General features: G+C 64.2%; 56 protein-coding genes (2 of these 56 cut by a window edge). 19 read left to right on the forward strand and 37 right to left on the reverse strand.

The window, feature by feature from the left end:
• A protein-coding gene (locus AArcSl_RS10710) for a glycosyltransferase (RefSeq protein WP_119818854.1) crosses the window boundary here: on the forward strand, window positions 1–713 show its 3' portion. The gene continues 19 nt to the left of window position 1, outside the view; the window shows 713 of its 732 coding nt (coding positions 20–732); the start codon falls outside the window, past its left edge; its stop codon occupies window positions 711–713.
• Window positions 713–1,159 carry a GtrA family protein gene (locus AArcSl_RS10715; RefSeq protein ID WP_119821919.1) on the forward strand — a complete coding sequence of 149 codons (447 nt, stop codon included), beginning with the start codon at window positions 713–715 and terminating at the stop codon, window positions 1,157–1,159. The genes AArcSl_RS10710 and AArcSl_RS10715 overlap by 1 nt, the downstream gene beginning before the upstream one ends.
• Window positions 1,160–1,226: 67 nt before the next feature.
• On the opposite strand, the gene AArcSl_RS10720 is transcribed toward AArcSl_RS10715, so the two are convergent.
• From AArcSl_RS10720 to AArcSl_RS10735, 4 genes are all read right to left on the reverse strand, one after another.
• Window positions 1,227–1,577 carry a hypothetical protein gene (locus tag AArcSl_RS10720; RefSeq protein WP_217563441.1) on the reverse strand — a complete coding sequence of 117 codons (351 nt, stop codon included), beginning with the start codon at window positions 1,575–1,577 and terminating at the stop codon, window positions 1,227–1,229.
• Window positions 1,577–3,028, reverse strand: coding sequence for a sodium-dependent transporter (locus AArcSl_RS10725; protein WP_119818857.1), 1,452 nt, complete (start codon window positions 3,026–3,028; stop codon window positions 1,577–1,579). Before AArcSl_RS10725 ends, AArcSl_RS10720 begins: the two co-directional genes overlap by 1 nt.
• Window positions 3,029–3,210: 182 nt before the next feature.
• On the reverse strand, window positions 3,211–4,320 hold the full coding sequence (locus AArcSl_RS10730; protein ID WP_119818860.1) for an NAD(P)/FAD-dependent oxidoreductase: 1,110 nt from the start codon (window positions 4,318–4,320) through the stop codon (window positions 3,211–3,213).
• A 5-nt stretch (window positions 4,321–4,325) separates the two neighbouring features.
• Entirely contained in the window at window positions 4,326–5,522 is a 1,197-nt protein-coding gene (locus AArcSl_RS10735; RefSeq protein ID WP_119818863.1) for an NAD(P)/FAD-dependent oxidoreductase, read from the reverse strand.
• A 94-nt stretch (window positions 5,523–5,616) separates the two neighbouring features.
• On the opposite strand from AArcSl_RS10735, the gene AArcSl_RS10740 reads away from it, so the two are divergent.
• Window positions 5,617–5,901, forward strand: coding sequence for a DNA-directed RNA polymerase subunit L (locus AArcSl_RS10740; RefSeq protein WP_119818866.1), 285 nt, complete (start codon window positions 5,617–5,619; stop codon window positions 5,899–5,901).
• Window positions 5,902–5,931: 30 nt separating this feature from the next.
• Here AArcSl_RS10740 and AArcSl_RS10745 read toward each other — a convergent pair whose 3' ends face one another.
• The gene (locus AArcSl_RS10745) at window positions 5,932–8,175 is read right to left on the reverse strand and encodes an NADP-dependent malic enzyme (protein WP_119818868.1); all 2,244 of its coding nucleotides are present in this window, start codon (window positions 8,173–8,175) and stop codon (window positions 5,932–5,934) included.
• A gap of 326 nt (window positions 8,176–8,501) precedes the next feature.
• On the opposite strand from AArcSl_RS10745, the gene AArcSl_RS10750 reads away from it, so the two are divergent.
• From AArcSl_RS10750 to AArcSl_RS10770, 5 genes are all read left to right on the forward strand, one after another.
• Complete coding sequence (locus AArcSl_RS10750) at window positions 8,502–8,783, forward strand: VOC family protein (protein ID WP_119818871.1); 282 nt, start codon at window positions 8,502–8,504, stop codon at window positions 8,781–8,783.
• A gap of 407 nt (window positions 8,784–9,190) precedes the next feature.
• Window positions 9,191–9,532 carry a DUF7116 family protein gene (locus AArcSl_RS10755; protein ID WP_119818874.1) on the forward strand — a complete coding sequence of 114 codons (342 nt, stop codon included), beginning with the start codon at window positions 9,191–9,193 and terminating at the stop codon, window positions 9,530–9,532.
• 96 nt (window positions 9,533–9,628) lie between these two features.
• On the forward strand, window positions 9,629–9,829 hold the full coding sequence (locus tag AArcSl_RS10760; protein WP_119818877.1) for a dodecin: 201 nt from the start codon (window positions 9,629–9,631) through the stop codon (window positions 9,827–9,829).
• A 58-nt stretch (window positions 9,830–9,887) separates the two neighbouring features.
• Complete coding sequence (gene tmcA / locus AArcSl_RS10765) at window positions 9,888–12,149, forward strand: tRNA(Met) cytidine acetyltransferase TmcA (RefSeq protein ID WP_119818880.1); 2,262 nt, start codon at window positions 9,888–9,890, stop codon at window positions 12,147–12,149.
• Window positions 12,146–12,628: a DUF456 domain-containing protein gene (locus AArcSl_RS10770; protein ID WP_217563442.1), complete on the forward strand. Its 483-nt coding sequence runs from the start codon at window positions 12,146–12,148 to the stop codon at window positions 12,626–12,628. The genes tmcA and AArcSl_RS10770 overlap by 4 nt, the downstream gene beginning before the upstream one ends.
• A 61-nt stretch (window positions 12,629–12,689) precedes the next feature.
• Here the strand turns inward: AArcSl_RS10770 and AArcSl_RS10775 are convergent, their stop codons facing one another.
• A complete protein-coding gene (locus tag AArcSl_RS10775) occupies window positions 12,690–14,060 on the reverse strand; it encodes a geranylgeranyl reductase family protein (RefSeq protein ID WP_119818884.1) in 1,371 nt (456 codons plus the stop codon).
• A gap of 98 nt (window positions 14,061–14,158) precedes the next feature.
• Window positions 14,159–15,604 carry a phosphohexomutase domain-containing protein gene (locus AArcSl_RS10780; protein WP_119818888.1) on the reverse strand — a complete coding sequence of 482 codons (1,446 nt, stop codon included), beginning with the start codon at window positions 15,602–15,604 and terminating at the stop codon, window positions 14,159–14,161.
• 77 nt (window positions 15,605–15,681) lie between these two features.
• Between AArcSl_RS10780 and AArcSl_RS10785 the strand changes: the two genes are divergently transcribed.
• Together AArcSl_RS10785 and AArcSl_RS10790 are read left to right on the forward strand one after the other, a co-directional pair.
• Complete coding sequence (locus AArcSl_RS10785; RefSeq protein WP_119818891.1) at window positions 15,682–15,960, forward strand: acylphosphatase; 279 nt, start codon at window positions 15,682–15,684, stop codon at window positions 15,958–15,960.
• A gap of 4 nt (window positions 15,961–15,964) precedes the next feature.
• Window positions 15,965–16,198: a hypothetical protein gene (locus AArcSl_RS10790; RefSeq protein WP_119818894.1), complete on the forward strand. Its 234-nt coding sequence runs from the start codon at window positions 15,965–15,967 to the stop codon at window positions 16,196–16,198.
• 51 nt (window positions 16,199–16,249) lie between these two features.
• On the opposite strand, the gene AArcSl_RS10795 is transcribed toward AArcSl_RS10790, so the two are convergent.
• The 12 genes from AArcSl_RS10795 to purN all read right to left on the reverse strand — a co-directional run bounded on the left by AArcSl_RS10795 (window position 16,250) and on the right by purN (window position 28,416).
• A complete protein-coding gene (locus AArcSl_RS10795; RefSeq protein ID WP_119818897.1) occupies window positions 16,250–17,770 on the reverse strand; it encodes an NADH-quinone oxidoreductase subunit N in 1,521 nt (506 codons plus the stop codon).
• Window positions 17,770–19,293, reverse strand: coding sequence for a complex I subunit 4 family protein (locus AArcSl_RS10800; RefSeq protein WP_119818900.1), 1,524 nt, complete (start codon window positions 19,291–19,293; stop codon window positions 17,770–17,772). Before AArcSl_RS10800 ends, AArcSl_RS10795 begins: the two co-directional genes overlap by 1 nt.
• Window positions 19,293–21,305: an NADH-quinone oxidoreductase subunit L gene (gene nuoL / locus AArcSl_RS10805; protein WP_119818903.1), complete on the reverse strand. Its 2,013-nt coding sequence runs from the start codon at window positions 21,303–21,305 to the stop codon at window positions 19,293–19,295. The genes AArcSl_RS10800 and nuoL overlap by 1 nt, the downstream gene beginning before the upstream one ends.
• Before the next feature lie 4 nt (window positions 21,306–21,309).
• On the reverse strand, window positions 21,310–21,612 hold the full coding sequence (gene nuoK / locus AArcSl_RS10810; protein ID WP_119818906.1) for an NADH-quinone oxidoreductase subunit NuoK: 303 nt from the start codon (window positions 21,610–21,612) through the stop codon (window positions 21,310–21,312).
• Window positions 21,612–21,989: a proton-conducting membrane transporter gene (locus AArcSl_RS10815; protein ID WP_119818909.1), complete on the reverse strand. Its 378-nt coding sequence runs from the start codon at window positions 21,987–21,989 to the stop codon at window positions 21,612–21,614. The genes nuoK and AArcSl_RS10815 overlap by 1 nt, the downstream gene beginning before the upstream one ends.
• Entirely contained in the window at window positions 21,986–22,246 is a 261-nt protein-coding gene (locus AArcSl_RS10820; protein WP_119818911.1) for an NADH-quinone oxidoreductase subunit J, read from the reverse strand. The genes AArcSl_RS10815 and AArcSl_RS10820 overlap by 4 nt, the downstream gene beginning before the upstream one ends.
• A gap of 124 nt (window positions 22,247–22,370) precedes the next feature.
• Window positions 22,371–22,832, reverse strand: a complete 462-nt coding sequence (locus AArcSl_RS10825) for a NuoI/complex I 23 kDa subunit family protein (protein ID WP_119818914.1) — start codon at window positions 22,830–22,832, stop codon at window positions 22,371–22,373.
• A gap of 1 nt (window position 22,833) precedes the next feature.
• The gene (locus AArcSl_RS10830; protein WP_119818917.1) at window positions 22,834–23,895 is read right to left on the reverse strand and encodes a complex I subunit 1/NuoH family protein; all 1,062 of its coding nucleotides are present in this window, start codon (window positions 23,893–23,895) and stop codon (window positions 22,834–22,836) included.
• Window positions 23,892–25,562, reverse strand: a complete 1,671-nt coding sequence (locus tag AArcSl_RS10835; RefSeq protein WP_119818920.1) for an NADH-quinone oxidoreductase subunit D — start codon at window positions 25,560–25,562, stop codon at window positions 23,892–23,894. The genes AArcSl_RS10830 and AArcSl_RS10835 overlap by 4 nt, the downstream gene beginning before the upstream one ends.
• Window positions 25,559–26,260: an NADH-quinone oxidoreductase subunit B gene (locus AArcSl_RS10840; RefSeq protein ID WP_119818923.1), complete on the reverse strand. Its 702-nt coding sequence runs from the start codon at window positions 26,258–26,260 to the stop codon at window positions 25,559–25,561. Before AArcSl_RS10840 ends, AArcSl_RS10835 begins: the two co-directional genes overlap by 4 nt.
• Window positions 26,257–26,670, reverse strand: a complete 414-nt coding sequence (locus tag AArcSl_RS10845) for an NADH-quinone oxidoreductase subunit A (protein ID WP_119818926.1) — start codon at window positions 26,668–26,670, stop codon at window positions 26,257–26,259. Before AArcSl_RS10845 ends, AArcSl_RS10840 begins: the two co-directional genes overlap by 4 nt.
• Window positions 26,671–26,787: 117 nt before the next feature.
• Complete coding sequence (gene purN, locus AArcSl_RS10850; protein ID WP_119818929.1) at window positions 26,788–28,416, reverse strand: phosphoribosylglycinamide formyltransferase; 1,629 nt, start codon at window positions 28,414–28,416, stop codon at window positions 26,788–26,790.
• A 187-nt stretch (window positions 28,417–28,603) separates the two neighbouring features.
• Here purN and purB point away from each other — a divergent pair, with 187 nt between their 5' ends.
• Complete coding sequence (gene purB / locus AArcSl_RS10855) at window positions 28,604–30,058, forward strand: adenylosuccinate lyase (RefSeq protein ID WP_119818932.1); 1,455 nt, start codon at window positions 28,604–28,606, stop codon at window positions 30,056–30,058.
• Window positions 30,059–30,095: 37 nt separating this feature from the next.
• Here purB and AArcSl_RS10860 read toward each other — a convergent pair whose 3' ends face one another.
• The 6 genes from AArcSl_RS10860 to dapA are packed head-to-tail and all read right to left on the reverse strand — an operon-like array spanning window position 30,096 to window position 36,303.
• A complete protein-coding gene (locus tag AArcSl_RS10860) occupies window positions 30,096–31,271 on the reverse strand; it encodes a M20 family metallopeptidase (RefSeq protein WP_119818935.1) in 1,176 nt (391 codons plus the stop codon).
• A 27-nt stretch (window positions 31,272–31,298) separates the two neighbouring features.
• Complete coding sequence (gene dapF, locus AArcSl_RS10865; protein ID WP_119818938.1) at window positions 31,299–32,312, reverse strand: diaminopimelate epimerase; 1,014 nt, start codon at window positions 32,310–32,312, stop codon at window positions 31,299–31,301.
• The gene (lysA, locus tag AArcSl_RS10870) at window positions 32,309–33,619 is read right to left on the reverse strand and encodes a diaminopimelate decarboxylase (RefSeq protein ID WP_119818941.1); all 1,311 of its coding nucleotides are present in this window, start codon (window positions 33,617–33,619) and stop codon (window positions 32,309–32,311) included. The genes dapF and lysA overlap by 4 nt, the downstream gene beginning before the upstream one ends.
• A gap of 1 nt (window position 33,620) precedes the next feature.
• Window positions 33,621–34,460: a 2,3,4,5-tetrahydropyridine-2,6-dicarboxylate N-succinyltransferase gene (locus AArcSl_RS10875; protein WP_119818944.1), complete on the reverse strand. Its 840-nt coding sequence runs from the start codon at window positions 34,458–34,460 to the stop codon at window positions 33,621–33,623.
• Complete coding sequence (dapB, locus tag AArcSl_RS10880) at window positions 34,457–35,395, reverse strand: 4-hydroxy-tetrahydrodipicolinate reductase (protein ID WP_394337300.1); 939 nt, start codon at window positions 35,393–35,395, stop codon at window positions 34,457–34,459. Before dapB ends, AArcSl_RS10875 begins: the two co-directional genes overlap by 4 nt.
• Window positions 35,392–36,303: a 4-hydroxy-tetrahydrodipicolinate synthase gene (gene dapA, locus AArcSl_RS10885; RefSeq protein ID WP_119818950.1), complete on the reverse strand. Its 912-nt coding sequence runs from the start codon at window positions 36,301–36,303 to the stop codon at window positions 35,392–35,394. Before dapA ends, dapB begins: the two co-directional genes overlap by 4 nt.
• Window positions 36,304–36,716: 413 nt before the next feature.
• On the opposite strand from dapA, the gene AArcSl_RS10895 reads away from it, so the two are divergent.
• Both AArcSl_RS10895 and AArcSl_RS10900 read left to right on the forward strand, forming a co-directional pair.
• Window positions 36,717–37,214 (forward strand): LabA-like NYN domain-containing protein, encoded by a 498-nt coding sequence (locus AArcSl_RS10895; RefSeq protein WP_119818956.1) that lies wholly within the window; start codon window positions 36,717–36,719, stop codon window positions 37,212–37,214.
• Entirely contained in the window at window positions 37,211–37,723 is a 513-nt protein-coding gene (locus AArcSl_RS10900; RefSeq protein ID WP_119818960.1) for a PUA domain-containing protein, read from the forward strand. The genes AArcSl_RS10895 and AArcSl_RS10900 overlap by 4 nt, the downstream gene beginning before the upstream one ends.
• Here the strand turns inward: AArcSl_RS10900 and AArcSl_RS10905 are convergent, their stop codons facing one another.
• The 8 genes from AArcSl_RS10905 to AArcSl_RS17400 all read right to left on the reverse strand — a co-directional run bounded on the left by AArcSl_RS10905 (window position 37,724) and on the right by AArcSl_RS17400 (window position 45,570).
• Window positions 37,724–39,292, reverse strand: a complete 1,569-nt coding sequence (locus AArcSl_RS10905) for a methylenetetrahydrofolate reductase C-terminal domain-containing protein (RefSeq protein ID WP_119818963.1) — start codon at window positions 39,290–39,292, stop codon at window positions 37,724–37,726.
• An 89-nt stretch (window positions 39,293–39,381) separates the two neighbouring features.
• A complete protein-coding gene (locus tag AArcSl_RS10910) occupies window positions 39,382–40,122 on the reverse strand; it encodes a fosmidomycin resistance protein (RefSeq protein WP_119818966.1) in 741 nt (246 codons plus the stop codon).
• A 6-nt stretch (window positions 40,123–40,128) separates the two neighbouring features.
• The gene (locus tag AArcSl_RS10915) at window positions 40,129–40,344 is read right to left on the reverse strand and encodes a YgaP family membrane protein (protein WP_119818969.1); all 216 of its coding nucleotides are present in this window, start codon (window positions 40,342–40,344) and stop codon (window positions 40,129–40,131) included.
• A 63-nt stretch (window positions 40,345–40,407) separates the two neighbouring features.
• Window positions 40,408–41,460 carry an ABC transporter permease gene (locus AArcSl_RS10920; protein WP_119818972.1) on the reverse strand — a complete coding sequence of 351 codons (1,053 nt, stop codon included), beginning with the start codon at window positions 41,458–41,460 and terminating at the stop codon, window positions 40,408–40,410.
• Window positions 41,453–42,646 carry an ABC transporter permease gene (locus AArcSl_RS10925; RefSeq protein ID WP_119818975.1) on the reverse strand — a complete coding sequence of 398 codons (1,194 nt, stop codon included), beginning with the start codon at window positions 42,644–42,646 and terminating at the stop codon, window positions 41,453–41,455. The genes AArcSl_RS10920 and AArcSl_RS10925 overlap by 8 nt, the downstream gene beginning before the upstream one ends.
• Complete coding sequence (locus AArcSl_RS10930) at window positions 42,639–44,213, reverse strand: ABC transporter ATP-binding protein (RefSeq protein ID WP_119818978.1); 1,575 nt, start codon at window positions 44,211–44,213, stop codon at window positions 42,639–42,641. Before AArcSl_RS10930 ends, AArcSl_RS10925 begins: the two co-directional genes overlap by 8 nt.
• 9 nt (window positions 44,214–44,222) lie before the next feature.
• Window positions 44,223–45,287, reverse strand: a complete 1,065-nt coding sequence (locus AArcSl_RS10935; RefSeq protein WP_119818981.1) for a BMP family lipoprotein — start codon at window positions 45,285–45,287, stop codon at window positions 44,223–44,225.
• An 82-nt stretch (window positions 45,288–45,369) separates the two neighbouring features.
• The gene (locus AArcSl_RS17400; protein WP_119818984.1) at window positions 45,370–45,570 is read right to left on the reverse strand and encodes a VNG_1110C family protein; all 201 of its coding nucleotides are present in this window, start codon (window positions 45,568–45,570) and stop codon (window positions 45,370–45,372) included.
• 164 nt (window positions 45,571–45,734) lie between these two features.
• Here AArcSl_RS17400 and AArcSl_RS10945 point away from each other — a divergent pair, with 164 nt between their 5' ends.
• The 5 genes from AArcSl_RS10945 to AArcSl_RS10965 all read left to right on the forward strand — a co-directional run bounded on the left by AArcSl_RS10945 (window position 45,735) and on the right by AArcSl_RS10965 (window position 49,879).
• Window positions 45,735–47,087 carry a heptaprenylglyceryl phosphate synthase gene (locus AArcSl_RS10945; RefSeq protein WP_119818986.1) on the forward strand — a complete coding sequence of 451 codons (1,353 nt, stop codon included), beginning with the start codon at window positions 45,735–45,737 and terminating at the stop codon, window positions 47,085–47,087.
• Between the two features lie 65 nt (window positions 47,088–47,152).
• Complete coding sequence (locus AArcSl_RS10950) at window positions 47,153–47,449, forward strand: DUF5518 domain-containing protein (RefSeq protein WP_394337301.1); 297 nt, start codon at window positions 47,153–47,155, stop codon at window positions 47,447–47,449.
• A 101-nt stretch (window positions 47,450–47,550) separates the two neighbouring features.
• Window positions 47,551–48,597, forward strand: a complete 1,047-nt coding sequence (locus tag AArcSl_RS10955; RefSeq protein WP_119818989.1) for a thiamine pyrophosphate-dependent dehydrogenase E1 component subunit alpha — start codon at window positions 47,551–47,553, stop codon at window positions 48,595–48,597.
• Window positions 48,597–49,625, forward strand: coding sequence for an alpha-ketoacid dehydrogenase subunit beta (locus AArcSl_RS10960; RefSeq protein WP_119818992.1), 1,029 nt, complete (start codon window positions 48,597–48,599; stop codon window positions 49,623–49,625). Before AArcSl_RS10955 ends, AArcSl_RS10960 begins: the two co-directional genes overlap by 1 nt.
• Window positions 49,622–49,879 (forward strand): lipoyl domain-containing protein, encoded by a 258-nt coding sequence (locus AArcSl_RS10965; RefSeq protein WP_119818995.1) that lies wholly within the window; start codon window positions 49,622–49,624, stop codon window positions 49,877–49,879. The genes AArcSl_RS10960 and AArcSl_RS10965 overlap by 4 nt, the downstream gene beginning before the upstream one ends.
• 23 nt (window positions 49,880–49,902) lie before the next feature.
• Here the strand turns inward: AArcSl_RS10965 and AArcSl_RS10970 are convergent, their stop codons facing one another.
• On the reverse strand, window positions 49,903–51,027 hold the full coding sequence (locus AArcSl_RS10970; protein ID WP_119818998.1) for a M24 family metallopeptidase: 1,125 nt from the start codon (window positions 51,025–51,027) through the stop codon (window positions 49,903–49,905).
• Window positions 51,028–51,147: 120 nt separating this feature from the next.
• On the opposite strand from AArcSl_RS10970, the gene AArcSl_RS10975 reads away from it, so the two are divergent.
• A complete protein-coding gene (locus AArcSl_RS10975; protein ID WP_119819000.1) occupies window positions 51,148–52,098 on the forward strand; it encodes an AAA family ATPase in 951 nt (316 codons plus the stop codon).
• 41 nt (window positions 52,099–52,139) lie between these two features.
• Here the strand turns inward: AArcSl_RS10975 and AArcSl_RS10980 are convergent, their stop codons facing one another.
• The 3 genes in view from AArcSl_RS10980 to AArcSl_RS10990 are tightly spaced (each overlapping or abutting the next) and all read right to left on the reverse strand, a layout consistent with a single transcriptional unit that may run on beyond the window.
• Window positions 52,140–52,658 (reverse strand): DUF7519 family protein, encoded by a 519-nt coding sequence (locus AArcSl_RS10980; RefSeq protein ID WP_119819003.1) that lies wholly within the window; start codon window positions 52,656–52,658, stop codon window positions 52,140–52,142.
• Complete coding sequence (locus AArcSl_RS10985; protein WP_119819006.1) at window positions 52,655–54,616, reverse strand: DUF58 domain-containing protein; 1,962 nt, start codon at window positions 54,614–54,616, stop codon at window positions 52,655–52,657. The genes AArcSl_RS10980 and AArcSl_RS10985 overlap by 4 nt, the downstream gene beginning before the upstream one ends.
• A protein-coding gene (locus tag AArcSl_RS10990; RefSeq protein WP_119819009.1) for a DUF4129 domain-containing protein crosses the window boundary here: on the reverse strand, window positions 54,613–55,035 show its end. 474 nt of this gene lie beyond the right edge of the window; only the last 423 of its 897 coding nucleotides appear in the window; its start codon lies beyond the right edge, outside the window — the gene reads right to left on this strand; the stop codon is at window positions 54,613–54,615. Before AArcSl_RS10990 ends, AArcSl_RS10985 begins: the two co-directional genes overlap by 4 nt.

The raw sequence follows: 55,035 nt of genomic DNA on the forward strand, positions 1-55,035 counted from the left end.
TCATCCCCGCGTTTCGCCCGGAGGTCGAGCGGACGCTGTCGTATCTTCGGGAACTGGAGTCGGTTCTCTCGCCGGACGTCATCCGACTGGAACTCGACGACCCGGATCCCGACGTCGTCGCGGCCTTCGAGGGATCGCCCGCAACGGTAAACGCGGTCGACCGTCGCCGGGGGAAAGGGGCGGCGATCGCGGAGGGATTCGACACACTCGAGACCGACGTCCTCGCGTTCTTCGACGCCGACGGCGCGACGCCGGCGGCGTCGGCCGAGGCGGTCGTCGCCCCGGTCCGACGGGGGGAAGTTCCGTTGGCGGTCGGATCGCGGCGGCATCCGGACTCGCGTGTGGCCGGCCATCAGGGTGTCACCCGGCGAGTCCTCGGCGACGCGTTCGCGTGGTCGGCCCGCAGGTTGCTCCCGGCCACGCTGTACGACTACCAGTGCGGTGCGAAAGCGATCTCCGCCGGCACCTGGCGAAACGTTCGAAAGCACCTGTCGGAAACCGGGTTCGGCTGGGACATCGAACTGATCGCAACCGCGGCCGCGCTGGGCTATAAGATCCGGGAGGTGCCGATCGAGTGGGAAGACCAGCCCGGTTCGACGGTGTCGCCTGCGGGCGACGGGCTCCGGATGGCCAGAACGCTTCTGTCGGCCAGCCTGTGTGCCCGGAACGTGCGGCGCCAGACCGATCGGGACGGGGAGGGGATGGAAACGTGATCGGCGCGGCGGTCCGGGAACTGGCCACCGCCGACCGCTTCGGGAAGTTCCTCTCGGTGGGGGCTGCGGGCGCGGTCCTCGACCTGTCGGTGAGTTCCGCGCTGACGATCGGGGGGATCCCGCCGGAGTACGCCAAGGTCGTCGGCGCCGAGTGTGCGATCATCGTGATGTTTTTCATCAACGACCGATGGACGTTTCCCGAACACGGCGAATCGGGGATTCGCTCGACAGGCCGCAGACTACTCAAGTCGAACGTCGTCCGGAGCGGCGGGCTGGTGGTCCAGTTCCTCGTCGTGCGGACGCTCACCCGTCTCGACGTGAGTGTCGTCGTCGCCGGGACGGACGTGTGGGCGTTTTTGACGTTCCCGATCGCGATCGCGTGTGCGTTCGTCTTCAACTACACCGCAGAGAGCCTGGTCACCTGGCGGGTGCTCAGGGACCGGTAGCTGTGATGTTGTGATGGCACCGAAAAAAGGACAACAGGCGATCGGTTCGTCCGACGTTCCGGACGCGCTAGAGCTTCTCGAGGTTGTCGATCTTCTCCTGTGACCAGTCGTAGAACGGTTCGTCGACCTCGTTGAGCGACTCGACGCACTTGTTGTACTCGGCTCTCGCCTCCTCGACGAGCGGATCGTCCGGATTGGCCTCGATCCAGTCGCGGAGATCCTGCAGTGCCTGCGGCGAGTACGTCTCGATCTTGCCTTGCCGGTCGACCAACTCCAGTTTCCGTTCGTCCTGGCGGAGCGTCTTGAACAGGGCCCAGGTAGCGAGCACCCAGAACGCGATGATCGCGATAATCATCCCGATCCAGGCCTCGATGGAGAGGCCCAGGATCTGTCCGACGACGGGTGTGATTCCGGTCATCAGTCGTCACCTCCCGGTGCTGCAGTATCGGTTGTCGCTTCGGGCTTGTCGAAGTAGTTCATGATCAGGTAGCCGGCGATCGGGAACGTGATCAGCACGGCAACGCCTGCGATCATCTCGTTGGTCCCGAAGTTCTCGTAAGCGAAGAACGCCATGATCCCAACCATGACCACAGGGATCAGATACTTGACGATCGGGTTAAACCACGTGCCGACGTAGAGTCCGCTGGTCTTGTTGACCGAGAGCACGCGGAGCCGTTCGGGGGTGAAGTACCAGCCGATGCCGATCATCACGGCCAGCGTCGCCAGCGGTAGTCCCCAGTTGGCGAACGTGAAGTCCGCGAAGTCGAGGAACGACACGGAGTAGGCGCTCGGGAGGCCGAGCAACCAGATGACGCCCGTCACCGCGAGCACAGTCTGGTTGCGCGACAGGGGACTCTCCTCGAAGACCGTCGTCACCGTCACCTCGGTGATGACCACCGCGGAGGTGAACGCCGCGAGGAAGAACCCGACGAAGAAGATTATCGCCCACAGGTCGCCGATCGGCATCGGCTCGAACACCTGCACCAGCGTGATGAACGTCAGGCCGGCGCCGGCGTCAGGATCGAGGCCGTAGGCGAACACCAGCGGGAAGATCGCGAACGCCGCGAGCACCCCGATCGACGCTTCGCCGATCGCGGTGAAGAAGCCGCCACCCAGCGGCGCGTCGTCGTACTCGCGGAGGTAGCTCCCGACGGTGATCGCGATACCCCAACCGAGACCGGTCGAGAACAGCGCCTGTCCGAGCGCGGCGATCCAGGTGTCGCTGATCAGCAGGTACTCCCACTGGACGGTGAAGGTGAACGCCAGCCCCTCAGCGGCGCCCGGCAGCGTCAGCGCGCGGATCGCGATTGCGGCGAGCGCGATCACCAGGCCGGGGACGGCGTACACGACGAGCCGCTCGACGCCGTCACGGATGCCCAGCACGAGCACACCGGCGACCAGGGCCATCACGATGGTGTGCATGAGGACCATGATCCCCGGACTGTTGGTGAACGCAGTCCAGAACGCCTCCGCCTCGAAGCCGGCGGCGGTGAACTCGAGGGTGAACGACTGGAGCATGTAATACAGGATCCAGCCGACCACCGGCGAGTAGTACGTCATCAACGCGATGTTCACGAGGATGACGATCACCCCGAGTCCGGCCATTCCTCCCGGGCCCGTGCAGTCGCGCAACGCGCCGATCACACCTTTCTCGCTGTACCGCCCCAGCGCCGTTTCGGCCATCAACCCGGGAACGGCGATCAGGAACAGCAGTATGAGGAACGCCAGCAGAAACGCCCCCCCACCGTTTTCCCCCAGTACGAACGGGAATCGCCAGATGTTCCCGGAGCCGACCATGGCGCCGATCATTGCCATCAGGAACCCGAATCGGGTTCCCCATTCTGCGCGTGAAACTTTCGCGTCACTCATGACATACCATGCCTCACTACAGGCAACTACCCACAAAGTACTTAATTCTTGATGGTTCTGTATGCTGTTTGATGTATTTTGACATGCAAGAACGTGTCACGTCAACGGCCGAGGACACTGCGATCGAACGACCGTTCGGCTGGGTCTGGAAAACTCGTATTCGGAATTCTGAACAGTAATGATTATTGAGCATCAAACCGGTCCATTGCGAGAGACTGGAGCAGATCCGGTTTGGCCCCGTCTCGCAACCACTCTCCGATCAGTTCGCCGATCGCCGGCGCCGTGGTGACGCCGTAGCCGCTCATCCCGACGGCGAGCAGGTAGCCGTCGACCGCGGTGTCGTCGACGATCGGCAGTCCATCGGGAGTCACCGTCCGAAGCCCGTTCCATTCGTTGAGGATTCGGACATCCGAAAGCGACGGGAAGTATCGATCGACGACGTCCGCAACAGTGAGGTAAAACGACTCCTCGATGGGCCGGGCGTGATCCGGATCCAACCGCGTAGTGTCCTCGTATGCTCTGGCGAACCGTCCGGCAAGCAGGTCCCCGCTTCCCTCCTGTCTCACGTACACTTCGTCCTCGAAGAACGTGAGCGGAACCGGGTGGGTCCGGTTCGCCTGCAGAACGACGATCGGCCCCTCCGTGTGACGGAGCGGCGTGGAGACACCGACCATTTCATCTATCTCGTGTGCCCAGGGCCCGGCGGCGTTTATCACCCGCGATGCATCCGTTTTCCCCTCCGTGGTTTCGACGCCCGCGACGGCACCGCCCTCGACGATCACGTCGGTCACGGCGACGCCGGTCTCGATCTCCGCACCGTGGTCGCGGGCCACCGAAGACATGTACTGGAGAATCTCGTTCGGATCGAGCACGCCGTCCTCGGGGACGAGAAGCCCCCCGGCGAACCGCTCGGGGTCGAGGCCGTACGTCGTCAGGTCCGACGGAGAGACGATCTCGGATACGAAGCCGAACTCGTCGTAGGTCGCGTGTAGCTCCCGGAGGTGGGCCACGTCGGCCTCCGAGGAGGCCGTATGAAGCGTCCCGATCGGATCGAACTCGAACTCGCCGCTCTCGATCAGGGGTTCGTACCACTCCCAGGACATCTCCCGGCGCTTGTGTTCTGCCCGATCGGGCCTCCCCTGATACCGGATGAACTGTGCAATCGACGCGGCCGTCGTTCCCGATCCGAGCGAGTTCTTCTCGAACAGTTTGACTGGCCGGCCCTCCCCGGAGAGATGGTACGCGAGACTTACACCGACGATGCCGCCGCCGACGATTACTGTTGGTTTCATGAAGGTTAGATGCTGTCTGCCGGTTTCCCGTGGCCCGCGGGATCGGCCTCGAACCGATCGAGGCCGAAGAACTCGATGTCGAAGACGTCCGTCGAGCCTGTCGCGACAAGGTCACTCAGCGCTTTGCCGACGACGGGTCCGTGTTTGAATCCGTGTCCCGAAAACCCGCAGCCGGCGTAACAGCCAGCCGGCCCGATCTGGTCGATCACGAAGTCGTGATCCGGTGTGTTCGAGTAGATTCCGGCGTAACTGCCACGCAGCCTGGCGTCCTCGAGCCCGGGAACGAACTCGACGAGCGCCTCGGTCAGTTCCAGCACTGTCGACTCCTCGACCGTGCCGGTGGGGGCGTCCGGTCCGACCGTCTCCCCTGTGTGATGTGTCGCGATCAGGACGCCGTCGCCGAAGTCGGACCGCACGTACCAGTCGCCCCCCGGCGGCGCTGTCGTCGGGATCGTACTGACGTCTCCCGGTTCGTACTCTTCTCCCGGTTCGAGGAGGAGCACCTCCTCCTTCGTGAGTTTCAGGGGAATCTCGACGCCGAGCGGCTCCAGTAGCTCGGGAGTCCACGGTCCCGCAGCCACGACGACGTTCTCGGTTTTGACCGTCCCCGCGTCGGTTTTCACGCCCGCGATGGCGTCCTCGTCGACCAGCAACTCCTCGACGGGTATCCCCGTGAGCACTGTCGCCCCGTTTTTCCCGGCCGCCCGGGCGAAACCGCCGGCCGCGTCGGCGCCGTCGGAGTAGGCGGCGGTCTCGTCGACGATCCCGAACTCGACGTCACCCAGTGCCAGCATCGGGAACGCCGCCGCGAGCGTTTCCCGGTCGACTTCGCTCACCGGGATCCCGAGCGACGTCAGTACGTCGAACCCCTCCCGGGCGTAGCGACCGGTGGGAGTGTCCTCCCGGCCGAGTCTGACGAGGGGGTTCGGTTCGTACGCGATTGGTTCGCCGGTGTGTCCCTCGAACTCCCGGTAGAAGTCGTGGCTCCAGGCGGCCATTCTGGCGTAGATCTCCTGCGGTCCGTAGTGGTGGCGGAGGATCGCCGAGGAGTCACCGGTCGAACCGCTCGCGATGTTGTCTCGCTCCAGGAGCGTCACGTCCAGTTCCGTTTCCGTTGCAAGGAAGAAGGCGGTACTCGTTCCCATGATCCCGCCACCGACAACCACCACGTCGGTCCGGGACGGGAGCGACTGGGTTCCCATGTACGTCGGCAGTCGCGGGGCAGGCAAATAGCTTTCTCGGCCGAGGCGGTCGTCGATACGAAACGTTGAAACCTCGAACAGGCAAAAGAGCGGTATGGAACTGCGGGTCATCCAGAAAACCGACGCGGAACTCCGCATCGAGATCGCCGGGGAGGACCACACGTTCATGAACGTGCTGAAGGGTTCGCTGCTCGCCGAGGACGGAGTCGAGGCCGCGACCTACGACATGAATCCCGAACAGTCGGGGGGTCAGACGGAGCCTGTCCTTTCGATCACGACCGACGGCGACGTCGATCCCCTCGAGGCGTTGGAGTCGGCCGCCGGAACCGTGAGCGAACGGTCGAGCGAGTTCATCGCGGCGTTCGACGCCGCGGTATAGTCGAGTTGTCCCGGCGGCCCAGCCGACCGGTTACTGGGCGTCGACGACCGCGACGCCCGCGAGGTTGACGATGTCTTTCACTTCGTCGCCCCGCTGGAGGACGTGTACCGGTTTTTCCATCCCGACGAGCATCGGGCCGATCGCCTCCGCGCCGCCGAGCCGCTGGAGCAGCTTGTAGCCGATGTTGCCCGCCTCGAGGTTCGGGAAGATGAGCACGTTCGCGGGCTCGTCGAGCTCGGCAAACTCGTAGGTGCCGTTCAATATTTCTTCGACGACGGCTGTGTCGGCCTGCATTTCGCCGTCGACCGGGAAGTCGACCGCCGGATCCTCGTGGAGCATCTCGACTGCGCGACGCGGCTTGCGGGTACCCTCGTTGTCGACGCTTCCGAAATTGGAGTACGACAGCATCGCCGCCCGGGGTTCCACGTTGAATCGTCGCGCGAGATCGGCGGTGTGACGCGTGATCTCCGCGAGCACCTCGTCGTCTGGATCTTGATTTACGGTCGTGTCCGCGCAGAACACCACGCGGTTCCTGAAGGTCAACATGTACACGCCCGCAGCGTACTCGGTGTCCGCGGCCGTTCCGATCACCTGAAGCGGTGGTCGAAGCGCGGACGGGTAGTGGTGAGTGAGTCCCGTAAGCAGGGCGTCGGCGTCCCCCTGTTCGACCATCACGCTCCCGAAGTAGTTCGAGTCGCGTCTGACCAGTTCCTCCGCCTCGCTTCGCGTGATCCCCTTTCGCCGTCTGAGTTCGTAGAGTCGCTGTGCGTACTCCTCGTTGTTCTCCGTTCGCGGATCCACGACGGTCGGCGAGAAGGCGAGTCCAAGGCGCCGTGCAGTCTTTTGAATTTTCTCTTCGTTTCCGAGCAACAGGGGCTCTGCGATCCCTTGTTCTTCGAGCTGGTAGGCGGCACGGATCATCTTCTCGTCGGTACCCGCCGCGAGCGCAACCCGTTTGGGATCGCTTTTCGCTTTGTTCAACACGACCCGCATCATCTCGCGGGACTTCCCGAGGCGAGCCTCGAGCCGTTCGACGTACGCTTCGACGTCGATCTCCTTTCTGGCGGCTCCCGACTCGATGGCCGCCTTTGCCACGGCCGGCGAAATCTCGAACAGCACCCGTGGATCCAGCGGCTTCGGGATGACGTACTCGGGCCCGTACTGGAGCGGCTGATCGCCGTAGGCTTTGACGACGGCGTCGGGCACGTCCTTTCGTGCCAGCTCCGCGAGCGCCCGGGCGGCCGCCCGCTTCATCTCCTCGTTGATCTCGGTGGCGCGGACGTCGAGTGCTCCCCTGAAGATGAACGGGAACCCGAGCACGTTGTTCACCTGGTTCGGATAGTCCGACCGCCCGGTTGCCATGATGACGGTGTCCTCGCGGGCACCTTTCGCGTCCTCGTAGTCGATCTCCGGGTCGGGGTTGGCCATGGCGAACACGATCGGGTTCTCGGCCATCGAACGGATCATCTCCGGCGAGACGATGCCACCGACCGACAGCCCGACGAACACGTCCGCCCCCTCCATCGCGTCCGCCAGATCGCCCTCGGGAACGTCCCGGGCGAACTCCTGTTTGAATTCGTTGAGATCGTCGGATCGGGACTCGGTGATGATCCCCGAGGAGTCACACATCAGGATGTTCTCTTTTTTTGCCCCCAACGAGACGTAAAACCGGGCAGTCGCGATCGCCGAGGCGCCTGCCCCCGAAAAGACGATCTCCAGGTCCTCGATCCGCTTGTCGGAGATGTCGACTGCGTTCAACAGCGCGGCACCGGAGATGATCGCAGTGCCGTGCTGATCGTCGTGAAACACCGGGATGTCCATCTCCTCGTGGAGCCGCGTCTCGATCTCGAAACACTCCGGGGCCTTGATGTCCTCGAGGTTGATCCCGCCGAAGGTCGGCTCCATCGCGGCCACCGACCGGACGAAGTCGTCGGGATCGACGTGATCGAGTTCGATGTCGAACACGTCGATGTCGGCGAACCGCTTGAACAGCACGCCCTTCCCCTCCATCACTGGCTTCGAGGCCTGTGCCCCGATATTGCCGAGACCCAGCACCGCGGAGCCGTTCGAGACCACCCCCACGAGGTTCCCCTTGGCCGTATAGGTGTAGGCCTTCTCGGGGTTGTCGTCGATGTCCATGCAGGGTGCGGCGACACCGGGCGAGTACGCGAGACTCAGATCACGCTGTGTGTTTGTCGGTTTCGTGGTCGATATCTCTATCTTCCCCGGCGGGTCGCGCCGGTGATATTCCCTTGCGTCGTCTTCTAGTCCCATGTTGGGTGGTCCTTTCGGGAGTGTAAAAATCTATGTGTCCGTGTCGAGTGTGTATTCGTCGAACGTCGAACAGATCTACCGGCCGTTCGATGGCGGCCTCGAAATCTCTGCTCGGGAACGCCTTTGGTTGGCGTTCTTCGCCGGCGAGATCGAAGCCCGAACAGTTCTATGCGGGAGTGAATAAGCACCAGCAATGCCGTGTGGCTGTCGGCAATCAAATCCCAAAGTAACCATAGGTACTGCCCTGTGGTGGTCTCTGTCGTTTGCGGTCCCGATATCGTTGTGTCGGCGGTGGATTTATTAAATAAAAATGACATTATAACTGTATGATTCCAGAAGACGTACCACAGTTAGACGTAACGATACCTGAGATAACGCAGGTGGCGTTCGTCGTCGAAGATTTGGATGACGGAATGAACCGGTTCGGGGGAATTCTAGGTGTCGACGAGTGGGACGTCTACCGGTTCGAACCACCTCGCCTGACGAACCGAACGTACCGCGGGGAGCCACACGATTACGGAGAATCGAGGAGAAAGCCCCGTGTTCAGCGCGGGGATGAATCCGACAACTGGGAATCAACCACCGGAAGTCAGATACCCGGAGTTTAATAATCGCGTGAAACCTAGGCATGAATACACCGAGGCGGTTCAGCCGCCCGAGTAAACGGATAATATCGGGATTCGGGAGTCTACGTCCGGAAGAATCCCTTTCGTGACCGCTGGATTCTCTGAACAGGTAACTCTGAATCCCATACCGGGGATAGGAGTAACGGCGGCTTGGCCCCGCCAGCAGTCCCGTCATGCCGACCGGACTGCAAACCTGAAAACTCCCAACTCAGCGGCGCAGTGCCGTGGGAATCTTCGCCCTTTAGGGCGGAGAGGAGGTCAATCGATGGCACTGGCGATTACAGACGTCGGTGGAACGATGCCCGAACCCGACCGAACCTACACAGTCTGAACACCGCCAGATGTACTGTGACAAATTTTAACATAGAGTAGGGGCAACCTTCCGATAGATGGCCCCTGCAAGCATGCCACCGACGACGGAGGCCAGGGAGGTGTTCAGGTCGCTCGGCTACACGATCTCCGGTGGGGAGACGACGTTCGTCGCCGAGCGAAAGTGGCGCCGCGTTCACGTGGTTCCGCTCGACGCGGACGACGCGAAGGAACCGGAACATGTACTCACAGACGGCGGCGAGGACGGCGCCCGACTTCGGTGTTATGTGACCTGGAAACGCGCGGCCCCCGACCTCCGGGAGTTCCTGCTCGGGTTGAAACCCCCGTACGATTGGGCAGTCATCGGTGTCGACAGGGAGGGTGACTTCGAAGTGATGCAGGGCGCACCGAACAGCCCCTGAGAGTTCCAACCGGCGGCCGTTCGTCGAGGGGAGGGGTCTCCTCTCGCAGAAACAACACGTCATTTTAATATCTCTCCACGAGTAGGAGCCATCGCCATGGTTTACAAGAAAATCACGCTGATCGGGAAAAGTGACGAGAGCTTCGACGCTGCTGCTGACGACGCCATCGATCGGGCGAAAGACACCCTAGAAAACGTCTACTGGGCCGAAGTAAAGGAGTTCGGCGTCGAAATTGCGAGTGTCGAAGACAGGCAGTACCAGGCTGAAGTCGAAGTCGCGTTCGAACTGGAAGACTGATCGATTGCCTCGAGGTCGAGTCGCAACGACCTTGCCGTTTTCTTCCGTACCCTCCTGCATGAGCGTCTCCGCACTCGCCCGGCAGCTTCGTCAGGAGGCGACCAGGGCAAACGAGCGGCGCCTCCTGGTGATCGCGGGCGACCGCGACGCTGGATTCGACGCCGCATTCGACGCGATCGTAGGCTCCGTCGGCGACGACAGCGTGGACGCGTCCGTTACCGTCGTCTCGTCTCGGTCGGGGTTCCGGTTCGAACGTTACCCCCCGGAAAACGCCGACGAGCTACTCGGACAAACGCGAACCGCAGTCCTGCTCGACTGCCATGAGGAATTCACTCCGAACGTGGTCGGGCAACTCGCGGGCGTCGTAGACGGCGGTGGACTGTTTGTCCTGTTGACGCCGCCGCTTGACGACTGGCCGGAGCGCAGGGACGCGTTCGACGAATCGATGGCAGTGCCACCGTTCGAAGTCGACCAGGTTGGCGGTCGGTTCCGGTCCAGACTCGTCTCCACGCTCCGGGAGCATCCGGGTGTCGGAATCGTCGACGTTGGCGCCGGTGTCGAGGAGGAGACCCGAATCGTTCGCGAGGGGACGACTGATCCCCCGGAGGCACCCATCCGCCGCAAACCGGAGCGCCCTTCGGGGGCGACGTTTCCGGATCCGGTCTACGACCGGTGTCTGACCGGCGATCAGGCACGGGCCGTCGGGGCGTTCGAGCGACTCCGGGATCCCGGACACGCCGTCGTGCTGGAGGCCGACCGGGGGAGAGGGAAATCCAGCGCGGCCGGGCTTGCCGCCGGGGCGCTCGCGGCAACGGGTCTGGACGTGCTGGTTACGGCACCCACGAGGGAGTACGCCGGGGAACTGTTCGCGCGGGCCGGGACGATCGTCGACGACCTGGGAGCCACCACGAGCGAGATCCGGTTTGCTCTCCCCGCCGAGGCTGTCTGCTTGCCGGGTGAGCCGGACGTCGTGTTCGTCGACGAGGCGGCCGCGCTGCCGGTGCGCACGCTGGAACGCCTGCTCGAAGCGCCAGCAGTCGGCTTCTGCACCACCGTCCACGGCTACGAGGGCTCCGGACGCGGGTTTTCGGTCCGGTTCCGCGACCGCCTCGCGGAGTCCGAGTTCCGGGTCACGGAGCTTTCCATGCGGGAACCGATCCGGTATGCCGCCGGCGATCCAGTCGAGTCGTGGGCGTTCCGGGCGCTGTTGCTCGACGCCAGCCCGGCGGTGGAACCGGCCATCGCGGACGCCGCTCCCGAGACCTGCACCTATCGGGAGCTCTCTCCCGAGGAACTCGCCGCCGACGAACACCTCCTGGGCGAGGCGTTCGGGCTGCTCGTGACCGCCCACTACCGGACGGAGCCGAACGACCTCGCCCGGCTCCTCGACGCGCCGAACCTGTCGGTCCACGCGCTGTTGTCGGGCGGCCACGTGGCGTCTGTGGCGCTTGTCGCCCGGGAGGGCGGGCTCTGTGAGGCGACCCGTCTGCGGACGTACCTGGGTGAACGGATCCGCGGAAACATGCTGCCGGACGTGTTGACCAGCCAGCTCCGGGATCCCGATGCGGGTGCCCCGACGGGCTACCGGATCGCCCGGATCGCGACCCACCACGCTGTCCGATCTCGAGGGCTCGGTTCCCGACTGCTCGAGGAGCTCCGAAATGGGATCGGCTCCAAGGAAGGGATCGAGTATCTCGGCGTCGGCTACGGCGCGACGCCGGAACTGCTCGGGTTCTGGACGGACAACGGCTACGGAACCGTCCACGTCTCGACGACGAGAAACGACTCGAGCGGGGAGTACTCCGTGCTCATGTTGAACCCGACCGGACAGACTGGCCAGGAGCTTGCGGCGCGTCACGCGGCGTACTTCCGGGATCGGATGCGGGATCTCCTCTCGGATACGCTCGCCGATCTGGATCCCGACGTCGCCCGACTCGCGATCGGTGCCTGCCCTGCTGATCCGGAGATCGCGGCCGATCGGTTGTCGGATCGCGACTGGCGCGTAGTCGCGAGCGCCGCCTACGGGCCGGGGATGTACACCGCCGCCCCGGGAGCGTTCCGCGAGCTCGCGATGGCGGGACTGCTCGCGTCGCACCCGGAGGACAAACCGGGCTGCGAGGACGTCCGGAGCCTTTCCCCCGACGAACAACGGCTACTGGTTCGGAAAGTCCTCCAGGGGGCACCCGCAGAATCGGTCGCAGAGGAACTGGGATACCACTCCCGCGGGGAGTGTCTCCGAGCGCTCGGACGGGCGTACCGACCCCTCGTCGAGCGATACGGCGGCGTCACCGCCCGCGATGAACGGGGGCGATACGAATGATAGAGATCGCGCTGCTCGTCGCGGTCGTGCTCCTGATTGCGGGCGTCGTCGGTAGCGTCGTCCCGCTGGTTCCCTCGGGGCTGTTCTCGCTTGCGGGCGTGCTCGTCTACTGGCTGTTCGGCAGCGAGCCCATCGGCCCGCTTTTGCTTTTCAGTCTCCTCGCGGTCGCGCTGTTCGCAGCGGTCGTCGAACAGTTCGGCGGCGCGATCGCGGCGAAAGCCACCGGCGCGTCGAACCGGACGACGATCGCCGCAATCGTCGCGGGGCTGTTGCTGTTTTTCGTCGCGGGCCCGGTCGGGATCGTGGTCGGGATCGTCGCCGTGGTTTTCGTTGCCGAACTGCTCGAGGACGTCCCGCCCGAGATCGCGTTCCGGCGGGCGATGTATACGCTCGCCGGAATCCTGGCTTCGACGGGAGTGCAGTTACTGTTGACGCTGTCGGTGCTCGCCGGATTCGTCGTTTTCGTGGTTCTGCTTTGAGCAAACCCGCGGTCTCGCCTCGTGGAAGTGAGCGCACCACCCGACACGGAAACGGTGGGTGTTAGTACTTCGGCTCCGCGCCGGTCGTCTCGTAGATCCTATCCATGATTTCGTCACGCCGGCTCTGCCACTCCGTGAAGCCGCCCGGCGAGGAGGGGTACCGCTCGTACTCGTCGATGAGTTCGTCGGCGAGCGACTTCGTCTCGTAGAAGTTCCATATCTGGCCCCAGTAGCCGAAGCTCTTGACTGCGGTTTTCAGCTTGAGCCCGAGCCCCACCGACGTCGTCCCGGAGTAAAGCGCCTCGGCGAGCTTTTCGCCGGGCAGCGCCGCGAGAAGCCCCATCAGGTCGTCGACGTCGACCGCCGTCGAGAGGATGTTGTACACGTCGAGGCCCGCGTACCGACCGCCGAAGTGATCCATCACCCGCTGGTTGTACTCCCACAGCGCAGCCTCCGAGACGTCCTCGTCCGTGATCGCCTTGACCGCCTGCTCTGCGGCGTACTTGCCGGCGTAGGCGGCGCCGGCGATCCCCCCACCCGTCGTTGGATTGACGTGGGCAGCTGCGTCCCCGACCGCCATGAACCCGGGCGCGACCGCCGAGTCGTACGGGCGCCGCGTTGGAAGCGCCGCGCCGAGTTTGTCTTTCACTGTGGCACCGGAAAACTCCGGACGGGTGCGCAGATCGCGTTGGAGGTCCCGAACCAGTTTCATCGGTTCCTCGTTCATCTGAAAGCCCAGGCCGGCGTTGATCTCCGTCTCGGTCCGGGGGAAGTACCACAGGTAGCCCGCCGCGCGTTCGGTCGGCTTGAACACCAGCGCGTCGTTCCACTCGACGGGTTCAGGGACCTCCACGATCTCGCGGTACGCGGAGCTGAACTGGGAAAACGAGACGTTCGTGTCGAACGTCGCCCCCGAGAGGTCGGCCGTGTCCTGCAGGATCGACAGCGACCCCGCGCCGTCGATCACCACGTCCGCGTCGTACTCGACGACATCGCCGCGCTTTTTCCCCCGAACCCCGGTGACGCGTCCCTCGTCGGTCTGTGTCACGTCCGCGACGACCGTGTCGTAATCGATCTGGACACCGGCGTCTGTAGCGCCCTCGATGATTCGCTTGCCGTACTCCCATCGGTCGATCACCGCCAGCTCGCCCGGAACGGGAATCTCGAGCACCGTGTCCTCCTGTGGGATCTCGAACCGGCCGTGATCGACCTCGGGGTTGGTAATCGCCGGCTCCAGTTTCGATTTCGGGATCGCCTCCGGAAACGCGTCTGCCCCCTTGAGGGCGTCCCCGCAGGCGATGTGTCCCGCCTCCGACTCGTCTTTTCGCTCTACGATACAGACGTCTAGTCCCTCGCGAGCGGCCGTGGCGGCGGCGTAACAGCCGCCCGTCCCCGCGCCGACTACGACCACGTCGTACTCCTGGGCGGTCATTGCATGTTGTGACTGCCGGGGAAGCAAAACTCTTTATGCCGAATTCTGTCCTCCTCAGGGCGTCACACATCCCGAGTCGGGTCTTTCGAGTTCGTCGGTTACTGGGCGGTGTCGACTGCCGACTCGATCTTTCCGCGAGCCCGATCGACGAGGTCGTCGACGTCGTCGCTTTCGGCGTACAGTCGGACGTACGGCTCGGTCCCGCTGGGACGGACGAGCAGCCACGAGTCATCGGGGAACGACAGCCGGATCCCGTGTTCGGTGGAGACGTCCGCCTCGGGGAACGCCGCCGGAAGCGTCTCGGAGAGGCGTTCCATCGCGTCGACTTTCCGGTCGTCGGGACAGTCGACGCTCACCTTCCGGTAGGGTCGTGCGGACACCGGCTCCCGGAGGGTGTCCAGGCTCTCGCGGGCGACCAGACACGACGTCACGGCCGCGCTGGCGACGCCGTCGATCCACCTGCCGAACGCGGTGTGGATGTGTTTCCACGGCTCGGCGGCGAAGACGACGTCCCCACCGTTGGCCTCGATGCCGGCGATCCCCTCGTGGAGGGCACCCAACCTGACGCGCTCGACGCGGCCGCCGGCCGTCCGAACGCGCTCGTCGATCCGGCTCGAGGCGTTCGGCGTCGTCACCACCACCGGATCGGTCGTTTCAGGTCTCCGGCCGCCGGCAGCAGACTGACGGACGTATTCCTCGGCCAGAATCGCCAGGACGGTGTCCTCGTGGATCACTTCGCCGTCGGTGTCGACGAGAACGATCCGGTCGGCGTCGCCGTCGTGACCGATTCCGAACGGGACATCGTCTGCGTCGGCGAGGAACCGGCGCAGGTCGGACAGCGACTCCGGTGTGGGTTTGCTCTCTCGGCCGGGGAAGTGGCCGTCGACGTTTCCATTGAGGGTGAGAACGGAGGCACCGAGCTCGCGCAACACCGGAGGCGTGGCGAGCGACGCCATCCCGTTGCCGCAGTCGACGGCGATGCGCATCCCCGCAAGCGGCGGATCGTCATCGGGTTCGATCCCGGCAATCGTCGACGCGTACTCGACGACTGCCCGCCGGTACGCCGGAAGCACGCTCGTCGTTTCGGCTTCCGTCCAGGCGTCCCACGCTGCCGGTGCGGTCCCCTTCGCGATCGCTTCCTCGATCGCCGTTTCCAGTTCGCGGGGGAACTCGCTGCCGTCCGAAAACAGTTTGATGCCGTTGTCGTGTGGTGGGTTGTGGGAGGCGGTGAGCATCACACCGCGGCGCCCCCGCGAGGCGAACGCGAGCGCCGGGGTGGGAAGCTGTCCGGCCCGAACGGGACGAACCCCGGTCGATGCCACCCCGGCCTCCATCGCCGCCGCGAGCGCCGGTCCGGTGTCCCTGCCGTCCCGGGCAATCACTACCTCGGGAGCCCCGTCCGGTTCCTCTCTCCTTCCGTGCTCCGTCCGGGAGTCCTGTTCTCCGATGCCCGTTCCAAGCGCCTGCCCGACGGCCAGTGCGAGGCGGGGCGTCACTCGTGTGCGCGCATCCCCCCGAATTCCCGCGGTCCCGAACAGATCCATACGCAGGCATCGAACGCGGGAAACCTGAGTCCGTCGGTTCAAACACCTATAAGTGAGTCAAGGGGAGAGGGTATCGTATGGGCGAGCACACACGAGCGCACGTGTACGTCTCGGGGAACGTACAGGGGGTGTTCTACCGGGCGAACACGCGCGACACGGCGACGGAACTCGGCGTCGACGGCTGGGTTCGGAACTTGAAGGACGGCCGCGTCGAGGCCGTCTTCGAGGGTCCCGAACCGAAGGTCCGGGAAATCGTCGACTGGTGTCACGAGGGGAGCCCCGCCGCCGACGTCTCGGCTGTCGACGTCGAGTACGAACAGCCGAAGGGACTGGACGGGTTCGAGGTCCGGTGGTGACATCGTGACAACCAACTACGTCCTCGTTCACGTGTTCGCGTATCCGTGGTTCTTCGTCGGCACTGTGGGTGCCGCGGTGCTTTCGTACGGCGGGTACATGCTCCTCCAAGGGACGTTCTTCAGTGGAGAGTCGGTCACCGGCGAACCGCTCATGATCGCGCTGTTTGGACTCATCGGCGGGCTGATTCTCATGATTTTCGGCTGGACGAAGGCCGCACGGCTCGCGTTTGAATTCTGACCCCGCGGGCCGACAGTCACGGAAGCGAAAAAACGACGCGGCAGTTGCCGATCAGGCGAACAGGACCGCCGCGACCGCCTGCGCCGTTTCGATGACTGGACCGATCCCCGGCAGCAGGAGCACGGTCGCCACGGCAGCGAACATCAGCGCCGCGTAGATCCCGGTCGGACGGGAGCTGACCGCATCGAGACTGCTTCCGGTCGGATCGTCGATCCACAGTGCCTTCACCACGCGGCTGTAGAAGTACAACGACAGCGCGCTGTTTACCGCGCCGACCGCCGCGAGGTAGACGAAGCCGTTCTGGATCGCACCCGCGAACAGGAAGTACTTCGAGAAGAACCCGCCAAAGGGCGGCAGTCCCGCAAGCGAGAACATGAACACCGTCATCGCGACGCTGGCCATCGGCGCCTTGCGCGCGAGGCCGGCGTAGTCGTCGTAGGTCCGCCCGACGCCCCAGTACTCGACCATAGCGACGAACAGGAACGCGCCCGTGTTCATGAACCCGTAGACGAGCAGGTGGGCCATCGCCGCGCCCATCACGTCCGCGTTGTGGGGGCCGCCGGCGGAAAGCGCCGCGAGTCCGATCAACGCATAGCCCGCGTGCCCGACCGACGAGTACGCGAGCATCCGTTTGACGTTCTCCTGGACGGCCGCCGCGAAGTTACCGACGGTCATCGTCAGCACCGCCAGGATCGCGAACGCGAGCGCCCAGTCGACGTTGATCGCGACGGCTGTCGCAAGCGGGAACGCCTCCACGAACACCCGGAACGCCACGACGAAGCCGGCGGCCTTCGAGGCCGACGAGAGGAACGCGCTCACCGGCGCGGGTGCCCCCTCGTACGCCTCCGGCGCCCAGAAGTGGAACGGAACGGAGGCGGTCTTGAACGCGAATCCAGCAAGCACCATCACGATACCGATGCCCGCGACGCCGGCCAACCCGTCTACGTCAGCGAGGCCGGCGGCGACCTCCGTCAGCAGCAGCGAGCCAGTCGCCGCGTACACCAGCGAGATCCCGAACGCGAAGATCGCAGACGAGACGGCGCCGATGAGGAAGTACTTCGTCCCGGCTTCGATGCTTCCCTTGTCACTCTTGAGGAACGCGACGAGCGCGTACGACGGCAGCGACGCCAGTTCGAGGGAGACGAACACCGTTGCCAGCGAGTTCGAGACGGCCATCAACGCCATCCCGGAGGTCGCAAACAGCACGAGCGAGTAGAACTCGGCGGTGTTGTCGACGTCCTCGAGGTAGTTGAAGCTCGCCACGACGACCATCGCCGCGACGGAAGCGAAGATGGCGGTGAAGAACAGCGCCATCCCGTCGACGACGATCGCGTCCCTGAAGAACGTCACCGCGCCGCCGTTTACGGCCTCGCCGGCGACCAAGTACCACACCGAAAACGCCAGTGCCACGAGCGCGCCGGCGGCGGAAATCCCGGCGAACAACCCGTTGGACGGCTCGTCGGGCCGGATCGCGTCGACTGTCAACAGCAGAAGTGCCGTCAGGATCAACACGATCGGCGGTGCGAGCGCGAACCACTCCGAGGCCGCCATCACCGATTCGGGTGCCACCATTACAGTCCACCCCCGTTCTCGACGAGCGGCATAACTGCGTCCCTAATCATCTCGAAGAACAGGTCCGGGACGACCCCGAGCACGATGATCGCCGCCAGCAGCGCCGCAAGCGGGAGCACGTCGTGAACCGGGGCACGCCCGACATCGTAGTCGGCTTCCAGCCTGTACGGCCCGAACAGCGTCTTCTGCATCGCAAACAGCAGGTAGCCCGCGACGATGACGATGCCGAACATCGCCACCGCGGTGAAGACGGGCATCAGTCCGGCGGCGGCCGGCGAACCGAACGAGCCCACGAAGATGAAGAACTCGCCGGCGAAGCCGGCCATCAGCGGCAGGCCCATGTACGCGAACGCGCCGGCGACGAGGATCCACACCGCGATCGGCATCCTATCCGCCATCCCGGACATGTCCGTCACCATCCGGGTGTGGGTCGCGTTGTACACGACGCCGACCGCCATGAACATCAGCCCCGAGATGAGGCCGTGAGCGATCATCTGGAACGTCGCGCCACCGAGTCCGTACTCGGTAAAGGCGACGAGGCCGAGGATGACATAGCCCATCGACGACACCGACGAGTAGGCGACGATCCGCTTGAGGTCCTGCTGGGCCAGCGCGAGCATCGCACCGTAGATCACACTGAGCACGGCGATGATCGCGATCGGCACCGCGAGCGCGGACGCCTGCTCGGGCAGCATCGTGAAGTTGAACCGGAGCAGGGCGTAGGTCCCCATCTTCAACAGGACGCCCGCCAGCATCACCGACACCGGCGTGGGCGCCTCGACGTGGGCGTCCGGCAGCCAGGTGTGCAGCGGGACGACCGGGACCTTCACCGCGAACCCGAAGAACATCGCGACGAACGCCGCCGTGAGCAGCGTCGACGGCGCGAGCCCGAGGATCGGGTCGATCTGTCCCGCCGCGATCGCCGCTGTCGTTTCGGGGAGGCCGAACGTTTCGACCGGCAGGGAGAACACAAGCGCCATGTAGCCGATGAACATCACCAACGACGCCACGTTCGTGTACACGAAGAACTTGATCGCGGCGTACTTCCGACGCGGGCCGCCCCACACGCCGATGAGGAAGTACATCGGCAGCAGCACCGCCTCCCAGAAGACGAACCACAGGAAGAAGTCGAGCGCGACGAACACGCCCAGCAGGTTCGCCTCCATGAACAGCATGAGCCCGTAAAACTGGCTTTGCCGTTCGTCGATCGGCGTCCAGGCGCTCACGATCGAAAGCGTCGTGAGGAAGGTCGTCAACACGACCAGCGGCAGGCTGATCCCGTCGAGTCCGACGAACCACTGGATCTCATAGCCCGCGAATTCGAGCCACGCGGCCTGCGTCTCGAACGCGAGTGTTCCGTCGGTGAGCGCGTTGCCCGCGGCGTCGAACGCCTGCCACAGCAGCAAGCTACCCACAAGCGGGATCAGGCTCAACACGAACGCCAATTTCCCAGCGTATTCGTCGGGCGACAACAGCACGACGAACGCCGCAAGGAACGTCACGGCGAGTAGCGCTTCGAGCATCACAGGAACCACCCCCCTGCGATCCCGAGGATCACGATCAACGCCACGAGACCGAGCGTGAGAAGCGCCGCGTAGTTGGTCACCACGCCGGTCTGGAGCCGCCTAACGCGGCTCCCGGCTGCGAGGCTGACCGAAGAGATTCCGTTCACGACGCCGTCGACGACGCCCTGGTCGAACCGATCCGCGGCGCCCGCGATGTCTGCCGTTCTGTTCGCCAGCCAGACCTGATATTCGTCCTGGTAGTAGTTGTTGTACACCACGTCTTTGACCGTTCCGAGTTTCTCCGTGTGTTCGGTCGGCTCGGGAACGTTGTAGAGCCGCCAGGCGACGAGGAGCCCGAGCACAGCCAGACCGAGCGACACGCCGGCCGCGACGATCACCGTCACCTCCGGCGAGTCGGCGATCATCCCGGGAGAGAAGGCGATGAGGTCGTTGTAATGCGAGTAGCTCACAGCCGGGAACCCGGAGTCGAGCCACTGCGTGAGGTAATCCAGCTGGATCCCGGTGAGCTTCTGGACCGGCACCATGTTGACGAAGCCGGCGACGACAGCCAGCACGCCCAGCACGACGAGCGGGAACTTCACGTTCCAGCGAACGCCGTGGGGATCCTCGGCGATGTCGGTTCGCGGTTCGCCGTGGAAGGTGAGAAACACCATCCGGAAGGTGTAGAAGGCGGTCACCGGGACGGCCAGCAGCCCCATGACGTACGCACCGAGCAGGAGCGGCTCGTTCAGGCCGTGGACGAACGCCTCGTAGAGCACTTCGTCCTTCGACCAGAAGCCAGCGAACGGGAAGATACCCGCGAGCGCGAGCGAACCGGCGAGGAACGTCCAGTAGGTTACCGGCATCCGGTCTTTCAGACCGCCCATGTCCCACATGTTCTCGTTGTGGTGCATCGCGATGATCACCGACCCGGCGCCGAGGAACAAAAGCGCCTTGAAGAACGCGTGGGTCATCAGGTGGAAGGTTGCGGCCACGTAGGAGCCGACACCCAGCGCGAGCATCATATACCCGTACTGGGAGATCGTCGAGTAGGCGAGCACCTGCTTGAGTTCGTCCTTGACGACGCCCATGGTCGCCGCGAACAGCGCGGTGAACCCGCCGATGAAGGCGATAATCGCGAGCGTCGTCGGCGTGACGGCGTAGAAGCCGTACATCCGCGCGACGAGGTAGACGCCGGCGGCGACCATCGTCGCGGCGTGGATCAGCGCCGAAACCGGCGTGGGGCCCTCCATCGCGTCGGGCAGCCAGGTGTGAAGCGGGAACTGCGCTGACTTGCCGACGACCCCGCCGAGCACGAGCAGGCCGAGGATCGTCAGCCAGGTCTCGACGCCCAGATCCCCGGGCGTCCAGATCGTCGCTTCGCCCTGCATCGCGAGGTCGGCCAGTTCCGGGAACGACCCCGCGCCCGCGAACTGGGCGGTGCCGAACGTCGCGAAGACGGCGACCACGCCGATCAGGAAGAAGTAATCGCCAAACCGGGTGACGAGGAACGCCTTCTTCGCGGCGCTTGGCGGGCCTGCCTCGCGGAACCAGAAGCCGATGAGGAGATACGAACACAGCCCCACCAGCTCGAAGAACATGAACGCCATCAGCAGGTTGTCCGCCACGACGAACCCGAGCATCGATGCCGAGAACAGCCCGAGTCCGGCGTAGTACCGCGGGAGGTCGCGTTCCCCCTCGTCGTTCATGTATCCGAGACTGAACACGTGGACGAGGAACGCGATCAACGACACGATGACGAGCATCAGCGCCGACAGCGGATCGATCAAGATTCCGAACGTGAGTTCGTAGGTGTCGGCTGCAGCCCATGTGTACAGCGTCTCGTCTATCGGGTCTGCCCCCAGAGCAATGGACGCGGCCACCCAGATCGATAGGAGGAGGGATCCACCGGTCGCGACGATCCCGGCGAACGCCCCTTTCTTCGGCAGCAGTCGCCCAGCGAACACGCTGATGACGAACGCCGCGAACGGCAACAACACGATCGCCGGCACGTAGTCGAATGCAGCCATGAATTTACCACCTCATCGTTGCGGCCTTGGTCACGTCCAGTTCACCGAAGTTGCGATACAGTACGAGGATGATTCCCAGTCCGACGGCGACCTCCGCTGCCGCGAGCGCGATCACGAACAGCGTGAACGTCTGTCCGGTCATGTTCCCCCAGTACAGGGAAAAGGCGACGAAGTTGATGGCTGCCGCGTTCAACATCAGCTCCACGGACATCAGGAAGTACAGCGCGTTTCGCCGGGTCAAAACGCCGAACAGCCCGATAGAGAACACCGCCGCCGCAAGGAACAGATAATATTCCGGCGGGACCATCAGCGGTCACCCCCATCGGAAGCACCGCCATCGGCGGCCGCCGCGGATCCGCCGGCAGGCGCAGCGTCCGAATCGTCGTCGGAGCCGCCGAATCCTGTCTCGAACCGTCCGCCTTCCTCGCGCTTTGCGAGAAAGATCGCCGAGTCGATCGCGACGTCGAGCAAGACTGCGATGATCAGAAACGCCGCGAGGAATCCCTCTGCGGGAATTTCGCCCAGTTCGAGATCGAACAGGGCGTATCCGAGGTTCATCACGATCGACTCGCCTTCGGGGAAGCCCGCTGCGGGTCCGAACGGTGCAGTCACGAAGACGATCGCCATCACGACGAACAGTGCGACTGCGGCCAACCCCGGCAGCAACCGGTTCCGTCCTGTCATGTCGTTGCCACCTCCGTTTCGTTGCGCGTAAGCATCACGGCGAACGTGATGAGCACCAGAACCCCGCCGACGTACACGAGGATCTGGATCGCTGCGAGGAACTCCGCCTGCAGCATCACGTAATGCACCGCGACGCTGATCAGCGCGCCGCCCAGCATCAACACGGCGTTGAACACGTTCCGTGCGAGGACGACGCCCAGGCTGAACCCCACTGTCACCAGGGCGAACAGCGCGAACGCGACTAGTTCATATACCATTGTGTTAAGTGTGCTTGAGGTATCCCTTTGAAGATTACGAGTCCGATCGCCGCTGTCATCGTCCGAGAATCGGGCCGCGGCTGCGGCGGCCGTCGTTCCCGGTGGGCGGGTCGGTCCCGTACTCTTACTGGTAGTCGATCTCCCCGTCCCCTTCGCCCACCCAGGCGCTCCGATCGGGTTCGCGCGCCTCGAGCGGGTCGATCTCCTTGTACCAGGGAACGTTTTTCAGCTGCTCTTTGTTGTAGGCGAACTCGTGTTTGCCGTCCGCGGTAAACTCGAAGTTCTGGGTGAGCAGGATCGCGTCGGTCGGACAGACTTCCTCACACAACCGACAGTAGATGCACTGTCCGATGTGGAGGTTGTACTGTTCGCCGTTCCGCTGGTCGTCCATCACGATCTGGATCGTGTCGTTCGGACAGACGTTCTCGCACTGGCGGCACCAGATACACCGCTCCTGGCTGTACTTGTGGACCCCGCGGAACCGCGGGCTCACTTCCGGCTCTTCCTCCGGATATTTCACCGTGAACTTCTTGCCGTCCAGCGCGTGCTTCATCGTCACCGCCATCGATTTGAGTAGTCCGATCATATCAGACGATCACCCCCACGATAACCGCAGTCAACACGAGGTTGGCGAGCGCGAGGACGAGCAGTCCCTTCCAGCCGATCTCGATCAGTTGGTCGATCCGGACCCGCGGGATCGCGGACCGGAGCCACTGGGTCAAGAGGAAGAACGCCCAGATCTTGATGATGAACCAGACGAACCCGGGCAGGACCGGACCGGCCGGCCCGCCCAGGAAGACCGTCGCCAGGATCGCACCGCCGAGGAAGATGTGCAGGAACTCCCCCAGATAGAACAGCACGAAGTAGACGCTGGAGTACTCGGTCTGGTAGCCGGCGACGATCTCGGTCGGTGCCTCCGGGATGTCGAAAGGGTTCCGACCGATCTCAGCCATGCTCGCCGTCAGGAACAGCACGAACGCGAACGGGTTGACGATCGCGTACCACGCCGGGATCTCGAAGCCGGCGATCGTGAACAGCGCGGTCTGTTGTGCGGCAACGATTTCGCCGAGTTGAAGCGTTCCTGCGAAGATCACCACCGACATCGCCGCCAGGATCAACGGAATCTCGTAGGCGATGTTCTGGGCGACCGCCCGCAGCGATCCGAGAAGCGAGTACTTGTTGTTCGATGCGTACCCGCCCATCACGAGCGATATCGACGCGATGGACGCGAACGCGAAGACTAAGACCAGACCGACTTCCGGATCGGCGAGGTGGATGTTGAACGGTCCGAGATCACCCATCGGGATGACCGCGAAGCCGAGGATCGCCGACGCCGGCAGGATCAACGGGGCGAGATCGTACGAGGGTCGTTCGACGCCGTCCGGAATGATGAGTTCCTTCGACAGCAGCCGGACCGAGTCGACGATGATCGTACCGAGCCCCCACGGACCGACACGTTCGACCGAGAACCGATCGGTGAACGCGGCGGTGATCTTCCGTTTCGCCCACGGGCCGGCGAGGGCGGTCATGCTCAGCATGACGACGGCGACGAACACCGCGCCGATTACGCCGCCAACGACCTGGCCGAGCAGACCCTCCAGCCCGAGCACGTTTGCGATCTGTTCTGGGAACAGCTGGAGGGGCGTCACCGGTCCACCTCCCCGAGCACGATGTCGAGGCTACCCAGCGACGCGACCATGTCCGGGATGTACTCCCCGTTCGACATCTCCGGCAGCGTCTGCAGGTTGGAGAAACACGGGCTGCGGATCTTGAATCGCGCGGGCTTGTCGGTTCCGTCCGAGCGGATGTAGATCCCGAGTTCGCCTTTGGCACCCTCGACTGCCCGGTAGATCTCCTTGTCTTCGTCGGGGCGCAACGTCCGGGGGACGTTCGCCTGAATGTTGCGTTCGTCCTCGGGCCAGTCTTCGAGCAGGTCGACACACTGCTCGATGATCTTCGCGGACTCTTCGACTTCCTTCATGCGAACGAGCACGCGGCTGTAGTTGTCACAGCCGTCCATCGTGATGACGTCCCAGTCGAGTTCGTCGTAGTAGCCGTACGGGTCGTCCCGGCGGAGGTCGTAATCGACGCCGGAGCCGCGAACGATCGGTCCGGTGGCCCCGTAGTTTTTCGCCACCTCCGGCGGCAGCACGCCGGTGTCGATCGTCCGCATCTGGAAGATCTCGTTGCTGGTGACGAGGTCGTTGAACTCCTGAATCGCAACCGGAAGCTCGTCGAGGAAGTCCCTCGTCATCGAGAAAAACTCCTCGCGGGGCTCCGGGATGTCCCAGACGACCCCGCCCAGCCGGAAGTAGTTGAACATCAACCGCTGGCCGGTGAGTTCCTCGAGGATGTTCTGGACCTTCTCGCGCTCCTTGACGGCGTACATGAAGATCGCCGTGAAGTCGCCGTACACGTCGAGGCCGAACGTCCCGAGCGCCAGCATGTGCGCGGCGATCCGGGTGAGCTCCGCACTCATCGTCCGGAGCACCTGCGCGTACTCGGGCACTTCGATGTCCGCGAGGTCCTCGGCCGCCCGCGCGTACGCCCACTCGTTCAGGATGCCGCCGGGGGTGTAGTCCCAGCGGTCCGGGTAGGGCATGATCTGGTGGCGGTAGGTGCCCTGTTGACACATCTGCTCTTCACACCGGTGGAGGTAGCCGATGTCACACTCGACGTCGGCCACCTGCTCGCCGTCGAGCACGCACTTGAGGTGAAGCACCCCGTGGGTCGCCGGGTGATGCGGGCCGATGTTCAAAAACATCGTGTCCGACTCGGCGTCCTTGTGATCTTCCTGTAGCGGATTTGCGTGTTCCCGCAGCGGGACGATCTGGGGCTGGTTGCCGTCGTAGTCCATCGATAACGGATGCCCCTGCCACGTCTCCGGGAGGAGAATCCGCCTGAGGTCGGGGTGGTCGTCGTACTCGATGCCGACGAGGTCGTACGCCTCCCGCTCGTGCCAGTCGGCCGTCCGGAACACCGGTTCGGCAGATTCCGAAACGGGTCGGTCCTTGTCGGCGGGAACGACCACGTCGACTTCCTGGGTGGGATCGTCGAACTTCTTCAGATGATAGATCGACTCGTACCGGTCCTGGTACTCCTGGGCGGTCACACACGAGAGGTGGTCGAAGCCGGCCTCCTCCTTGAGCAGCGAGAGCGTGTCCTGGACGTCGTCCGGACGGATCACGAACCCGGGAGCGTTGACGTGGTCGTCGCGTTCGAGAACCAGATCACCCAAAAGCGACTCCAGCTCGTCGGGCTCCTGCTCCGCGACGGTCTGCGGTTCGGTTTCTGTCGTCTGTTTTTCCATGCTCATGGCGAATCAGCCCAGTTGTAGCGCATCACCAGATCGTCCTCGTCGATCTGTTCGGCCAGCTTGTCGACGATCTCGTCCCGTTCGAGATCGCCGAACTGCTCGAGCTCGTACGGTTTCACCGTGACGGGACTCGACTCGCCGTTCGCGATGCGTTCCTGCAACTTCGCGATCGCGTAGATGAGCGCCTCGGGCCGCGGCGGACAGCCGGGGATGTGGATGTCGACCGGAATGACCTCCTCGGCACCTTTGACGACGTTGTACCCCTCCTGGAAGGGACCGCCCGAGATGGTACACGATCCCATCCCGACGACGAACTTCGGTTCGGGCATCTGGTCGTACACGCGCTTCATCCGGGGGGCGAACTTCGACACCACCGTCCCGGGGACGATGATCACGTCGGCCTGCCTCGGGGAGGCGCGGGGGACGCCCGCGTGAAAGCGGTCGAGGTCGTGTTTGACCGCGTACGTGTGCATCATCTCGATGCTGCAGCAGGCGATCCCGAACTGCAGCATGAACATCGACGACCCGCGCGCCCAGTTCATGAACTTGTCGAACTTCGTGAGAATAAACGGCGAGGAACCGAGCGCGTCCCGAAGCGGGGAGTTGAATCGGTTGTCCTGACCCGTCATCCGGGCGTCTCGGGTGTCCGTCTGTACCTTCGATTCGTCGGCGACGAACGGTTTTCGTTCCGTGCTCATTGTGCATCACGCTCCGTCTTCCGTCTGGTCGCCCGCGGCGATTTCACCCACTGTACCGCGCCGATGCGCCACGCCCACACGAGACCGATGACCAGGATGCCGACGAAAATCAACATCGGGGCGAGCAGCTGCATCGCCGGGACGCCCTGCTCCAGTGCCGGACGATACACCAGCACCCACGGGAACAGCAGGACCGTCTCGATGTCGAACACGACGAAAAGCAGCGCAACCATGTAGTACTGGATGTTGAATCGCAGCCTCGCCGTGCCGGTCGGCACCTCACCGCTCTCGTATATGGCGGTTTTACCTTGTTCGGGCACACTCGGTCGGATCAGGGCGGATATCACCATCATCGACAGGCCGATGGCGAATCCGACGACCGCGAGCGCGCCAATCGCTATCCAGCTCATTAGGGGAGTTCTCCGTAACGCTCGGGGGTTGGATGCCCCAATATATAAGGGTTGATTCTTAGTCGAGAACCCGTTTAAGTCACCGTGCGAAACCGACACACGGCAGTCTGTCGTCGGTCAGTCGTGCCGGAAACACCGCCGCCCGGTGAACGCCATCGCCATGTCGTTGTCGTCGGCGGCCTCGATCACGTCTGCGTCGTTGACGGAGCCTCCCGGCTGGATCACCGCGCCGACACCGGCGTCGGCGGCGTCCTCGATCCCGTCGGGGAACGGGAAGAACGCGTCCGAGGCCATCACCGCACCTTCGGCGGACTTCCCGTCTGCGTCCGTTTCGGCTTTCATTGCGGCGATGTTCACCGCGTCGACGCGGCTGACCTGCCCGACACCGAGCCCGACCGTCTCCGTGCCGGTCGCGAAGACGATTCCGTTCGATTTGACGTGTTTGAGCGTCTTCCAGGCGAACAGCATCGTCTCGATCTCCTCGTCGGTCGGCTCCCGCTCGGTGACGACTTCGAGGTCGTCGACCGTCGGCGCCCACTCGTCCCGTTGCTGGAGGAGACGTCCGCCGACGATCGGCTTTTCGGCCATCGGCGGTCGATCCGCGTCGCCACTGGTGTCTCCCCCGGTCGATCGCTCGCCGAACGGGCCGACCTCGAGCACCCGAAGATCCGACCGATCGCCCAGCACCTCGACTGCCCCGTCGGTGTAGCCGGGTGCGACGACGACCTCCTTGAAGGAATCGACGATCCGCTCTGCGGTCTCGACGTCACAGGTCCGGTTGAGGGAGACGACCCCCCCGAACGCGGACTTCGCGTCCGTTCGCAACGCGCGATCGTATGCGTCTGCAAGCGTATCGGCGGTCGCACAGCCGGCCGGATTGGCGTGTTTGATCACGGCTGCGGCCGGCTCGTCGAACTCCCGGACGAGCAGCAACGCGGCGTCGGCGTCGTTGTAGTTGTTGTACGACAGCGCCTTCGCCCCCTCGTTGAGTTGCCTGGCTCCCACTACGTTCGGCTCCTCGCAGGTCGGATCCGCGTAGACGGCCGACTCCTGGTGGGGGTTTTCTCCGTACCGCAGCGTCCGGACGCGGTCGCTGGACGCGAGCCGGCGTTCCGGGAACGCGTGGTCGGCGTCACCGCCGACGTGGACGTCGGTCGGCCGTCCCTCCTCGTCGCGCTCGAGGGTTACGCGGTTCTCGGCGAACCACCGCACTGCTCGCGGATACGCCACGTATTCGGCGCGTTCGAGCACCCGTCGTTTCAGCGACGCCTCGTCGTCGTCCCCGTACACGGGCACCGGTTCCTGTGTCACGATCGGCCCGCCGTCCACTTCCTCGGTCACGACGTGTACCGTGCAGCCGGAGGTGCGGACGCCGGCTTTGAGGACTTCTTCGTGGGCGTTTGCTCCCGGAAACGCGGGCAGAAGTGACGGATGGACGTTCAGCGTCGTCGGCGCACGGTCCAGAAACTCGTCGGTCAACACCCGCATGTAGCCGTCGAGACACACCAGATCGAAGTCGTACGGTTCGAGACGCTCGAGCAACCGTCGCTCGTGGGACGCCCGCGACTCGTCGCCCTCTCGCTCGATCACTTCCGTCGGGATCCCGCGCTCGGAGGCCGCCTCAACCACGGGCGCACCGTCGTGGTTCGTGGCCACGACGGCGAACTCGGCCCCGCCGGGCGCGATCTCGTCGATCCGAAGCAGGTTCCGTCCCCGATTGCTCGCCAGTCCAGCGAGTTTCACCATGTGTGGTCCCTCCCTGCGACGGCGGAAAACCGTTCCGGTCAATCCACTCGACTCTCGGATATCTATCCATGTTCTCGGGTATATTTCCGTGTTTATCGACGTTTCCGCGGGGGTATATGCACGCCCGTGGCCAGCCCGTGCCGTCCGCACCGACAGCCTTTTGCGCGTTCCGAGGGCACGAGCGGGCATGACCAGAGACTCCGTTCCGTCGACGTGGGAAACGGGTGCGCCCTCTGACCTTTCGCGATCGGATCCGCTCGCAGCCGTCTCTCCACTCGACGGACGCTACGCGGACCACACCGCAGCACTTTCGCCGTACGCGAGCGAGGCGGGATTGATGCGGGCCCGGGTGCACGTCGAGGCGGCGTATCTGCTCGCGCTGGCCGACCTCGAGGCCGTCCCGCTTTCTGTTTCCCGCGACGACCGGGCAGTGATCCGAGACGTCGTCGAGTCGTTCGACGCCGAAGACGCCGACCTCGTCAAGCGCCTGGAAACGGAGGGAGCACACGGATACGAGAGAACGAACCACGACGTGAAAGCGATCGAGTACTTCCTCCGGATACGGTTGGGGACTTCCGGCGGTATCGACGACACCGAACGGCTGTTCCCGTGGATCCACTTCGGACTGACAAGCGAGGACGTCAACAACCTGGCTCATCGGTTGCTCGTCCGCGATGCCGTCGAGGAGGTGCTGTTGCCGGCGGCTCGCGAAGTCCGGGACCGACTGACGTCGATGGCACGGGAGCACCGGAACGTTCCGATGCTCGCCCGCACGCACGGTCAACCTGCAACGCCGACCACGTTCGGCAAAGAGATGGCCGTCTACGCGGCGCGGGTCCGCACTGCCGAGGCTCGCCTGGTCGCAGCTGTCGACGGCCTCGCCGGGAAGCTCGCCGGGGCGTCGGGGACCTACGCCGCACACCACGCGGCCTACCCGGACGTGGACTGGCGGGCGTTCTCGCGGTCGTTCGTCGAATCGCTCGGGCTCGAACACCGACCGCTCGCGACTCAGGTGAACCCCTGTGACGACCTGGCTGAACTGTTCGACGCGCTGCGGGGCGTCAACAACGTTCTGCGGGACCTGGCGCTCGACGCCTGGCTGTACATCTCCGATCGGTATCTCGGCCAGGAGACCGCCGAGGGTGAGACTGGATCCTCCACGATGCCCCACAAGGTGAACCCGATCGACTTCGAGAACGCGGAAGGTAACCTCTCGAAGGCGAACAGCGATCTCGCGTTCCTCGCGGACTACGTGACCACGTCCCGGCTCCAGCGCGATCTCTCGGACTCGACGGTGAAACGGAACGTCGGTGCCGCCCTGGCGCACTGTCTGGTCGCCTACTCGAAACTCGCGAACGGGCTCGAGAAAGTGACGCCCAACGAGCAGGTGATGCGCGAGGAACTCGAGGCAACTCCCGAAGTGATCGGCGAGGCGGTCCAGACGATCCTGCGGCGGGAGGGAGACACCGACGCGTACGAACGGGTGAAACAGCTCACACGCGGTCAGCGGGTAACTCTCGAGGCGTTCAGGGAGTTGTTCGCCGAGCTCGACGTCGACGAGTCGGTACGTACGGAGCTGCAGGAGCTGACACCTGTCGGATACACGGGGCTGGCTGACGAACTCGTCGACGAACTCGAGTGACCTGTCCGGATCCGTCGCCCGCGCTCCGGAGTAGTGATCATCTCCGTCCGAGTAGCTCCCTGACAGCGATCGAAAGCGCCGTGGCCGCCTGCCTGACCGACGTGACACTGACGTACTCCCGGTCGGCGTGAGCCACGGGACCCGTCTCGTCGGCGAGGCTCCCCGGCCCGAAGACGACGGTCGGTGCGGGCGCGAAGTAGGACGCCTCCGTCGCGGCGGCGAACGGACGGACGTCGCCGCAGTCGTCGTCGCCCGTGGCGGCGGTAGCGGCAGCTTCCGAGAGCGTTTTCACCAGTTCGTGATCGGGGTCGGTGGCGAACGACTCGAGAAACGGCGACGGGCGATCCGTGAGTGCGAACGAGACGCCGACGTTGTCCGGAACTTCCTCGCGGACGGCGGCCTCCAGCGCGGTCCGGAACTCGTCTGCCGTCTCCGGCGGGATCGGACGGCGGTCGACGACGAGCCGACACGACGCAGGAACCTGGTTCGTCGACTCTCCACCCTCGACGGTCGTCGGCACGAGCGAGGGTGCACCCAGTTGCGGATGTGGGTTCGCGCCATCGTCGAACCGCCTGATCGCGGTCAGGGTCCCCTCCAGCGCCGCCACCGCGTTGACCCCGCTTTCGGGTTCGGCGGCGTGGGCCCCCACGCCGTCGAGATCGATCGTCCCCTGAAACCGCCCCTTTGCGGCGGTACAGACGTCGAGTTCGGTCGGCTCGCCGACGACGTACATGTCACCCGAAAGCGCGTCGTCGGTGCCCGGAAGGCGGCCCGTGAGCGCGGCCGCACCGGTCGATAGAGTCTCCTCGTCGGGGGTGACCGCCAGGGTGAGTCGGCCGGTTTCCGGCCGGGCCGAGAGGAACGCCGAAACCATCGCCGCGAGCGGTCCCTTGGCGTCGCAGGCGCCGCGGCCGCGGATCACCTCGCTTTTGTCGCCGTCGGTCCCGCTTTGATCGCGTTCGAAGGGAACGTGTGGCGACACGGTGTCGAGGTGGGTGTTGAAAACCAGGTGTGGGCCGGCCGCAGGTGCCGTCGACTCGGTTCGGGCGAGCGTGTTCCCGTGGTCGTCGACGGTTACCTGGACGGAGGGATCGGCGTGGCGTCGAATGGTTTCCACGAGGAACTCCCTGACGTCTTCGACGTCCTCGTTCGACGGGTGTTGTACTGCCGTCTCGAGGAACGCGATCGGATCGAACTCCGGGTGTTCACTCACGGATACAAAGGAAAAATGCGGCTGCCGTCACTCGACTGGTCCCTCTGCAGCCGGCGGATCTTTGGGTTCTTCGGCAACACCTGGAAGCACCGTCCCGGTGTACTCCCGCGTTACCGGACCGGACAGGTGGGCCGGCTCGCCGTCGGGAATACGAACGCGGAGTTCACCGCCGGGGGGGCGCAGATCGACGACGGTGCCGTCGACGACTCCGAGGTGGGCCGCGACCGCAGCGATCGCAACGGCTCCAGTCCCACATGCCCTCGTCTCGCCCTCGACCCCACGCTCGTAGGTCCGCTGCTCGAATGTTGCTCCCTCGCCCTCGCTATTTTCGGGGTCATCGACCCGAGAGGCGACGTTCACGTTCGCCCCGTCCGGGAAGACGTCCGCGTGTCTGATCGGGGGTGCCACCGTCTCGAGGTCGATCTCGTGGACGTCGTCGACGAAGGCGACCGCGTGAGGAACGCCGGTGTCGACTGCCGTGACGGTCAATTCCCCGATCTCACGTTCGACTACCGCCTCGTCGATCCGGGGGATTCCCATTTCGATTTCGACGTATCCGTCGCCCGGTTCGCCCGGGTCGACTGTCGCGTGTCGGGTCCCGGCCATCGTGTCGATCATGAACTCGATCTCGCCGGTTCGCTCGTGGGCCCACTGTGCGGCACACCTGGCGCCGTTGCCACACATCGCCGCCACCGAGCCGTCCGGCTGGACGAGCGTCATCACGACACGCGGTGGCGTAAACTCCGGGGAGAGATCCAGAAAGAGAACGCCGTCCGCGCCGGTCCTGGGTTCGGGGACCACCGCTTCCGGAAGGGCCGATCCGGAGCCGCCGTCGAGTGCAGTCGCCCCACCGTCGGGGCGGGACGGATGCTCATCCCCGTTCTGAAGACGGGAGACGCCAGTACTTCGATCGCACACTGCCGTCGCGAACGCTCGTCGGTCCGGGATCCCCCGGACTGCGGGGTGACTCGCGTCGACGACGACGAAGTCGTTTCCTGCTCCGTGGTACTTCTCGAACGGGGCTGCGTGAGTTTGGCTCATTCGTGATCCTCCAGTGGCTCGATCGGTCGCTCGACCCGGGTGAGGTCCTCGACGGTTTCCCTGTGTCGAACCGGACGAGAGTCCGACAGGTCGGATCCGTCGACGGCGACTTCCGCGGGACGGGGACGGGAGTTGTACTGACTCGCCATCTCGTACCCGTACGCTCCGGCGATCCCCACGGCGAGGACGTCGCCGCGCTCGGGCCGGGTGAGCGGACGATTGTCACAAAAGACATCGGCACTTTCACAAATAGGTCCCGCGACTGTGGCAGGTATCGCCTCCTGGGATAGGTTCGCTGACAGGTTCGCGATCGGGTGATAGGCGTCGTACAGCGCCGGCCGGATCAGGTCGGTCATGCCGGCGTCGACGCCGACGATCGTCGTATCCGGCGTCGGCTTGACCGTGTTGACACGGGTCAACAGGACGCCGGCGTCGGCGACGACGTAGCGTCCGGGTTCGATCGCGAGCCGGGCCGCGTCGCCGTCCCGTCCCGGTACAGTCCCCAGCGCGTCCCTCGTGGCTGCGGCAACTGCATTCAGATCCAGCGGCGGTTCCTCCTCCCGGTACGGGACGCCGAAGCCGCCGCCGACGTCGACGTACTCGAGCCCCGGCAGTCCCTCGACCGAGAGTTCTTCGGCGACCGTCCGTGCCAACTCCCCCATTCGACCGACGAGTTCGCGGTGGTCCGCGAGATCTGCCCCCGAGATCCCGGAGCCGGCGTGTGCGTGCAGTCCGACGAGATCGAACCGCCGCGCCGCGTCGATGGCGGTCTCCGGTGCGCGGGAAAGCGGCACGCCGAACTTCGCGTGCCCGCCGGTCCGGACCTTCTCGTGGTGGCCGGCGCCGATCCCGGGGTTGACGCGAAGACACACTCGACCGTCGAAACCGCGCTCGTCGAGCCGATCGAGAGTGTCGGCCGCGCCGACGGTGACCGTGATGTCGGGATGATCGTCCCATGCGGAGACGACCGCATCGAGGTCGCGGGCGGGCGGGTTCACCGCTGTGTAGTGAAGGCTGTCTCCCCGGAAGCCGGCGGCCAGCGCTCGCTCGACCTCGCCTGCGGAGGCACATTCGGCGTCGAGCCCGGCCCGTCGGACCGTCTCCAGGACCGAACGCCCGGTGTGGGCCTTGACAGCGTATCTGACCTCCGCCTCCGGAAACGCGTCACGGAGCCGATTGCAGTTCTCACTGACGCGCTCGAGATCGATGACGTATAGGGGGGTTTCGAACTCCTCGGCGAGTGCTGTGAGTCCGTCCGTGTCCCAGTCGTCGAGTCGACGGATCCGGTCGTCGTTCGTTCCGTCCATTTCACTCCCGTAGCGTTCCCTCTCGCCGCGTCGCTTCCAAGGTCTCCTCTTCGACGTGGGTGGCGACGACGGCGGGTTTGTACGCGCCACCCTCGAGCAGATCGTGATTCGACACCGATGACTCCACATACCGGATGAACGCCCGCCGGTTTCCTGGAAGATGGCCGTAGACGACCTTCTCATCGACCAGATCGTACACCGGGATCCGCGGCGTGAGGAGGGTGTTCTCTCCGACGACGCTGTTTTCGCCGATCCTGAACCCCGAGGTCACCCGACAGCCGGCACCCAGCGAGACGCCGTCCTCGATTATTACCGGAGCGTCCTCGATCGGTTCCAGCACACCGCCGATCAACGTGTTCGCCCCCAGCTTCACGTCCTCGCCGATCTGGGCACACGAGCCTACCGTGTCACACGAGTCGACGAGCGTTCCGTCGCCGACGGACGCGCCGACGTTGACGAACGCCGGGCTCATGACGATGCAGTCGGCGCCGAGGTGAGCACCGCGACGAATCACCGTTCCGTCGGGCGTGTTTCTCGTTCCCCGATCGCCGAGGTCGTCGGTGCGGCGAAGCGGGAGCACGTCGTAGTAGGTGACGCCGCCGTACTCCCGCGGTTGGGTTTCGCGGAGGCCGAAGTTGAGCAAAACCCCTCGCTTCACCCACTCGTTTGCCTCCCAGCTTTCGACGTCGTCGCCGGTCTTTTCGGCCGCACGGATCTCCCCTGCCTCCAGCGCTTCGAGGAACGCCTCCAGGGTGGCCAGGTCCTCGTCGTCCGCTTGCTCGGCAGTCAGACCGTTCTCGTACCGGTGCCACAGATCGTCGATTGCAGATTCGAGCGTCATCTGTCGTCTCCGTTGTCGATTGCGTTCTGGTTCGTTTCGTCCATCGTTTTGTCCGGCGATGCTCCTGCGGTCGCTTGCCTCGAAGGGTCGGACTCTTCGTCCACGACGTCGGGCTCTTCGTCTACGACGTCGGACTCCCCATCGACGACATCGGAAAACGCGTACCGTCCGGGGCTCCGGCCTGCGAGCCACGCCGCCGCGTCGAGCGCTCCGGCCGCGAATACGCCCCGATCGCCCGCCCGGTGGGAAAGCGAGAGCGTCTCCCGGTTGCCCGCAAGGAGGAGTTCGTGCTCGCCGGTTATGTCGCCCGCCCGGCGCGCGTGAACGCCGATCTCGCCGGCGATCCTGGGCTGGTCACCCTCTCTGCCGTGCACCCGACCGGGCGCGTCGGCACCGTCGCCGACGATCGCCTCGATGTCCTCGAGGATCGTCTTTGCGGTGCCCGACGGCGCGTCCCGCTTGCCGTTGTGATGGGTCTCGGTGAGTTCGACGTCGTAGTCGGGCAGTGCCCCGACCGCCTCCCGAACCGCCCGACGGAGCGCCATGATCCCCCGGGAGAAGTTCGACGCCACCAGTACGGGAACCGATTCGCTCGCCCGATCGAGCGCCTCGCGGTCGTCGTCGTCGAACCCGGTCGTCCCGGTCACGAGGGGAACGTTCGCCTCGGCGCAGGCGTCGGCGTATCCGACGGTCGCTGCCGGCGCGGTGAAGTCGACGAGGACGTCCGGCTCGACCTCCGAGAGCGCTTCCGCGAGGGGGTCACTCCCCTCGGCGGTTCGAACCGGCACGCCCGCGACCTCGCCTATGGTCGACCTGTTGACCGCGAGCGCGACGTCGAGGTCGTCGCGTTCGTTCGCGAGGTCGATCACCTCCCGTCCCATCCGACCGCCGGCCCCGGTGACCGCGACCCGGACGGGATGACGCTGCCGACTCACGGGTTCGGCACCTCCGGTTCTTCAGTCGCGTCCAACTCCGCGAGCACGTCCCGGAGGTACTCGCGGTTCTCCGGGGTGAGCCGCGTCAGCGGCGACCGGATGTGGGGGCTGGTGTGCCCCCGAATGTGCATGGCTTCCTTCACCGGGATCGGGTTCGTTTCGACGAACAGCGCCCGCATCAGCGGGCCGAGCTCGTGGTGGAGTCGTCGGGCGCGGTCGTAATCGCCCGCAAGCGCCGCGCCGACCATCGCGCAGGTGCGCTCGGGTTCGACGTTGGCGACGACGCTTATCGTCCCGGTTCCGCCGACCGAGAGCGTCGGCAACGTCATCCCGTCGTCGCCCGAGAGCACGTCGAACGACTCCCCACGAGTTCGTTCGACGATCTCGGAGATCTGGTTGAGGTCACCCGAGGCGGCCTTGTAGCCGGCGATGTTGGGATGGGCGGCGAGTTCGACGGTCGTGTCGATCGGGATGTTCTGTCCGGTCCGGGAGGGGACGTTGTAGACGATCTGTGGCAGATCGACGGCGTCGGCGATCGCCGTGTAATGTTCGTAAAATCCCTGCGCCTCCGGCTTGTTGTAGTACGGCGAGATCAAAAGCAGGCCGTCGGCTCCCGACTCCTCGGCGCGCCGCGAGAGGTCGATCGCCTCGTGGGTGGAGTTCGAGCCGGTGCCGGCGATGACCGGGACGTCGTCGACGGCTGCCACGACCGTCTCGACGACCTCCGCGTGTTCGTCGTGTGTGAGTGTCGCCGACTCCCCGGTCGATCCGACCGGGACGAGCCCGTCGACGCCGGCGGCCTCGAGACGGCGGGCTTCGGCTGTAAGCGTTTCGTGGTCGACCTCGCTGTCGTCCGTAAACGGCGTTACTATCGCGGGATAGACGCCTTCGAAGTGTGTTTCCGTCATTGTTATCTGGGGTTCGTGTGCTGTAATCCGTGTTCGTAGGTTGTCGCGTGTGGTTCGCGTGTGATTCGCGTGTGGTTCGCGTGTGGTTCGCGTGTTGCTCCGGACGCTGACTGTCGAGTCGAACGTTCCGGATTTAGATCTCGGCCGCCGGCGCCGACGAACGCGCCGCCGACGGTCGAGGTGAAGTCGAACGCCGCCCGAGACGGGGTCGCCACTCCCGCAACGAGCGTTACCGCACCCGTTTTTTGGGGAAGAAGGGACGCGAAGCTGCCGAACGGGGCGTACCGTCGACAGGTGCGGTGAGTGTCACGGACGGAAACAGGGCGGTGGAGGCCTTATATATTGCGCCTTCGGCGGGTCTCGCGCCGTCCTCGAACGACATGCCTAACAGCCGGCCGACCGACTACCCCGCCATGACCGACATTCACCCGGATCAGCGCGTCGCCGTACTCGCCGATTCACAGAACCTCTATCACACCGCACAGAGCCGCTTCTCGCGGAACATCGACTACACCCAACTGCTCTCCCGCGCTGTGCAGGACCGGCAGCTCATTCGAGCGATCGCGTACGTGATCCGTGCAGATTCCCCCGAGGAGGAGAGCTTCTTCGACGCGCTCGAGGACATCGGATTCGAGACCAAGATCAAGGACATAAAGACGTTCGCCGACGGGTCGAAGAAGGCCGACTGGGACGTGGGGATGAGTCTCGACGCCGTGACGCTCGCCAACCACGTCGACGTCGTCGTGCTGTGCACGGGCGACGGGGACTTCTCCCGGCTCTGTTCGCACCTCCGTCACATGGGGGTTCGGGTGGAAGTGATGGGATTCGGCTCCTCGACGGCCGACGAACTCGTCGACGCGGCGGACAACTTCCTGGATCTCTCGGACCGCGAGGAGGTGTTCCTGCTGTGACTGACGGGGGCTCGACTGGGTCGGCTCCCGATGCGAGCGCGCCGGATCTGGCGTCGTTGCGTACGGTCGCCGACTACCAGTTCGGGGCGGGCGCGGGCGAAGCCCTGTTCCCCCTGGGGGAAGAACTCACCGTCCGTCGATCCACCGGCGGTCGACCGCGCCAGGTCGTCGCCGACGAGGGGCGGCTCGTTTCCTACGGCGTCGACGGACGGTTCACCCTCGGCGTCGCCGGGGGTCGACGGCTGCATGAAACCCTCGATGGCGAGTACACCGTCGCCGTCGGCGACGAGTCGGAGCCGTTCGTCCGCGAGGGCAAAAACGTGTTCGCGAAGTTCGTCGTCGGCGTCGACGACGCCGTCAGACCCCGCGACGAGGTGGTGGTGGTCCACGAGACGGGTTACGTCCTGGCCGTCGGGCGGGCGGAGCTGTCCGCCGCCGGGATGGAAGAGTTCGAAACCGGCATGGCAGTGAAAGTTCGCGAGGGTGCTGGCGATCCGGCGTCCGAGTGATCAGTCGCCGCTCGTCGGCGGTTCGATGCCGGCGTTCTTGCTGGCGTAATCGCGCCCGAGGAAGTAGTTGAGCCACGAGGAGGTGTTTTCGAGTTCCCAGTCGGGCGGGGGAATGTACAGCTCGCGGAGTTTTTCGCGGGCTTTTTCGGGGCCGCCGTCGGCCTTCAACTCTCTGTACGCCTTCACGTAGATACACTTCTGCTCTTCCGGGTGGACTTCACACCAGCCGTCGTAGCTGCCACCGCAGGGGCCGTTGCGCTGGCTTTTCGGGCACTGTGACATCGGACACTGGTAGGCGAGATCGAGGAGCGCACAGTTGCCACACTCCTGGCAGTCGTTGGAGGCGGTTTTGACCATCCGTTCGGTCATCTGGTAGGGCTCCTCGAGCCGGCTGCCGTCGACCTTCTTTGCGCTCCAGCGCATCGGCCCGAAGAGGGCGCCGTCGGGTTCGAACAGCTGGTCGTGCATCACCTTGAACCCGCGGTAGGTAAGCGACTGTTTGGGCTGTTCGGGGAGGGTGGTTCGTTCCCAGGTGTTGAGCCCCGTTTCGGGGTCGCGTTCGTAGTAGTAGAAGCCGTCCTCCATGGGGTAGTCGAACTCCTCGACGATTTCGCGCCACTCGGGCACGAGCTCTTCACCGCGTTCGACGACGTACTCGACGCCGTCGTGATCGACCTCGTGGCCGGCGATGTGGACGCCGTCGTAGCCCATCCCCTTCATGAAGGCGTACATCTTGGCGGCACGCTCCAGACGGGCTTGCTTGCCGTCGTCGTCGTTTTCTTCAGCCTCGGTTTCGATATCCTCGAGGAGATCGTCAGTGACGATGACGCCCGGGATGCGGTTTTTGTTCATCGCGTTCGCCGAGCCGGGATCCAGCACGTAGATGTTGCCGATCACGGGCACGTCGAGGTCGTGATCCTCGACGTACTGCAGCAGTTCGTGGAACTTGCGAGCATCGTAGCCCACCTGTGGGATCACGAACCGGGCGCCCTGCTCGATTTTCTTTTCGAGTTTCCAGTACTGGGGAACGAGTTCGGATTCGAGCCGTTTGAAGGGGGAGACGGCGACGCCGGCGAAGAAGTCGGTGGGTTCGAGACTCTTCTCGCGACCGAACTTGTCGGTGTACTCGAGCCCCTCGTTGAGATCCGAGATGAGATCCATGATCTGAACCGGGTCGAGGTCGTAGACGGGTCGAGACTGGCCCTGATAGCCGTCGTTCTGGTAGTCGCCGGTCATCACGAGCAGGTTCTGGATCCCCTCCCGGTCCATCGCGTACAGCAGGCTCTCGAGCTGGTTGCGGTTCTTGTCTTTCGCGGTGAAGTGCACGAGCGGATCCACGTCGAGATCCTGGAGCTTCATCCCGAGGTACTCCGCGGAGATCGCCGGGTTACCCCCCGCGTTTTCCGTCACCGAAATGCCATCGACGACGTCACCTTCCGAGGCGATTTCCGCCGCCTCGAACACCGCGTCCTGTTGTTGCTCGCGCGCGCCGCGTCCGGGAACGTGTTCCCACGTCACTCCGAACTCCTCGTCGTCGAGAATCGATTCCTTGAACGTGTTCGTAGTCACAGTAATGGAATACTACGGTCTCTGGTCCGTAATTGCCTCTCCTTATATATTGAACCTGTTTAAATAGCCCCGCTCGGTGCGTCGATCGATCACGGCATCGCGTCGGAAAGCGTCACGTAATGTCCGTCCGGATCCCTGATCCGAACGCCCTCCTCGACGGATTCCCGCTTCGTAATTCGGTCGGAAATCTCGTCGGCGGCCGCCTCCGGATCGGTAGCTTCGATTCCGAGATCGACGTGGACGCCTCCCCGGGCGTCCGCAAGTCCGAGGTGCGGTTCCCACAGTTCGAGATCGAATGAGCCGGTCGAGAGCCGCGTTCTGCGACGCTTCGATCCTCGATCCACGACGTCGAACCCCAGATCGACGTAACGGGCCTCCGCAGTAGGGAGATCCTCGACTTCCAGTACCACCTCGAAGATCCGCGTCAGTTCGGGTTCCCCGGTTCCGCTGGGTGGATCCACGCCGGCGATCTCGACGCAGTTCCCCTCCGGATCGTCGGCGTACAGCGATCGCATCGAGCCGAAGTCGACTTCCTGGAGTTCGAGCGTCTCGTCGAGACGGGCGTACCAGTCGTCGTAGACGTCTCTGGGGCAAGCAAAGGCGAAGTGGGTGTGAAGTCCCCCGCGTGGGACGCCGTTCGGTCGTCGCAGCTCGAGGTCGCTTCCGTTTTCGTTTCGGGAACCATCGGTGTTGCCGCCCGAACCGACCGGGAACACAACCTCACGGTCGGAGCGATGAGCCGGATCGAGATCCAGCTGCTCTCGATAGAAGTCGACGACTGGATCGAGATACTTCACTTCCAGCGCGAGCCGCTTGCAGCCACCGAGCATCGCCGGCTATCGCTTGCAGGTGGAAACTCCCAGCACCTGGTACGCGCCACAGGTGCCGGACGCTCCTGTCGCGAGCAGAACAATCGCGACGATCCCGAGAACGAGCGCAACGACACCGCTCGCTGCGAGCAGTCCAGCGAGGATTCCAAGTGACGCGAGGCCGACGACGGCGCCCATCGCGATCCTTACAAGACGGTCAACTTCGCCGACGTTACGTTCCATGTGTGGTTATCGTGTTCGCGGAGGATAACGCTTGTGCGGAGCGTTCCCGAACCGTTCGTTCGGTCACTCGTCGGGATCGTAGTGCTCTCCGGCGGCGTCCGGCATCCGGGTGCGGCCGACGAATGTGAGCACGACGAGTACGGCCACGTACGGGATGATTCCGACGAGCGTCGAAGATATTTCGATGCCGGCGATCCGCTGGAGTTCGAGCTGTAACGCGTCGAGTCCCGCGAAGAAAAACGAGGCCACGGCGGCGCCGATGGGGTTGTAGTTACCGATCAGGTACGTGGTAATACCGATCCAGCCGCGGCCGTCGATCATCGTCTCGCCGCCGCCCACGAACTGGCCGGTGTTGAGCGCGAGTCCGGCGCCGCCGATACCACAGTAGACGCCGGAAAGCAGTACCCCCGTGTACCGGATCTTCCGAACGTCGACCCCGACGGTGTCGAGGGTTTTGGGGTCCTCGCCGCTGGCCTGGAGGTGTTTTCCGAACGCCGTCCGGTTCAGTAGATACCACGAGAAGGGGACAGCAACGAACAGCAGGTAGACAGGTGCGCTCACGTCGAACAGGGCGGGACCGACGTACGGCAGCTCCGACAGGACCGGTATCGGGATCGTGTCCAGGGTGCCGACGCTCGGGCTGTTGACCGTCTCCCAGATGATGATGCTGCCGAAGGGTGCGATCCCGAGCGCGATCAACCAGACTGCCAGCCCGGCGATGATCTGGTCGGCCTTGTACTCGATACACACCGCCGCAAAGAGGAACGCGACGAACGCGCTGGCCACCACGGCCGCGAAGAAGGCCACCAACATCCCCTCCGCATCCCTGCCGCCGAGCGCCCACATCACGGCGATTGCTGTAAAGGCGGCAATTATCAACAGGCCCTCGAGGCCAATGTTGATGACGCCGGACTTCTCGGCGAAGATCCCGCCCATTCCGGCAAAGGCTATCGGGACTGTCAATCGGAGCGCGCTGCGCACGTACGAGGCGTCGACGACGCCCACCACGTCCGCGCCGATTTCCCGAAACCCGGGCACCATCGCAACGACGAACAGGAGTGCGATAATTGCTCCCGCGACGACTCCCGATCGACGCGAAAGTCGCGGGCTATCCATCAGTTTCACCCCCGTCGGTCACTGCAGCCTCGGTGCCGCCCGTCCCGTAGCCGGCACGTTTTCCGAGCATCCGGAAGAACTCCGGCATCGCGACGAACAGGATAATCAGCCCGCGAAGCACTTCGATCAGTTCGTTCGGGACGCCCAGCGCGAAGTCGATCTGGAGTGCGCCGGCTTTCAGGGCACCGAACAGCACGGCCGCCGGGATCACCCCGAGCGGGTTGTTTCCGGCCAGGATCGAGACGGCAATACCGTCGAATCCGAGCGGTGGCATCTCGGTCTGGAACCGGTAGAGAATCATCAACACGTACATCGAACCGCCGATTCCCCCCAGGGCCCCCGAAAGCGTCATGCTCGTGACGATGTTTTGTTCCGCGTTGACGCCGCCGTATTCGGCTGCATCGGGTGCGAGGCCACTCGTCCGCAGTTCGTAGCCGATCACGGTGCGCTTGTACAGCAGATACACCCCGATGGCGACGACCAACCCGGAAACCAGTGCGATAAGCGAAAAGCGCGTCCCGCCGATGGTCGGGGACAGTCGGACGAAATCCGGTACAGCAACTGTCTGGACAGCGTCGACTGTGGGATCGCCGACGTGGTTTCGCACCAGATAGAAGGTGATTCCAAACGCCACGAAGTTGAGCATGATCGTCGTGATCACTTCGTGGGCGTCGGCGTACGCTTTCATCGCTCCCGGGATGGCGCCGTAAAAGCCGCCGCCGGCCGCACCGACCACTACCGAAAGCGGCACCAGAAGGAGAGCACCGATCAGGTTTTCGGGAACGTACGGTGCGAGCCAGATAACTGTTAGCGCGCTCGCGAGTGCGCCAACAACCATCTGTCCCTGCGTTCCGATGTTGAAAAGACCCGCACGGAACGCCACCGCCACCGACAGCCCGGTGAAAAGCAAAAGCGTTGTCTCCTGAAGGGTAAGGCCGATGTTCACGGGTGTCCCGAACGCACCGTAAACCAGCATCGCGTACACCTCGACCGGATTGTAGCAGAACTCTACGCCCGCGATGGTGAACGCCGGGATCCGACACGTCGCGACCGCACCGGAGACGAACACGAGAACACCGCCGACCAGGCTCGCAAACACCAGCGCGGCCAGACTGATCGCGATCCGTTCGGTCCCCGAGGTGTCCACGAGTCGATCCAGCAGACGCTCGATCGACTCCCTATTCATCGTCTCCCTCCGGATACTCGCCGGCCATCAACAGGCCGATCTCCGCTTCCGTCACCTCGTCCGGATCAACCACGTCCATGAACCGACCGTCGTACATAATTGCCATTCGGTCGGAGAGTCGCTGCACCTCTTCCAGTTTAGAGGAAACGAGCAACAGTCCGACCCCCTCCGTTTTGAGATCCAGCAGCCGGTTGTGAACGAACTCGATGCTGCCAATATCGACGCCGCGCGTCGGCTGAGAGGCGACAACGAGCGATGGGTCCCGTTCGAGTTCGCGTCCGACGACAAACTTCTGCTGGTTCCCTCCCGAAAGCGAGCGGGCTGACGTGGTGGGGTCCGGCGGCCTGACATCGTACTCGTCGATGATCGCGTCCGTGTATTCTCCAGTGTGGTCCCAGTCGACGAACCCACCGTCGGCGAATCCCGGGAGCCGCTGGGTGCCCAAAAGCGCGTTCCGGCGGAGATCGTAGTTCAACACGAGACTCCGGCGCTGTCGGTCTTCAGCGATGTACGACATCCCGGCGGCGATCCGCTCGCGTCGAGTATTGTCAGTGACGTCCGCCCCATCCAGCAGTATCCGCCCCGAATTGGCAGGGCGCAATCCGGTGATCGCTTCGACGAGTTCCGACTGCCCGTTGCCGTCGACGCCCGCGATTCCGAAGATCTCCCCGTTGGCGACCGAAAACGACACCCCGTCGACCGCCCGCACGCCGCGGTCGTCGTCGACTTCGAGGTCCTCGACCGCGAGGGTCGTCTCCCCCAGGTCGACCGCCGTTCTCCCCACATCCAGCAGCACCTCGCGTCCGACCATCATCGTGGCAAGCTCTTCGCGTGTCGTCTCGGCGGTGTCGACAGTGCCGACCAGCTTCCCATCCCTGAGAACGCTTATCTCGTCGGCAGCCCGGAGAGCCTCCCCGAGTTTGTGCGTGATGAAGATAATCGTCTTGCCATCTGCAACGAGCTCGTCGAAGATGTCGAACAGCGACTCGACTTCCTGGGGTGTCAACACCGCCGTCGGTTCATCGAGGATGAGAATGTCTGCTCCTCGATAGAGGGCCTTCAATATCTCGAGCCGCTGCTGCTCGCCAACGCTGATTTCGTGGACCTGTTCGGTCGGATCGATGTCGAACCCGTACCGATCGGCGAGCTCTCTGGTCTCCGCGATCGCGCGCTCTTCGTCGGTCATGAGGCCGAAGAACTTCGTCGGCTCCTCCCCCAGAACCAGGTTCTCCGCGACAGTCATAGGGGGAATCAGCATGAAGTGTTGGTGGATCATCCCGATCCCGGCGTCGATCGCATCGCGCGGACTGCCGAACGTCCGTTCGATCCCGTCGACGACGAGCGTCCCCTCCGTGGGCTCGTAGAGACCGTACAGGACGTTCATGAGCGTCGTTTTGCCGGCGCCGTTCTCGCCGACCAGCGCGTGTACGGAGCCACGCTCGATGGCAAAGTCGACGTCGTCATTGGCCACCACTCCGGGGAACCGTTTCGTGATCCCCTCCATCCTGACGGCGTAGTCGCCGCTTTCGGTTCCCCCGTCGTTGTCAGCTCCCACGTGCTCTCTCATTCTAAGCGGCTACACGTCGTCGAGGTTGTCGGGAACCGTAATGTCACCGTCCACGATGGCCTCCCGCGTCGATTCGAGTTCGTCGGTGATTTCTGCGGGAAGTTCACCCTCGAAGTCCTGACCGATCACCGCAGAGACGCCGTCCTCGGCGATGCCGAGGTCGTTCAGTTCCCCACCGCGGAAATCGTCCTCGAGGGTGTTTTCGATCGATTCGTACACTGCGACATTCACGCGCTTGAGCATCGAGGCGAGGATCACGTCGGAGAACTCGGGGGCAGTCACCGACTGGTCGTCGTCGACACCGATCGCGTACCGCCCCTCGGATTGGGCTGCTTCGAAGACACCCGAGCCGGTGCCGCCGGCGGCGTGATACACGACGTCTGCGCCGTCGTTATACATCGAGGAGGCAATCTCCTGGCCTGTCGACGGGTCGTTCCAGTCGCCTGCGTATGCGGAGGTGAACTCGATGTCCTCGTCGACGTACTCGACGCCGGCCTTGTAGCCCGCCTCGAACCGTTCGATCAACGGAACCTCCTGCCCGCCGACGAACCCGACCATCCGCTCGTCAGTGTTCGTCGAGCCGCCGCCGTGGTCGTAGTCCATTCCAGTCAGCATGCCGGCCAGCACACCGACCTGAAATGAGCCCTCCTGTTCTCTGAAGATGTAGTTCGCAACGTTGTCGACGAACCCGTCGTCGCCCTCGACGACGCCGTCGACGATCATGAAGTTCTCGTCCGGGAACTCCTGTGCGTTGTCGAGGAGATCGGACTCCTGAACGAAGCCGATACAGCAGATAAGGTCGAAGTCGGGGTTCTCGCTGCTTGCGAACCGACGCTGAAGTTCCCCCACCTCGTCAGGGCCGCCGGGTTCGGCGTTCTGGTAGTCGAGTTCGAAGTCCGCTTCAGCCTCCTGCACCCCGGTGTGAGCCATGTCATTGAACGACTGATCGCCAAGTCCCCCAGTCGCATACACCATCCCGACGTTGAAGTCGGCACCCTCTCCGTTACCCATACAGCCGGCGATGGCGGCTGCTGTTCCCGCGCTGACCGTTGTCAGAAAGTTTCGCCGATCCATATCATCCGTTGTCACACACTGGCTATTGATTGTTACGAAGCAGTAAAACACGAGAAACGTCCCGACGAATAAACGGGAGCAGTCACCGGAGTGTGATGCCCTGACGTGTCAGATACTCGCCTACTGCCTTGATCTCGACCGGACTCCCGATTATTCGGCAGTGATCGTGATCCCGGAACACGGTAACGGTGAATTGGTTTTCGATGTGGTCCTCCATCCCGTCCAGTGCACCACACGGTAAGACGATCTGCGTGCTGTCGCGGAGACGGGAGGGATCCGGCATCGACTCTATCGGGTGGTTCGATGCGCCACGTATAATCGTGTCGAAATACTATGGTGTCAGTCCGACCGTCAGATCCCGCCCGATGGACTGGTTCGTCACGGGAAACGCTACAAACGCGCTGCAAACGCAGCGCTTATTCGATCAGGCGGGGCAGCATACGTGTGATGAGCGCATTCGACCGGATCGCGCGAACGATCGGCCGGGCGGCGACGGCGGGCTGTCTCGCCGGTCGGACGCTGTTGCCGTTCGACACGAACCCCGTTCCGGGGGACTGGGAACACGTCACCAAGGTCGATCCGGAGGACGCAAAGAAGCTCCCGATCGCCTATCCACGGTATCTCCAATACACGGACGGCATCTCCGTCGGCGGGTCGGCGGACGTGACGGAAACGAACACCGTCGAGACGTTCCGGCTGCTCTCGTCCGTGTCGACGCCCGCGTTTCACGAGCCAAGCGCGGCGAGTCACGTAACCGAGGGGACGCTGTCTGCGTCGTCGTTCCTGGCGGTACCCCAGGTTCTCAACGGGGACGACGAGGCGTTCGTCGGCTCTCTCGGAACCGGGACGCGGTTCATCCGGGAGGAACTCGCGCCTGCGGCCGTCGAAAAGCTGTTACCCGCTCCGGTCGCGAACCGGTACGGCGACCGACTCGCCGAGTTTTTCACACACTGGATGCTCTACTCCGCCGTCTTCGAGGCGTACGTCATCCAGAACCCCGACAGCGCCGCTGCCCGGGAGGCCGGCGTCGACGAGTCGGGTCTCCTCTCACCCGAGCAGGCGAGGGACCGGGCGATAGCCGCCGAACGGTATCTCGGCAGTGAAGTGCTGTACCTCGAATACTCCGGAACCTACGGTGGATCTGAAGCGGTCGACATTCTCGAGGCGATCGCCCCCTCCCTCGATTGGACTCGGCTGTGGTACGGCGGCGGGATCGACTCCCGGGAAAAGGCGACAGAGGTGCTCTCGGCCGGCGCAGACGCAGTGATCGTCGGCGACGTGTTCCACCGAATTGCCGCCGAGGAGGCCGATTTTGCGTCCGCGTTCGTCGCGGATTCGGCGGTCGGGACGTCGGCCCACACCGACCGAATCGACGCGTGGATCGACGACGCCGTCGACGTCGCCGACACCGCCGCAGCGGAGTACATCTCGACGATCCCGTCGGTTCGGGATCCGGTCGGCACCGCACGTGCGAGTCTGATCGCAGGGATTACAGCCCATTGTGTCCTCGCGAAGGCCGAAACCGACGTTCGGGAGGCGATCCGCGAAGGCCAAGTCGCGGATCCGTCGGAGCTTTCGGAGGCCTTCCGGGACGACTATCACAGCCGACTCGAAGCCGGACTCGTTCACGCCGGTAACGGCTCACAGGCATCGACTCTCGCTGCCGATCTTCTCGATACAGTAAGCCTCCGGGCGTTTCGTGAGATGATCGGACCGACGTCGGAGGGGCCCGAATCCGACGACGGGGCGTCGGTGTCGTTCCCGGCCCATCACCTCCCCATCGGAGAACTTCCGCGGTAGCCGGCTTTCCCCCGGTATCGGCGGAGGTGAAGAACGGTTTTATCGATCGCCGGTTTCGAACGTCCATGGCCAGAGGCGACACTCTCCTCAACACGGTCATCGGCGCGGTCGTCACAGTCATTCTCTCGTTCACTGGCGTCTCCCCGATCCTCGGCGGCGGCACCGCGGGATATCTCCAGGGAGAAAGCCGAAAAAGTGGTGCGAAGGTCGGCGCCCTCTCGGGCGTCTTCGCGTTCGTTCCGTTCCTGCTTTTCGCGGCCGTGATTTTCGGCTTCTTTGTGGCTGTCCCCGTTACTCGTCTGGAACGCGGGGCTCGGGGCTCTCGGTGGATATCTGGGGGCGTATCTCCGAGAGGAGCGTGAAACCTGAGCAGTCGGTCGCAGTGACAGGCGAAACCAGCTTTCACGGACCCGATCGTGACATAGCTTTATCACGAGCAGCGCCGTAGCTTACACATTGTAGCATGACAACGATAAGCAAAGAGAAGCTGACGGGCTTTTACGAGGACATGGTGACGGCCCGGTATTACGAGGAACGGCTCCAGGAGGAGTATCTCGTGGGGAAACAGCCGGCCTTCGACATCAGCGCCGGGCCGATCCCGGGCGAGCTTCACCTGGCTGCCGGTCACGAGGCGTCCGGAATCGGCGTGTGTCATCACCTTCGCGACGACGACACGGTGACGGCACCACACCGGCCCCACCACATCGCTATCGCGAAGGATGTCGACCTCGACCGGATGACAGCGGAGATCTTCGGGCGGGAAACCGGGCTGTCATCGGGAAAGGGTGGACACATGCACCTGTTCGATCCCGAGGTGAACTTCGCCTGCAGCGGGATCATCGCGCAGGGCTGTCCGCCGGCGGTCGGGGCAGGAATGGCCGCGAAAAAACGCGGCGAGGACAGCGTCGCCGTGGCGTTTCTGGGCGAAGGGGCGATTAGCCAGGGGGCGTTCCTCGAGTCGCTGAACCTCGCGAGCGTCCGCGACCTGCCGGTGGTGTTCGTGATCGAGGACAACGACTGGGCGATCAGTATGCCGAAAGAACGCGTCACGGCACCCCTCGACGGTTCGCGGCGGGCGGACGGATTCGACATGCCGGGAATCCGGGTCGACGAGGACGACGTGGTCGACGTCTACCGGGCCGCAGACGAGGCGATCGGTCGCGCCCGCGACGGAAACGGGCCGACCCTCCTCGAACTCCAGGTCCACCGTCGAATGGGCCATTTCATGGGTGATCCGGAGACCTACCGACCGGAGGAGGACCAGGAACTGGCAAAAGAGCGCGATTCGATCGAACGGCTGAAGGAAGAACTGCGATCCCACGGCGTGGACGAGGAAACCATGGAATCGATCAAGACAGCGGCTCACGAACGCGTCGACGAAGCGATCGAGTGGGCGAAAGAACAGCCGAAGCCCGATCCCGATGCAGCCTACGAGGACGCGTTCGTCAACCCACCATCGGGCGTGACAGACACGGAACCGGAGTTCGACCTGGCAGGGGGTGAAGACTGATGACCGCAGAGACTCACCCGGAAACAGTCGACCGCGAACTGACGATGAGTCGGGCGATGGTCGAGGCGATCGCCGACGAGATGCACGAAAACGAGGAGGTATTTTACATGGGTGAAGACGTGGCCGACTACGGCGGCATCTTCGACTCCACCCAGGGCTTGCTCGACGAGTTCGGCCACGAGCGCATCGTGGACGTCCCGATCAGCGAAACCGCGTATCTCGGCGCCGCCGTCGGCGCCGCACAGGAGGGGATGCGGCCGATCGCGGAGTTGATGTTCGTCGACTTCTTCGGCGTCGCGATGGATCAGATCTACAACCAGATGGCGAAGAACACGTACATGAGCGGCGGCGCCGTCAACGTTCCGATGGTGCTCACCACCGCCGTGGGAGGTGGCTACAACGACGCCGCCCAGCACTCGCAGACGCTGTACGGGACGTTCGCCCATCTCCCGGGGATGAAAGTCGTCGTCCCGTCGACGGCATACGACGCCAAGGGGCTGATGCACAACGCGATCCGGGACGACGATCCGGTCGTGTACATGTTCCACAAGCGACTGATGGGCATCGGCTGGATGCCCGCGCCGGACGGCCCGAAGACACCAGTGCCGGAAACCGACTACACCATCCCCTTCGGGAGCGCCGACGTGAAACGCGAGGGCAGCGACGTAACCGTGGTCACCCTCGGGCTCCACGTCCATAGAGCGCTCGAGGCCGCAGATTCGCTGGCGGAGGAGGGAGTCGACGTCGAGGTAATCGACCTCAGATCGCTCGTTCCGCTGGACACCGACACCGTCCTCGAATCGGTCCGGAAGACGGGGCGGCTCGTGGTCGTCGACGAGGACTACCGATCGTTCGGCGTGACCGGCGAGATCATCGCCACAGCCGCAGAGGACGCGCTCGCGGACCTCGAGGCGGTCGAACGGGTCGCCCATCCGGACGTCCCGATCCCGTACGCCCGGCCGCTGGAAAACGAGACGATTCCGGACGTCGAGGACATCGCAGCCGCAGTCGAGAGCGTCCACAGATGAGCGGGGAGCGAGTCGCCGTCGCCGTCGACGACTACTGGCCCGAGGACGTCGAGTCCGACGAAGGGGTCGTCGTCAACTGGTTCGTGAGGGAGGGGGCAACTGTCGAGGACGGTGATCCGCTGTGTGAACTGCAGGTGGAAAAGGTGAGCTTCGACGTTCCCGCACCCGTCTCCGGCGAACTCGACGAGATACACCTCGCGGAGGACGAGGAGTTCACCCGGGGGGCGACGCTGGCGGTGCTCACACCGGCGTGACGTCCCGGGGCTGACCTACACTCCTACACCCCATCGAGCGGTTTCCAGGTCCGTGGCGACCGGTTCAACCGCCGGCAGTCGTTCTCGGTGACGACGACGAGATCCTCGATCCGGATCCCGAACTTCCCTTCGATGTAGACCCCGGGTTCGACGCTGAACACCATTCCCGCCTCGAGCTGCCGGTCGTTTTCCCCGGTAATGTACGGCGGTTCGTGGACGTCGAGGCCGACCCCGTGGCCAGTCCGGTGGATGAACCGGTCGCCGTACCCTCGCTTTTCGATGACTTCGCGCGCGGCCCGATCGATCTCGCGGGCCTCGACGCCCGGTTCGACTGCCCCGATTCCCGCCTTCTGAGCCGCCAGAACGGCGTCGAACGCCGGCTCGAACTCCGTCGGCGGTTCCCCCTCGAAGACGACCGTCCTGGTCTGGTCGCTCGGATAGCCGTCCATCCGGGTTCCGAAATCGAGGACGACGGGATCGCCCGCCTCGATCGCCCGGTCGCCGTGGCGGTGGTGTGGGCGTGCGCCGTTCGGCCCGGAGCCGACGACGACGTCGAAGGACGTCCCTTCACCGCCGGCGTCCTCGAGACGCCGTTCGATCTCGACTGCGAGTTCGCGTTCGGTCATTCCGATCGCGTCCTTGCCGAGCGTGCGGACCGATTCGCTCACCGAATCTGCGATCGAAGCCGCCCGTTCGAGGCGGTCCAGCTCGGCGTCGTCCTTTCGGATTCGGAGGTCGGCCAGCAGTTCGCTCGCCAGGCCGAAGGTGGCCTCGGGGAAGACCTCGCGGAGGTCCTGGGTGAACATCGCCCACATGCGGTCGTCGACTAGGAGCCGGTCGCCCGTTATTGACAACTCCTCGCCGATGGATTGTAGCAGAACGGTCGGATCCTCGTCGTCGCTCCAGGTTCGCACGTCGTCGATCGGCGATTCGTCCCGGATCTGTTCGTCGTACATCTCCGGCGCCAGGAACAGCGTGTCATCGGGCGTGACAAACAAAAAGAGGTGGCGCTCCATCGGTTCGTCCTCGAACCCCGAGAGGTAGTACATATTTGAACTGGGAAAACAGACGAGCGCGTCGGCGTCCCCGGATCGAAGCGTGTTCCTGGCCCGTGTCAGGCGAGTCGCGATGGCGTCGTGATCGGTCATACTGGTGTCCCGTTCGAGTCACTTCGGCAACTCCGACCGTAGGCGTTCCGCTTCAGTGGTTTGCCCGTCTCACGAGAAAGACGGGTTTAACTCTCCTGCAGCATTCACTCGGGGACACCAATGGAGATCGCCGAAGCAAGCGCGAACTGCGAGGACGCTCTCGCCGCGGTCGAGCGGGCCGTCGTAGCCGACCGGTCGTTTCTCGAATCCACCCTGTTGGGCGTGCTCGCTCGGGGACACGTTCTCCTTGAGGACGTTCCCGGTACCGGCAAAACGTTGACCGCCAGAAGCGTCGCGGCGGCACTGGGACTGTCGTTTTCCCGGATCCAGTTTACGCCGGATCTGCTCCCGTCCGACGTGACGGGAACCCACATTTTCGACGAGCACACCGGAGCGTTCGAGTTCCGCGAGGGTCCCGTATTCGCGAACGTCCTCCTCGCCGACGAGATCAACCGTGCCCCCCCGAAGACGCAGAGTGCACTCCTAGAGGCGATGGAGGAGCGACAGGTGACCGTCGACGGCGAGACGCGCGAGCTACCGGATCCGTTCTTCGTGATCGCGACCCAGAACCCCATCGAACACGAGGGAACGTTTTCGCTGCCCGAGGCGCAAGTCGATCGGTTCGCGGTGAAAGCCAGCATCGGCTACCCCAGCTACGACGGCGAACGCGAACTCGTTCACCGGCGACTGGATCGGGTACAGCGCAGTCCGACCGTCGACGAGGTACTATCGACCGAAACGGTTCGGGAACTGCAAGCAGCTCCGGAGTCCGTGACGGTTGAAGAAGACGTCGTCACGTACGTTGTTGACATCTGTCGCGCCACGCGAGGTCACCCCCACGTTTCGGCGGGCGTCTCCCCCCGTGGAACCCAGCGTCTGGTGGAAACAGCGCGTGCTCGCGCCGTGATTGACGGTCGAGAGTACGTGACGCCGGATATCGTCAAATCGGTCGCGCTGCCGGTCCTGGCTCATCGGCTGGTTTTGACCCCCGACGCCCGGGTAAAAGATGTCGACAAAAGGGCCGTCATCGAAGCCGTGGTCGACGATACGCCCGTACCGACGGTCGATTGATTTCGAGACGGGAGAGGGACGAGCCCACTGGCGACGGTCGGTCATTCCAGAACCACGAGCAACAATAGCGTTCCCACCAGCAGGAAAACGACCGCACCGACCGGCTGTCCGCCGGTTGCGAACACGTAGATGGCGTATCCGATCCCGGCCGAGACAATTCCGACGGCGAGACTACCAGCGACGTGGAAGAGCTCCAGTCGCGTCGTGTCAGCCCCTCTCCCCAGCTGTTTGCCGAGGCCGATCGCGAGTCCGGCTGCGTCCCATGCGATAACTGCGAACACGACACCGGCGAGCACCGAAACGACAGGAGCACCCTGGGCCCCCGCGACGATTCCGGCGATTACGAGGCCGAAGCCACCGATCGTCACTGGAGCGGTCGTGCCGCGAACGAGCCCGGCCAACAGCAGTACCAGGCCGACCGCCCCAGCGAGGAGCCCACCCCACGAGTAGAACCCGGTCACGACGAACGAAAAAAGCGCCGCGAACGCCGACAGGCCGCTCCCGACGGTGGTTGACGATCGGTCGATCGGCCTCGTAGCTTCCTCGCACTTTTCCGTCACGGCTGCCTCCGTGCGGCGTACCTCGCGAGTGCTACATCGAGCGGTTCGTCCCAGCTCCAGTCGACGACGGGGATACCGGCGTCCCGGAGTGTTGAAACGTGAAGCGTTCGGGCAATCCCAGCGAGTCGATTCCCCGCGGAGCGATTGCTCGTCGAATCCGGACTAACGACGGTTACGGGGTGTCCCCGTGCGTCGAACTGACGCGCGATTCTCCGGGTACTCTCGTCGCGAAGCGGCGTCAGAAACACGAGTTGAGTGCCCGGTTCGAGACGCTTGCGGAGCGTCTTTCGCCACCGCCAGGAGATTGTTTTCTGCTCTTTCGGGACCGGGGTAAACTCGGGATCGGTCGCGAGTAGTTCGCGGGCCTTGTTCCGGTGTTCGATCCCGGAACTCGGCGGCAGCCAACAGGAATCGGAGCCGGCTGCGGCAATACCGACGCGATTGTCTGCGCTCTCGATTTTCGAAAACAGCTGTCCGGCCGCCTCGACCGCCCGGTCGACGGCGTGATCCGCCCCAGGATGTGGGGCAACGTACGCCGACGATCTCGCGTCGACGAGCAGGACGACAGTCGCAGCGCGCTCCTGTCGGAACTCGATCGTCGTCAGTTCTCGGGTCCGTGCACGGCGGTTCCAGTCGATGCGACGTACCGGATCCCCCGGACGATACTCCCGGGTCGTCGAGAACTCGATCCCCTCTCCCGTCTGGGACGTTTTCTCGCGACCGACGAACTGCTCGGTCGTTTTCCGAAGGGGAAACGGTTCGTTTCCCGCCGCAAGCGGAGGAACACACCTCAGTGTCGAGTCCGACGAGTACAGCCGTACGGCTTCGATTTCCCCCGAGAGGTTTCGCCCGATGACGTGTGTCGGCCCGAACGTATGCACGCCCCGTGTTGCAGTGATCGAGTACGAGAACGTCGTCTCCTCTGCTGGCCGAAGCGCAGTCCCGCACCGAGGGGAGCCGTTCTCGACGGCCAGTGCTGCAGGAACGCCGTCGACGACTCGGACATCGGGGAGAATTCGGTCGGTGGTGTTCCTGACAGTTACTGTGATCGTCACTTCATCGCCCGGCTCGGGCGATTCAGCGTCGAGTTCACGGTCGATCCCGACCTCGCCCGGCGGGAGAACCGACGACCGAGCATAGGCAGCGTAGCCGATACTGACGACGCCGACGAGAACTACTGCCGGCTGTTCGACGAATACTCCGATTCCGATCCCCAGCAGTGCGATCACACTGACCCCCTCCCAGTGTCCCGTGGAGTGAGCACCTCTGGCCACTGCTCGTTTTGCCCCCTCTTTCAATCTGCCCCGACCCGTCGTCGACGGCTGCCGTTCAGTGTCGTCATCCGGCACGCTGGTTGCCTCGGTATCGTGATCCCTGTTTTCGGCAGTGTCATCCGTCGATTTCGACCCGTCGGTCACGACGGCGTCGATCGCATCGACCGTGTGTCGAATCCGTCGCTGATATCCCGATTCTCGACGCAACGTGTTCCACACGCGATCCCGGAGTGGCACGGACGGGGCATTCTCACCACCCAAAAAGGAAGCGGCATACACGTCGTCAGTCCACGTGCCTGCTTTGACTCGTCGTTTCGCTTCCGTCTCCGTCTTTCCCGCAAACTGCACCAGAACGGCAACCGCTGCAGCAGAAAGGCCCTCGTCGCTACGCACGCGGGCAATCTGGTGACGTCGGTCCACGAACTGCTCGAGGACCGTGTCGAAATCGTCCCCCGGTTGCGGCGCCGACACCGACCGTTCCGGATCCGGTGTCTTCGCCTCGTCGAGCGTGGATCGGTGACGCCGTCTGGCAATTCGTGCCGCCTGCACCAGCGCCAGCACGCCGATCACCGAGACGACAATCCGGCCCGGACTGAACGGAACGGCCGCCGGCGAAACGATTGCCAGGACGCCGACGGTCAGCGCTGTGATCCCGAGCAGTAAGGAGAGCCGTCGAGTGTTCACGACTCTTCCTCCGTGTATCTCGTTTCGATGCGCCGGAACGTTCTGATCGCCCGTCGTTCCCGTTCGGGAGACGGCTCTCGTTTTCCGTATCGAACGTCCTCGAAGAGTCGAGTCAGCAAGTACACGTCCCTTTTACCGAACCCCGCTTCGATCGCGGCACTCGCGAACTCTTCGGGCGTGCTCGTTTCCGGATCGGAGACCTCGAGTAACTCGGTCATCTCTCTCCAGGCGCGGTAGACCTCGTTGTCGACGTTCCCCTCCCGGGTTAGACGCTCCGCAGCTCGACCGGCGGCTCGCCCGACGGCTGCCCGGTCGATCTCCTCGTCGGCTTCGTTCTCCTGTTGTGCGTTCGATTCGTTCTGGTCTGTGGTTCCGGTCAGGAATGCGACGGTTGTTGCGAGGAGTGCACCCGCGAGCAC

The sequence above is a fragment of the Halalkaliarchaeum desulfuricum genome (assembly GCF_002952775.1).
Taxonomy (GTDB): Archaea; Halobacteriota; Halobacteria; order Halobacteriales; family Haloferacaceae; genus Halalkaliarchaeum; species Halalkaliarchaeum desulfuricum.

What these genes read in the sequence shown, in the direction of transcription:
- purN (WP_119818929.1), bottom strand. Translation starts at nt 28,416, where the DNA reads ATGGTGAAACTCGCTGGACTGGCGAGCAATCGGGGACGGAACCTGCTT.
- AArcSl_RS10920 (WP_119818972.1), bottom strand. Translation starts at nt 41,460, where the DNA reads ATGGATAGCCCGCGACTTTCGCGTCGATCGGGAGTCGTCGCGGGAGCA.
- AArcSl_RS10840 (WP_119818923.1), bottom strand. Translation starts at nt 26,260, where the DNA reads ATGAGCACGGAACGAAAACCGTTCGTCGCCGACGAATCGAAGGTACAG.
- AArcSl_RS10795 (WP_119818897.1), bottom strand. Translation starts at nt 17,770, where the DNA reads ATGGTGGCACCCGAATCGGTGATGGCGGCCTCGGAGTGGTTCGCGCTC.
- lysA (WP_119818941.1), bottom strand. Translation starts at nt 33,619, where the DNA reads ATGGACGGAACGAACGACGACCGGATCCGTCGACTCGACGACTGGGAC.
- purB (WP_119818932.1), top strand. Translation starts at nt 28,604, where the DNA reads ATGACCAGAGACTCCGTTCCGTCGACGTGGGAAACGGGTGCGCCCTCT.
- AArcSl_RS10960 (WP_119818992.1), top strand. Translation starts at nt 48,597, where the DNA reads ATGACCGCAGAGACTCACCCGGAAACAGTCGACCGCGAACTGACGATG.
- AArcSl_RS10910 (WP_119818966.1), bottom strand. Translation starts at nt 40,122, where the DNA reads ATGCTCGGTGGCTGCAAGCGGCTCGCGCTGGAAGTGAAGTATCTCGAT.
- tmcA (WP_119818880.1), top strand. Translation starts at nt 9,888, where the DNA reads ATGAGCGTCTCCGCACTCGCCCGGCAGCTTCGTCAGGAGGCGACCAGG.
- AArcSl_RS10925 (WP_119818975.1), bottom strand. Translation starts at nt 42,646, where the DNA reads ATGAATAGGGAGTCGATCGAGCGTCTGCTGGATCGACTCGTGGACACC.
- AArcSl_RS10750 (WP_119818871.1), top strand. Translation starts at nt 8,502, where the DNA reads ATGATTCCAGAAGACGTACCACAGTTAGACGTAACGATACCTGAGATA.
- AArcSl_RS10875 (WP_119818944.1), bottom strand. Translation starts at nt 34,460, where the DNA reads ATGACGCTCGAATCTGCAATCGACGATCTGTGGCACCGGTACGAGAAC.
- AArcSl_RS10760 (WP_119818877.1), top strand. Translation starts at nt 9,629, where the DNA reads ATGGTTTACAAGAAAATCACGCTGATCGGGAAAAGTGACGAGAGCTTC.
- AArcSl_RS10825 (WP_119818914.1), bottom strand. Translation starts at nt 22,832, where the DNA reads ATGATCGGACTACTCAAATCGATGGCGGTGACGATGAAGCACGCGCTG.
- AArcSl_RS10775 (WP_119818884.1), bottom strand. Translation starts at nt 14,060, where the DNA reads ATGACCGCCCAGGAGTACGACGTGGTCGTAGTCGGCGCGGGGACGGGC.
- AArcSl_RS10965 (WP_119818995.1), top strand. Translation starts at nt 49,622, where the DNA reads ATGAGCGGGGAGCGAGTCGCCGTCGCCGTCGACGACTACTGGCCCGAG.
- AArcSl_RS10745 (WP_119818868.1), bottom strand. Translation starts at nt 8,175, where the DNA reads ATGGGACTAGAAGACGACGCAAGGGAATATCACCGGCGCGACCCGCCG.
- AArcSl_RS10895 (WP_119818956.1), top strand. Translation starts at nt 36,717, where the DNA reads ATGACCGACATTCACCCGGATCAGCGCGTCGCCGTACTCGCCGATTCA.
- AArcSl_RS10740 (WP_119818866.1), top strand. Translation starts at nt 5,617, where the DNA reads ATGGAACTGCGGGTCATCCAGAAAACCGACGCGGAACTCCGCATCGAG.
- AArcSl_RS10930 (WP_119818978.1), bottom strand. Translation starts at nt 44,213, where the DNA reads ATGAGAGAGCACGTGGGAGCTGACAACGACGGGGGAACCGAAAGCGGC.
- AArcSl_RS10720 (WP_217563441.1), bottom strand. Translation starts at nt 1,577, where the DNA reads ATGACCGGAATCACACCCGTCGTCGGACAGATCCTGGGCCTCTCCATC.
- AArcSl_RS10820 (WP_119818911.1), bottom strand. Translation starts at nt 22,246, where the DNA reads ATGGTATATGAACTAGTCGCGTTCGCGCTGTTCGCCCTGGTGACAGTG.
- dapA (WP_119818950.1), bottom strand. Translation starts at nt 36,303, where the DNA reads ATGACGGAAACACACTTCGAAGGCGTCTATCCCGCGATAGTAACGCCG.
- AArcSl_RS10735 (WP_119818863.1), bottom strand. Translation starts at nt 5,522, where the DNA reads ATGGGAACCCAGTCGCTCCCGTCCCGGACCGACGTGGTGGTTGTCGGT.
- AArcSl_RS10835 (WP_119818920.1), bottom strand. Translation starts at nt 25,562, where the DNA reads ATGAGCATGGAAAAACAGACGACAGAAACCGAACCGCAGACCGTCGCG.
- AArcSl_RS10725 (WP_119818857.1), bottom strand. Translation starts at nt 3,028, where the DNA reads ATGAGTGACGCGAAAGTTTCACGCGCAGAATGGGGAACCCGATTCGGG.
- nuoL (WP_119818903.1), bottom strand. Translation starts at nt 21,305, where the DNA reads ATGGCTGCATTCGACTACGTGCCGGCGATCGTGTTGTTGCCGTTCGCG.
- dapF (WP_119818938.1), bottom strand. Translation starts at nt 32,312, where the DNA reads ATGAGCCAAACTCACGCAGCCCCGTTCGAGAAGTACCACGGAGCAGGA.
- AArcSl_RS17400 (WP_119818984.1), bottom strand. Translation starts at nt 45,570, where the DNA reads ATGCCGGATCCCTCCCGTCTCCGCGACAGCACGCAGATCGTCTTACCG.
- AArcSl_RS10815 (WP_119818909.1), bottom strand. Translation starts at nt 21,989, where the DNA reads ATGACAGGACGGAACCGGTTGCTGCCGGGGTTGGCCGCAGTCGCACTG.
- AArcSl_RS10730 (WP_119818860.1), bottom strand. Translation starts at nt 4,320, where the DNA reads ATGAAACCAACAGTAATCGTCGGCGGCGGCATCGTCGGTGTAAGTCTC.
- AArcSl_RS10770 (WP_217563442.1), top strand. Translation starts at nt 12,146, where the DNA reads ATGATAGAGATCGCGCTGCTCGTCGCGGTCGTGCTCCTGATTGCGGGC.
- AArcSl_RS10975 (WP_119819000.1), top strand. Translation starts at nt 51,148, where the DNA reads ATGGAGATCGCCGAAGCAAGCGCGAACTGCGAGGACGCTCTCGCCGCG.
- AArcSl_RS10755 (WP_119818874.1), top strand. Translation starts at nt 9,191, where the DNA reads ATGGCCCCTGCAAGCATGCCACCGACGACGGAGGCCAGGGAGGTGTTC.
- nuoK (WP_119818906.1), bottom strand. Translation starts at nt 21,612, where the DNA reads ATGGTCCCGCCGGAATATTATCTGTTCCTTGCGGCGGCGGTGTTCTCT.
- AArcSl_RS10845 (WP_119818926.1), bottom strand. Translation starts at nt 26,670, where the DNA reads ATGAGCTGGATAGCGATTGGCGCGCTCGCGGTCGTCGGATTCGCCATC.
- AArcSl_RS10785 (WP_119818891.1), top strand. Translation starts at nt 15,682, where the DNA reads ATGGGCGAGCACACACGAGCGCACGTGTACGTCTCGGGGAACGTACAG.
- AArcSl_RS10955 (WP_119818989.1), top strand. Translation starts at nt 47,551, where the DNA reads ATGACAACGATAAGCAAAGAGAAGCTGACGGGCTTTTACGAGGACATG.
- AArcSl_RS10915 (WP_119818969.1), bottom strand. Translation starts at nt 40,344, where the DNA reads ATGGAACGTAACGTCGGCGAAGTTGACCGTCTTGTAAGGATCGCGATG.
- AArcSl_RS10945 (WP_119818986.1), top strand. Translation starts at nt 45,735, where the DNA reads ATGAGCGCATTCGACCGGATCGCGCGAACGATCGGCCGGGCGGCGACG.
- AArcSl_RS10800 (WP_119818900.1), bottom strand. Translation starts at nt 19,293, where the DNA reads ATGCTCGAAGCGCTACTCGCCGTGACGTTCCTTGCGGCGTTCGTCGTG.
- AArcSl_RS10780 (WP_119818888.1), bottom strand. Translation starts at nt 15,604, where the DNA reads ATGGATCTGTTCGGGACCGCGGGAATTCGGGGGGATGCGCGCACACGA.
- AArcSl_RS10935 (WP_119818981.1), bottom strand. Translation starts at nt 45,287, where the DNA reads ATGGATCGGCGAAACTTTCTGACAACGGTCAGCGCGGGAACAGCAGCC.
- AArcSl_RS10950 (WP_394337301.1), top strand. Translation starts at nt 47,153, where the DNA reads ATGGCCAGAGGCGACACTCTCCTCAACACGGTCATCGGCGCGGTCGTC.
- AArcSl_RS10970 (WP_119818998.1), bottom strand. Translation starts at nt 51,027, where the DNA reads ATGACCGATCACGACGCCATCGCGACTCGCCTGACACGGGCCAGGAAC.